The sequence below is a fragment of the Acuticoccus kandeliae genome, from assembly GCF_003073115.1.
On the sequence record NZ_QBBV01000001.1, the window covers coordinates 228,879 to 283,812 of the forward strand.

Genomic DNA, 54,934 nt, shown 5'->3' on the forward strand with positions numbered 1-54,934 from the left:
CCACGTGGACGCGGCGGAGCGCACGATCGCCTTCGCCGACGCCATCGCCGGGACGGGCGCATGAGCGAACTCGTGATCGTCGCCGACGAGCCGGACCGGCCGTCGCAGAAGAATGAGCTCGTCGTCGTCACGTGGAACATCAACTCGATCCGCGCGCGCATCGACCTCTTCGCCAAGCTCGTGAAGAAGGTGAAGCCGGACGTCGTCCTCCTGCAGGAGACGCGCTGCGCGGACGGACAATTCCCGTCGAAGACGATGGTGCGGCGCGGCTTCAAGCACATCGCCCTCAACGGGCGGAACGGGCATCACGGGGTCGCGATCCTGTCGAAGGTGCCGGTGCTCGACATCAAGGCGGATATGATCGGCGGCATCGACCAGCCGCGCCACGTCTCGGCGGTGGTGGATTTCGGCGGGCCGATCCGCCTCCACTCCCTCTACATCCCCGCGGGCGGGGACGAGCCGGACCCCGCGATCAACGACAAGTTCCGCGACAAGCTCGCCTTCGTGGACGGGATGGTCTCGTGGGGCGCGGCGGCGGTGGGCGAGCCCTCGCTCCTCACCGGCGACTTCAACATCGCGCCCTACGAGCATGATGTGTGGTCGCATCGCCAGCTTCTCGGCGTGATCAGCCACACGCCGGAGGAGACGGAGCGGCTGGAGCGCGTGCGGTCGACCCAGGGGTGGGTCGACATCGTGCGGCGCGACCGGCCGGAGCCGGAGAAGATCTACACCTGGTGGAGCTACCGCAACAAAGTCTGGCCGGGGAACAATCGCGGTCGGCGGCTCGACCATGTCTGGGCCTCACCGGACCTTGCCGCACGCGTCAGCACCGAGATCGTGACCGAGGCGCGGGGCTGGGAGAAGGCGTCGGACCATGTGCCGATCGTGGCGCGGATCCGGCGAGAGGGCTGAGAGGAGCCGGAGAGAATCTCATCCCGTCATGGCAACGTGGCGGGATGGATCGACGCGCTCCAGTGAGCGCGGGAAAATCTAGTAGCCGAGCGAGCGCAGGACCGCCGGCAGGGCCTTCTGCGCCTCGGTGCCGGACATGCCGGGGCGGATCGCCGGATGGTAGAGGACGTTCATCAGCGCCTCGTCGAAGGCGGTGAAGGTCGCGTGCTTGGAGGAGTCGTTGAAGACGCTCTCGGTCAGCGAGTCGTCGTCGTTCATCGGCCCGAGACCCTGGAGCACCTCCTCCACGAGGCAGCGCGAGAAGAGGAAATCGTCGTCGGCGACGATCACCGCGGTGGAGCGCTGGATGCGGCCATTGTGGGTGCTGACGCCGACGAGGCAGCGCGCGTTCATGGCGAGCGAATCCGCCTTCAATTCCCGCGAGACGATGGTGGAGAAGTCGGCCTGGCGCACCAGGAGGACGCGGAAATTGGCCCGGTCCGGATCGCTCGTCACGCTCGCCCGCAGGTGGCGGATGCGCAGCGGCAGGGAGGCGAGGAAGGCCTCCGCGACGCTCTTCTTGCCGAGGCCGGAGAAGTCCTCGACGTGGAAGCGGACCTGCCCGACATAGCGCTTCACGCGGTAGGCGTCGGTGTGGCCGCCGCCATATTCGAGGCCGAAGACCGTCTTGAAGAAGGCCCGCGAGAGTTCCTCCCCGTTCACCGACGCCGCGCGACCGGCCGGGGTGGCGAAGGCGGGGCCCGCCACGAACAGCGCGACACAGAGCGCAACGATCAGCTTTTGCATGGATGCCACTCCCGCTCGGGAAAGTCTCTCGACGGCCGTGATCTTGTGGCAACACAGCCCTTCGTGGCAACGCCCCGGCGGACACGAAAGTAAGAATTGGTTAACCACGAGAGGGCGGCACGGCGATCGCCGAGGGGAGACGCGCGCGATGGACGAGAACGGGCTGTTGATGGGGACCGACGGCGCGCCGCGCTGCTTCTGGCACCAGAACCTGCCGGACTATGTCGCCTATCATGACGAGGAGTGGGGCCGGCCGGTCGCCGACGACACGCGCCTCTTCGAGAAGCTGTGCCTGGAGGGTTTCCAGTCCGGCCTCTCGTGGCTGACGATCCTGCGCAAGCGGGAGAATTTCCGCCGCGCCTTTTCGGGCTTCGACATCGAGACCGTCGCGGCCTTCACCGAGGACGACGTCGCGCGGCTCCTCGCGGACGCGGGGATCGTGCGCCATCGCGGGAAGATCGAGGCGGCGATCAACAACGCGCGCTGCGCAGGCGCGCTGATCGAGAAGGAAGGCTCGCTCGCCGCGTTCATCTGGCGGCACGAGCCGGAGGAGCCAGCGACCCCGCTCGACGCGGCCTCGCTGCGCGCACGCACCATCCTGCCGGAGGCGGCCGCCGCCTCGAAGACGCTGCGCAAGGCCGGGTGGCGCTTCGTGGGGCCGACGACGATGACGGCGCTCTTCCAGGCGGCCGGACTCGTCAACGATCACTTCGTGGGGTGCATCTGCCGCGACCGGATTACCGAGGCGCGGCAGGATTTCAAGCGGCCGGTCTGAGCCGCGTCTCGGGGGCGCAAGGGGTGCCCGCGGGGACCGGGTCCATCATGCGGCGAGGCTGGGCCGCGAGGCCCGCGCCGTCAAGGGCTGCGCCCTCCTCCACTTCGTTCCGGCCCTGCGGGTGACGGCGCGGGCCTCGCGGCCCGTCGCGGTCGCATGACGGCTCCGGTGGAACGACCCGGAGAACATGACAGGGCCCGACTCTCCAGTGGAACGGGAGGGGAGGGTGCGGCGCGCGCTTTACGCGATGGCGGCTTCGAGCGCGGCGGTGAGGGGGCTCGGCTCGTAGACGTCGGCGACCTGGGTGATCACCACCGCGGGCGCGCCGAGGGTGCGCAGGGCGCTCGCGCACTCGGAGGCGCGGCGGCGGGCGACGTGGAGGACGAGGGGGACCGGGCCCGCGCCGAACGGGGCGACCGCGCCGAAGCGGGCGTTGGCAAGGGCGCAGGCGGCTTCCGGGTCCGGCATCACGGCGCGCAGCTCCAGGATCGCCTGGGCGCGCAGCTCCGCGGCGATGCGCTCCACCATCGTCGCGGCGAGGGTGCGCGTCTCGGCCGTCCACGGCGCGACGCGCGAGGCGACGAAGAAGGCCTGGGACTGGAGGATCACCCCGTCTGAGAGGATCTTGAGCTGGTTCGCGGCGAGCGTCGCGCCCGTCGTCGTGATGTCGACGATGAGTTCGGCGGCCCCTGCCGCGGGCGCGCCCTCGGTGGCGCCGAGGCTCTCCACGATCCGGTAGTCGGCGACGCCGGCGGCGGCGAAGAAGCGGCGCGTGAGGTGGACGAATTTCGTCGCGACGCGCAGCGTGCGGCCGTGGCGGGCGCGGTGCATCTCGGCGACGTCGGCAAGGTCGGACATGGTGTCGACGTCGATCCAGCGCTCAGGCACCGCGACGACGACGTCGGCCGGGCCGAAGCCGAGCGGGGTGACGAGGTGGAAGCGCGTCTCGCGCGCGTCCTTGTCGTCGATCGTCTCGTGGATGAGGTCGAGGCCGGTGAGGCCGAGATGGGCGTTGCCCTGCGCCATCTCGCGCGCGATCTCGGAGGCGGACAGGAACGCGACCTCGACGCCCGGAAGCCCGCTGATGCGGCCGCGATAGTCGCGCCCGCCGCGGGCGCGCTCCACCTTCATGCCGGAGCGGGTCAGGAAGTCGAGAGCGGCTTCCTGGAGGCGGCCCTTCGAGGGGACGGCGAGGACGAGGTCGCTCATGCCTCACCTTTCTGGGGCAGCCGGTCGAGCCAGACGGAGAAGCCGATGGCCGGCAGCGATTTCTGCGGATCGAGGAGGGCGATGAGGCGGTCATAGCGGCCGCCCGCGATCACCTCCGCGTCGCCATTGTCGGCGTCGGTCATCTCGAACACGAAGCCGGTATAGTAGCCGATGCGGCGGCCGAAGCCGGCGTCGAAGCCGATCGTCGCGATGTCGATGCCGTGCGCCACCATCGCGTCGGCGCGGTGGGCGAAGCGGGTGAGCGCGCCGTCGAGGTCGAGCCCCTCGGCGCGGGCGAAGGCGGCGATCGTGTCGGCGGCACGGTCGAGCGGGGCGGACAGGGCGAAATAGCGCGTCATCACGTCGACGGCGCGGCTGTCGGCATCGCCGAGCGCGGCCTGCTCGAGGATGCGGTCGGCGATGTCGCGGCTCGTGCGCCCGCCGGTCGGCTCCGGCTCCGACTCGCCGATGATGGCGTCGACCACGGCGCGGGCCTGGTGGCGGTTCATCTTGGCGAGGGAGGGGGCGAGGCGGGCGGCGATCCCGTCCCCGCCGCGCGCGGAGAGGCGCGTGAGGGCCGCGGCGAGGCGGACCTCGTCGCCGAAGGCGGTGACGAGGCGGGTGCGCCAATTCGCCGAGAGGCCGAGCGCGTCGATGAGGGCGGTGAACATGTTGGCGTCGCCCGTGCGCACGCGGGGCGAGAGGCCGACCGCCGCCGCGCACTCGGCCGCGAGCGCGAAGAGGCGCGCGTCGGTCGACATCTCGTCCGGATGGCCGAGCCACTCGGTGCCGGCCTGCTCGAACTCGGGCTCGCCGCTGGTGCGCCGCTTGCGGAAGATCTTGCCGCGATAGGCGTAGGCGGTCGGGGCCGTGCGGCCCTGGCGCAGATGTTCGAGGCACACCGGGATCGTGAAGTCGGGCCGCAGGCACAGGGTCTCGCCGTTCGCCCCCTCGGTGAGGAAGAGGCGCTTGCGGAACTCCTCGCCCGCGAGCTCGACGAAGATGTCAGCCGGCTGCAGCACGGAGGGGAGGATGACGGCTTCGCTCGCGGCCTCGAGCCGCGCCATCAGGGCGTCGATCGGATCGGTCACTGGAGGATGTTTCGGATGGCGGCGGCGATCGAGGCGATGTCCGCGTCGACTTCGACCTGGGCGGGGCGGGCGGCGACCCAGTCCTCGCGATTGTCGATCTCCTCGGCGGCGCGCTTGCCGGCGGCGAGATCCTTGATCTGCACCTTCCCGGCCTCGCGCTCGTTGGAGCCCTGGATCACGACGCACGGGGCGTTGCGGCGGTCGGCATATTTCAGCTGAGCCTTCATGCCGCTGTCGCCGATATACATCTCGACCGGCACCTTCGCGCCGTCGGCGTTGAGCGCCGCGCGGAGCTCCGTCGTGAGCTTCTGATATTGCGGCACCGCCTCGCGGTCCATCACGGTGACGATGACCGGGCCGCTGCCGGTCTCGGCCGCGGTCTCGCGCGCGGCGAGCGCGGCGGCGAGGCGGGAGACGCCGACCGAGAAGCCGGTCGCCGGCACGTCCTCGCCCCGGAAGCGGCCGACGAGGCCGTCATAGCGGCCGCCGCCGCCGACGGAGCCGAAGCGCATCGGGCGGCCATTGTCGTCCTTGATCTCGAAGGTGAGCTCGGCCTCGAAGACGGCGCCGGTATAATATTCGAGCCCGCGCACCACGGAGGGGTCGACGATCACGCTGTCATAGCCGCAGCGCGCGACGATCTCGCCGATCGCGGCGAGGTCGTCGGAGATGCGGCGGTCGGCGGTCGGGTCGAGAAGGGAGAGGACCTTCGCGGTCTGCGCCTCGTCGAGGCCGGCGCCCTTGGTGAAGTCGCCGCTCTCGTCCTCGCGGCCGGGGCCGAGGAGCTTCGCGATCTCCGGGAGGGGGAACTTGTCGGCCTTGTCGATCGCGCGCAGCACGGTGAGGCGGCGCGGGTCGTCGGCTTCGAGGCCGATCTCGGAGAGGAGCCCGTCGAGCACCTTGCGCGAGTTCACGCGGATCGCGTACTCGCCGCGCGCGAAGCCGAGGGCCTCCATCGTGTCGGCGGCCATCATGCAGATCTCGGCGTCGGCGAGCGGGGAGGCGGCGCCCACGATGTCGGCGTCGAACTGCATGAACTGGCGGAAGCGGCCGGGGCCGGGCTTCTCGTTGCGGAACACCCAGCCGGCCCGGTAGCTCTTATAGGGCTTCGGCGTGCGGTCGAAATTCTCCGCCACCATGCGCGCGAGCGGGGCCGTGAGGTCGTAGCGCAGCGACAGCCACTGCTCGTCATCGTCCTGGAAGGCGAACACGCCCTCGTTCGGACGGTCCTCGTCCGGCAGGAATTTGCCGAGCGCGTCCGCGTACTCGATGAACGGCGTCTCCACGGGCTCGAAGCCCCACCGCTCGTACACGTCGCGGATCGTGTCCATCATCGCCGCGGTCCGGCGGATCTCCGCCGGTGTGCGGTCGGCAAACCCGCGCGGCAGACGCGCCTTCGGCCGGTTCGCCTTCGTCTTCGCCATTGTCGCCTCCGTTCGGCGCGAGGATGTATCGCGCAACGCCGCACAGCTCAACCGAAAGGACTTCAGTGTGCCGCGCGACCGACTATGCTGCCTTCACCAGAAGGGGAGAGCAGTGTGAGCGTCCTACGAGAGGATATGATCTTCGTCGGCACCGCCGAGGCGCCGCAATATCTGCGTCTCGGCATGGCGAACCGGCATGGGCTCGTCACCGGGGCGACGGGCACCGGCAAGACGGTGACGCTTCAGATCCTCGCGGAGGGGTTCTCGGCCGCCGGGGTGCCCTGTTTCTGCGCCGACATCAAGGGGGACCTGTCGGGTCTCGCCGCGGAGGGCGAGCCGAAGGACTTCCTCCTGAAGCGGGCGGAGGTGATCGGGCTCGGCGCCGACTATCATTTCGGCTCGAGCCCGGCGGCGCTGTGGGACCTCTTCGGCGAGGCCGGGCACCCGATCCGCACGACGGTGTCCGAGATGGGGCCGCTCCTCCTGTCGCGCTTCCTCGACCTCAACGAGACGCAGGAGGGCGTCCTCAACGTCGCCTTCCGCCTCGCCGACGACGAGGGGCTCGCGATCCTCGATCTCAAGGATCTGCGCGCGCTGATGGTCCATGTGTCCGACGAGGCGGCGACGCTCTCCAAGGTCTATGGCCGCGTGGCGCCGGCCTCGGTCGCCGCGATCCAGCGGCGGCTCCTCGTGCTGGAGGAGCAGGGCGGCAACCATTTCTTCGGCGAGCCGGCCTTCCAGATCGCGGACCTCATGCGCACCGCAGAGGACGGGCGCGGGGTGGTGAGCGTCCTCGCCGCGGACAAGCTGATGAGCAACCCGCGCCTCTACGCGACCTTCCTCCTGTGGCTCCTCTCCGAGCTCTTCGAGGAGCTGCCGGAGGTGGGCGATCCGGAAAAGCCCCGCCTCGTCTTCTTCTTCGACGAGGCGCATCTCCTCTTCGCCGACGCGCCGAAGGTGCTCCTCCAGCTCGTGGAGCAGGTGGTGCGGCTGATCCGCTCGAAGGGGGTGGGGGTCTATTTCGTGACCCAGAGCCCGCTCGACATTCCGGATACGGTGCTCGGCCAGCTCGGCAACCGCGTACAGCACGCGCTGCGCGCCTACACCCCGCGCGACCAGAAGGCGGTGCGGGCGGCGGCCGAGACGTTCCGGCCGAATCCCGCCCTCGACACCGAGCGCGTCATCACCGAGCTCGGCGTCGGCGAGGCGCTGGTCTCGACGCTGGAGCCGAAGGGCGTGCCCTCGATGGTGGAGCGGACGCTGATCCGCCCGCCGGCGGGGCGGCTCGGGCCGCTGACGGTCACCGAGCGCGAGAGCCTCATCAAGTCGAGCCCGATGTCGGCGAAGTACGACACGATGGTGGACCGGGAGAGCGCCTACGAGATCCTCGCCCGCCGCGCGGAGGAGACGGCGGCCGCCGCCGAGGCGCCGAGCGGGGGGAATGGCGGCGCGCCGGCCCCGGCGCCCGCCCCCGCGCCGGTGGAGGAGGAGGACGAGCCGGGCTTCCTCACCGAGGCGTGGCGGGCCGTGTTCGGCGGCAAGAAGAAGCTCACCGAGACCCAGAAGATGGCGCGCAACACGGCGCGCACGATGGCGGCCGAGGCGGGGGCCGAGCTCGGCCGGATGGTGGGCGGCACCTCCGGCGCGCGCGTCGGGCGGTCGCTGGCGCGGGGGATCTTCGGGAATCTCCTGCGCCGCTGAGGGTCAGTTCGTCGTCGTGTCCTCGAGCGCGTCGGCCTCCGGCGTCTCGGGGGCGGGGAGGCGCGGCGGCTTCGTCGAGGCGTCCCGCTTGGCCGACTTCACCCCGCGCGTGAGGCGCGTCACGGCGCCGAGCGCGGCGACCTTCCCCTCGTTGACGAAGGCCTCGTGGTTCTTCTCCACGTCGGCGAGGATGTAGCGGTAGTTCACCATGTAGCCGAGCGCCGACTTCATCGCGCGCGGCGAGCGGTCGGCGCCGAAATTGATCTGGTCGAGCTGCGCGCCGTTGCCGAGATGGAAGCGGGCGACAGGGTCGGCCGGGCGGCCGCGATGGTCCTTCACCTCGATGAGATAGTGGGCGAGGAGGGGCGTCAGCGCGGTCTCCGCTGCCTTCGCGAGGGCGGGATCCTCGATCCATCCGGTCCCGTCGAGGCTTTCGATGAGCTGGCGCGTCGGCTCGTCGACGACGCTCGTCGGGCGCGCGGCCTCCTCGCGCAGCCAGCGTGCGAAGCCGGGGACGGGGGAGAGGGTCGCGAAGGTCTTGATGTGGGGCAGTTCGCGCGCGAGGTCCTCGGCCACCTGCTTGATCAGGAAGGAGCCGAAGGAGATGCCGCGCAGCCCGTCCTGGCAGTTCGAGATCGAGTAGAAGACGGCGGTGGTGACGGTCGCGGGATCGAGCGGCTCGCGCTTCACCGCGAGGATCGGCGCGATCGCGGTCGGCACCTCGTTGGTGAGCGCGACCTCCACGAAGATCAGCGGCTCGTCGCCGAGGCGCGGGTGGAAGAAGCCGAAGAGTCGCCGGTCGGGCACGTCGATCCGGCGACGCAGATCCTCCCAGTCCTGGATCGCGTGGACAGCCTCGTAGCGGATGATCTTTTCGAGGATCGCGGCGGAGGTCTGCCAGTTGATCTCGCGCAGGAGCAGGAAGCCGCGATTGAACCAGGCCTGGAAGAGGCGCTTCAGATCGTCGTCGACGGTCCAAAGGTCCGGGTGGTTGGCGAGGCGCTCGAAGAGTTCGAGCCGCATCGCGACGAGGGCCTGCGTGCCGCCCTGCACGAGGTTGAGGCGGCGGAAGAGCTCGACCCGGCGCGGCTCGGAGGCGACCTGGAGCGCCTTGGCGTGCGCCTCGTCCGGCGTCTCGATATAGGCGCTGGCGGCCGCGCTCAGCGCGTCGGGGTCGGCGCCATATTCCGACGCCAGCGTGCGGAAGATGAAGGTGCGGCCGGCCGAATCGAGGTCGCGATAGGCGCGCAGGAATTCGGCCGCGCGCTCGGTGGAGGAGGCCTCGCCCCGCCCCGAGAGGAGCGTGGACAGCATTCCCGCGAGGTCGGCCCGCGACGTCCGCTTCATTTTGCGACGCTCGCCGAAAAGGCGGGTGTCGGTGATGGCGCTCAAGAGATCGTTGAGGACGCTCGTCTGGCGCATACGGGACTCCCAGATTGGGCGTGGCACATCGGCAATCTGCAGGCTATAGCACGCACACCTGGCACGGGAACTCAGCCTTGACCGAACAGACCTACAGCGTTCGTCACGAGCGCTCAGTTTACGACGGCTTCATGAAGCTCGATCTGTATGCCGCTTCCCTGACGCAGGGCGAGCGCACGGTGGATGTCGTGCGCGAGGTCCACGATCATGGGAACGGCGCGGCCGTGTTGCCTTATGACGAAACGCGCAAGACCTGCCTTCTGGTTCGCCAGGTGCGTCTGCCGGTCCATGTGGCCGAAGGCAACGGGTTGATCCTGGAGGCGGCCGCCGGGCTCATCGACCCGGAGGACAAGGATCCGGCGGAGGCGGCGGTGCGCGAAGCGGGCGAGGAGCTCGGCTACCGCGTCCACGACCCGGTCCTCGTCAGCTCCTTCTATCCGATCCCCGGCATGGTGACGGAGCAGATGAACTGCTTCATCGCGCGCTACACGGCCGAGGACAAGCTCCCCGACGGCGGCCCCGCCGCCGACGAGGACGAGATGATCGACGTCGAGGAATGGGCGCTCGCCGACCTCTGGCGCGCGTTCGAGGCGGGCGACCTGCGCGACGGGAAGGCGATCGTCTGCCTGATGGGCCTCAGGATCGCCCGGCCCGACCTCTTCGTCTGAGTGCCGTCGGAGCGCTCAGCGCTCCGTCTGAAGCCGCTTCACGATGGGCAGGAGCAGGCGGTGGGGCAGCATCTTGCCGCCCGCCGCCGACATGCGGTTCAGCCCGCCGGCGACGATCACGCGCTTGCCCGCGCGAAACCCTTTCCAGCCGATCTCCGCGACCTTGTCCGCCGTCATCATGAAGGCGGGGCGGAAGACCTGGTGCGTTGCCATCCCCGAGATCTCGCCGAATTCCGACCGCGTCGGGCCGGGACAGAGCGCGGAGACGGTGACGCCGGTGCCGCGCGTCTCCTCGCTGAGCGCCTCCGAGAAGGAGAGGACGAACGCCTTCGACGCATAATAGACGGCGACGCCCGGACCCGGCTGGAAGGCGGCGGTGGAGGCGATGTTGAGGATCCCGCCGGTGCCGCGCGAGATCATCTGCGGCAGGAAGCGGTGGCTGAGATCGACGAGCGCGCGCACGTTGAGGTCGATCATGCCGAGCTGCGCCGCCCGATCCGAACCCGCGAAGAGCCCGGCCTTGCCGAAGCCGGCATTGTTGACGAGCACGTCGACCGGGCGGCCGAGCCGCTCCGTCTCCGCGACGAGCGCGTCGGCCGCGCCCGCCTCGGTGAGGTCGAGCGCCATGACGTGCGTCTCCACCCCGAGCGAGGCCTTGAGGGCCTCCAGGCGGTCGACCCGGCGGGCGACGAGGAGGAGATCGCATCCGTCGGCGGCGATGGTGCGGGCGAACGACTCGCCGATGCCGGCGGACGCGCCGGTGACGAGGACGAGGGGGCGCTGTGTGCTCATGGGGTCAAGATGCCGTCTATCTCGATGGGGGCAAGGGGATCAGGGGGCGGACGTCCCGGCCGCCTCGCCGCCGCGCCGGGAGAGGTCGAGGCGGTCGCTGATCGCGAACCAGGCCATCGCGAGCGCGGCGAGCGGCGACATGAACGCCCGGCCGCCCGGAAAGGGCGGGACCGGGAGGTGGGAGAAGACGTCGAGCGTGCCGGTGTCGCCGACGATCGCGTCCGAGATCACCTTGCCGGCGAAGGTTGCGAGCCCCACCCCCTGGCCCGAATAGCCGCCTGCGGCATAGAGGCCGGGATCGAGCCGGCGGATATAGGGGCAGCGGGTGCGGGTGATGCCGAGCGTGCCGGACCAGGCCGCGGCGATCGGCTCGTCCGCAAGGTCCGGATAGACTTCGAGGAGGTAGGGGCGGACGAAGGCGGCGACGTCGGCGGGCGGTCGGCCGAAGCTCTCCCCGCCGCCGAAGATCATGCGGCCCTCCGAATCCTGCCGGAAATAGCGCACGACGTGGCGCGTGTCGGACACCGCTTCGCCGCCGGGGATCAGCGCCTTCGGCAGCGGGTTCGTCGCCGCGATGTGGTTCACGAGCGGCATGATCCGGTTCTCGACCCGCGGCTCCAGCCCGGCGAGATAGCCGTTGCCGGCGAGGATCACATTGTCGGCCTCGATCTCGTGCTCGTCCCCGCCGGGTCCGGCGAGGGTGACGGCGATGCGCCCGCTGCGGCGGCTGTGGTGGACCGCGCGCACGAAGGGGTGGAGCACCGCCCCGGCCTCGTGCGCGGCGTGCGCCAGCGCCTCCACGAGGGCGAGCGGGTTCAGATGGCCGCCGGTCGCGTCGCGCACCCCGCCGACATAGCGTGTGCTGCCGATCGTCGCCGCGAGCGCCTCGCGCGACAGGATCTCGGTCTCGACGCCGTAGCGCTCGGCCAGATGATCGGCATAGTGGCGCGAGGCGTCGAAGGCGCGCACCGTGTGGGCCGCCTCGATGAGGCCGGGCTGGAAGCCGCAATCCTCGTTCAGCTCGGCCCGCAATTGGTGGACGAGCGCGACCGCCTGTTCCCCGAGCTCCCACAGCGTGTCGGCGAGTGGCTCGCCGAGCCGTTCGGTCAGCCAGACCTGGTCCTGGCGGTGGCCGGGGTGGAGCTGCCCGCCATTGCGGCCGGAGGCTCCGTCACCCAGCGCGCCCTTGTCCACCAGCGTCACCTTCCGCCCCGCGCGCGACAGGAAGAGCGCGGTGGAGAGGCCGGTCAGCCCGCCGCCGACGATGAGCGCATCGGTGCGGTCGGGCAGATCCCAGTCCTTGGCGCGCGGATCCGGAAGCGAGGCCTCCTCGGTGTAGATGGTGTCCGACATGGGCGGGGCGCCTCCCGAGTGTGAAGGGTCTCGCCGCGAACTTACACGCTGCGGCCCGATATGGCGCCAGGAATGCGCGCCGCGAACGGCGTGTCAGACATTCAGGAGGAGATATTCACGCTCCCACGGGCTGATCACCCGCATGAAGGTCTCGTGCTCGGCCTGCTTGATCGCGCGGAAGGTCGTCACGAACGACTTGCCGAAGATGTCGACCAGCGGCTCGCACTCCTCGAAGAGGGCGACCGCCTCGATGAGGCCGCGCGGCAGTCCGAACGGCAGGTCGCGCGCCGACCCCTCGATCGGGTCGTCCGGATGCCCGCCTTCTTCGAGGCCGAGGAGACCGCAGGCGAGCGAGGCGGCGATCGCGAGATAGGGGTTCGCGTCGGAGGAGGGGATGCGGTTTTCGAGCCGGCGGGCGTCCGGCTTGCCGTGCGGCACGCGCAGCCCGACCGTGCGGTTGTCGTAGCCCCAGTTGACGTTGGTGGGGCTCGCCGAGAAGCGCTCCAGCCGGCGGTACGAGTTCACGTAGGGCGCGAGGATGCACATCACGTGCGGCAGGTAGCGCTGGTGGCCATAGATAAAGGAGAAGAACTCCTTCGTCGGGTCCCCGTCGCGGTTGGAGAAGATCGTCTTGCCGGTCTCGATGTTCACCACCGATGCGTGGATGTGCATCGCCGAGCCGGGCTCGTTGCTCATCGGCTTTGCCATGAAGGTGGCGTACATCTTGTGGCGCAGCGCCGCCTCGCGGATCGTTCGCTTGAAGAGGAAGACCTGGTCGGCGAGGTCGACTGGATCGCCGTGCAGGAGATTGATCTCCATCTGCGCGGCGCCCTCCTCGTGGATGAGGGTGTCGATCTCCAGCCCCTGGGCTTCCGAATAGTCGTAGATGTCGTCGAAGAGGTCGTCGAACTCGTTCACCGCCGCGATCGAGAAGGACTGGCGTCCGATCTCCGGACGGCCGGAGCGGCCGATGGGCGGCTCCAGCGGATAGTCGGGGTCGGTGTTCGGCTTGACGAGATAGAACTCGATCTCCGGCGCCACGACCGGGCGCAGCCCCTTGCGGGCATAGAGCTCGACCACCCGCTTCAGCACCTGGCGCGGGGCGTGGTCTACCGGGCGCCCGTCTTTATAGCGGGCGTCGTGGATGAGCTGGGCGGCGGGGTCGGACGCCCAGGGCACGATCGCGAGCGTCCCATAGTCGGGGTCGAAGATCAGGTCGCCGTCCGTGGGGTCGTGCGAGAACTGCTCGTCCTCCTCCGGATAGTCGCCGGCGATCGTCTGGCTGAAGATCGAGGTCGGCATCGTGATGGAGGGGGAGCGGGCGAATTTCTCGGTCGGCATCAGCTTGCCGCGCGCGACGCCCGCCTGGTCGGGCACGATGCACTCCACGTCCTGGATGCCGCGAGACTTCAGCCATTCGACTGCGGCCTCATGATCGGCAACGCCTCTGGGGCGCGGCTCCGTTGCTTCGTCGGCGGTCGGCTTGGATGGCGTCTTGTCCACGATGGTCCGTCGGTATTTTGGGCGCTGCCGCCCGGTTTATAGCCCAGAAAGCCGCGTTGGCGCAGAGCCTGTCAACTCCACCCGCGTGCCACCGGGTTATGCCATGATTTTGCCGCAAGTTCTAATGTTAGGACTCGCAGATGGAACCTTTCGCCCGATGAACCGAACCTGAAAATAGCCGGCGCAGGTATCGCTCCGAGTAGTGCGCGAACGTTGCTTGGCAAGGTGCGACATTCTTGTCGCAAATTATTTCGAAAGCGGGGAACGCATTGCTGAGGGACTGCATTGATGTGCAGTCGACGAAATGAATTCGTCACGGAAGACTAGAAGGCACAATCATGTTTGCACAGAAGAAAATCTGGCTTGCCACCGCGTCTGCTTTGGTTCTCCTTTCAGCCCCCGTGATGGCGCAGAATTCGGCGAACGTCACTGTTGTTAAGCCGGATGGTCCGGCTGAACAGGTGGGCGAGAAGATCGATAATGCGGCCGCCGCGACGGTGAACGCCGCCGAGAACACCGCCGACGCCACTGCTGAAGCGGTCGACAACGCCGCCGATGCCACCGCCGACGCCGCGAAGGACGCTGCCGAGGCGACCGCCGACGCCGCTGACGATGCGGCCGACGCGACGGTCCAGGCTGCGGACAACGCTGCCGACGCGACCGCCGAGACCATGGAGAACGCGGAAGCGGCCGTGGAAACCGAAACGGAAACCACGGAAGTTGCCGAGGGCACCCCGGTCGAAGGGCAGATCTTCGAGCAGAGCCCGGACACCTTCCTCGCCAGCACGCTGCTTGACGCCTCCGTCGTCAATGCCGCCGACGAGAAGATCGGCGACGTGAACGACATGGTCCTCAAGGCCGACGGCACCGTCGAAGGCGTAGTGATCGGCGTGGGCGGCTTCCTCGGCATCGGCGAGAAGAACGTTGCGATCGAGCTCGCCAGCCTGTCGATCACCGAGGATGAAGACGGCGACATGCGCTTCATGCTCGACGCCACGGAAGAGATGCTCGAGGCGGCTCCGGAATTCCGCGACGCCGACGACCTCGAGAACGAGGCCGAGCAGGCTCAGGCCTCCGCGAACTCGGGCACGATGGCTCCGGCCACCGCGCCGTCCAACTAAGATCGCTCCAAGAGCGTCACGCGAAGAAGGGGTCGCCCATCGGGCGGCCCTTTCCTTTTGTCAGGAGGCCGCTTCGGCCGGGGCCGCGCCCTTCGCCGGCACCATCTGGCGATGCGGATAGGGGATCGACATCCCCCGCGCCTCGATTTCCTCCTTCGCGCGCTTCGTTAGCCCGCGCTTCGCCTCCCAATAATCCGACGCCGAGACCCAGATCCGCAGGGTGAGGTCCACCGACGATTCGCCCATATCGCTGACGAAGGCGTTCGGCGCAGGCTCGGCGAGAACGCGCTCGTCGCTGTCGGCGATCTCGCGCAGCGCCTTCAGCGCGTCGTCGATGGAATCGTCGTAGTCGATGCTCACCGCGATATCGAGGAGCCGCGTCGCGTAGACGGAATAGTTCGTCACCGTCGCGCCCCAGACCTGCGAGTTCGGCATCAATTTCTGCACATTGTCGTAGGTGGCGAGCTCGGTGAGGAAGAGGGTGATCGACTTCACCGTCCCCGCGTGACCGCTGACCTCGATATAATCGCCGATCTTGAAGGGCCGCATGATGATGATCATCATGCCCGCCGCGAGCGAGGTGAGCGAACCCTGCAACGCGAGGCCGATCGCGAGGGAAGCCGCGCCGAGGATCGCGATGAGGCTCGTCGTCTGCACGCCCATCAGATTGAGCGCGATGATAAAGAGGAGCACCAGGAGCCCGTAGTGGATGAGGCTCGCGAGGAAGGATTCCACGATCGGGTCGAGCCGGTCGCTGCGCGCCATCCACGCCGTGATCGCCGCGGTGATCCGGCGCACGATCCACCAGCCGATCACCAGGAGGAGGATGCCCGCGAGGATGCTCACCCCCTGGACCGCGAGCCACGCGACGACCGCATCGAGCACGCTTCCGGCCGAGAGCCCCAATTCCTTCATATCCGTCTCCTTCACACTTGCGTCTGCGGCCGGAGCCGCGCCTTCGGTCCGGCGGGCGTCCCGCTCACGCCACGTCGATGACGGCGTCGAGCCAGAAAACCTCGACCTCGCCGAGCCCCTTCACCGGTAGCACCCCGCGGGGGCGGATGGCGAAGCGGCCGGTGAGGAGGTCGGCCGTCGCGGCGGAAAGCTGGATGAGGCCGGGCTCGCCGTGGCTTTCCATGCGCGAGGCGGTGTTCACCGCGTCGCCCCACATGTCGTAGGCGAAGCGCGTGCCACCGATGACGCCGGCGACGACGGGGCCGGTGTGAAGGCCGATGCGGACCTGGAGCGGCCCGCCATCCAGCCCGCCATAACGGTCGGTGAAGTCGCGGAAGGCGAGGGCGAAACGGGCGACTCGCTCGGCCCCCACCTCCGGCGATACGCGCAGGCCCGAGACCGCCATGTAGGCGTCGCCGATTGTCTTGATCTTCTCCACCTTGTGCTCGGACGCCAGCGCGTCGAGACCCTTGAAGAGGGTGTCGAGCCAGGCGACGAGGTGCTCCGGCGAGGCGGTCCGCGCCCGCGTCGTGAAGCCGACGAGGTCGGCGAAGAAGACCGTCACCGCCTCGTGCCGGTCGGCGACGATCGCGCCCGGCGCGACCTTGAGGCGGTTCGCGATCGGGCGCGGGAGGATCGCGAGGAGGAGCCCGTCGGAGCGCGCGACCTCGGCCTCGAGCTGCCGCTCCGCGCGATGCGTCTTCACGAGCGCGTAGGTGAAGAGCCACACGTTGATGATCATCACGTTGACGACGATCATCGCCGAGAGGTGCTCGACATAATCGGGCGCGGCGAGGGCGACCGGGCCCATGTGTGGGGCGAGGGTGACGGCGGTCACCACGGTGGTGAAGGCGAGGAGGACGACCGCCAGGAAAAGCCGCCAGTGCTGCACGCCGAAGAAGAGGAAGGCGGCGGCGGTGAAGGCGAAATAGACGTGCGCCCCGCCCTCGATCCCGGTCAGCCAGATGACGCGCGCGGTCCCGGCCGTGACGGCGGCGCAGAGATAGAGCGCCGCCGCATTCTCCGACACGCGGTGGAGGAGCGGCGTCGCGAGATAGATGAGGGCGAATAGGAAATTGTGGACCACGAGTGGCTGGAGGGCGACCGCGTCCCAGGCAAGCTGCTCGACCGAATGTTGCAGCGAGGCGATGCCGCCGACGAGGGCGGCGGTGTTCACGAAGCGCTGTCGGCGCCGCACGTCCGGGTCGTGCGAGACGATCCCGACCGAGACGATGCGATCGATGAAAGCGAGCAGGTGCAGCCACCACCGCGCCCGGCGGCGGGGCGGTGTCGGTCGAGCAAGTGCGCGTGTATCAACTTGATGTTTCGCCCGGTTTTGCACCCACTGACCTCGCCGGGATCGCGCCATTTCGCGCTTCAAAGTCAAGTTAATTCTAAAGCGTCTCGGGTTCGAGTGCTTTTCACCAATCCAATTGCTTCATCGCGGCGAAGCATTGCGGCGTTGCGAAACGAAATTCCGCTTTCCCTTGCTGCAATCTAAAGGCATCCTCTCCCCGCCCGGCGCACCTCACAAAAACGATGCCGGGACGAAGCCCCCGTTAGATGGGGCGTATGGAGGAAACACCATGCTGCGATTGACCGTACTCGCCGCGTCGACGGCGCTCGTCGCGAGCGCTGCGCTTGCGCAGGCACCTGCGCCCGACAATCTGGAGCGCCTCTCGGCCTTCAAGACGACCGGGACGACCGACTTCACGATGATCGAGCAGGGCGGGTCGAAGGCGGACGCGCTGCGGGCGACGCTCGAGAAGATCACGCTGCCGGAAGGCTTCAAGATCGACCTCTACGCGATCGTCCCCGACGCGCGGCACATGGCGGTCGGCCCCCAAGGGATCGTCACCTTCGTCGGCACCCGCAAGACCAAGGTCTGGTCGGTGACGGACCGGGACAAGGACCGTGTCGCGGACGAGGTGAAGGACTTCGCCCCCTCGCTCGCCTTCACGATCCCCAACGGACCGTGCTTCTCGCCGGACGGGATGCTCTACATCGCCGAGCAGAACCGCGTGCTGATCTTCCCCGCGGCCGAGTTCTTCTATGAGAGCCCGGACGTCGCAGCGTTCAACGTCGTGGCGCAGGGCAAGCTCATCCCGGTCGAGGAGGAGAGCTACAACCACACCGCCCGCGTCTGCCGGATCGGGCCGGACGGCAAGCTCTACATCACGCTCGGACAGCCCTTCAACGTGCCGCCGCCGGAGAAGCTGGAGCTCTATCGCCGCGTCGGCATCGGCGGCATCGTGCGCCTCAATGTCGACGGGACGGGGCGCGAGGTGAACACCACCGGCGTGCGCAACTCGGTCGGCATGGACTTCAACCCGCAGACGGGCGAGCTCTGGTTCACCGACAACCAGGTCGACGGCATGGGGGACGACATCCCGCCGGGTGAGATCAACCACCAGACCGAGTTCCAGCAGAATTTCGGCTTCCCCTGGTATGGCGGCGGCTCGGTCCGCACCAACGAGTACAAGGACCAGGAGGTCCCCGAGGACGTGGTGATGCCGGCGGTGGAGACCGTCGCGCACGCGGCCGATCTCGGCATGACCTTCTATTCGGGCAGCATGTTCCCGGCCGAATATCGCAACGCGATCTTCTCGGCCCAGCACGGCTCGTGGAACCGCACCACCCCGGTCGGCGCGCGCGTGATGGTGACGAAGATCGCCGAGGACGGGACCGCCACGACCGAGCCCTTCGCCGAAGGCTGGCTGACGCCGAACGGTGAATATCTCGGCCGTCCGGTGGACATCGCCCAGCTGAAGGACGGGTCGCTCCTCGTCTCCGACGATCTTGCCGGCGCGGTCTACCGCATCTCCTATGGCGAGTGAGGCCTCGACCCTCTTCAACGGCCGGCGCGCGCTCTGCGCGCTGGCCGCGTCCCTCGTGCTCGCTTGGGGCGGCGGCGCCGCGGCCGACCCCGCCGCCGGCAAGGCCAAGGCGGCGATGTGCCAGGTCTGCCACGGCTATAACGGCATCGGCACCAACCCGGAGGTGCCGAATATTGGCGGGGAGAGCGACATCTACCTCATCCGCCAGCTGAAGGCGTTCAAGAGCGGCGAGCGCAAGCACCAGCAGATGTCGATCATCGCAGCGGGCCTCTCCGAGGAGGATATCCGCAACCTCGCCGACTATTATTCGGCGATCGAGATCACCGCGACGGTGCCCAACCTCTGAGGCGGCGCGGCTCCGGCCGCCCGCCCTTCCTCATGCGCTTCATCGCCGCATTCGCAACGCCCGCGCGCGCCTCTCGCGGCTCAGCCGTCCTTCCCTGACGCGTCGTCCTCGCGCGCATCCGCCTCTGGCGCTTCCACCTCACCCTCAGAGCGCCCGGACGTCCCGTCGTCCTCCGAGGCGCGCCGATTCCGGCTCTGGTCCTTGCGTTTGCGGAGGTTCTCCCGCAGCGCGGCGGCGAGTCGGTCCTGGCGGTCAGAGGGCGGCATCTTGGATCTCCTGGGGCCTCGCGTCCGGGCTTTTAAAGCGTTGCACCATGCTTATGTCTGCCATGCAGATGCGCTGCCGAGAGGAATACGACTATGAAGAAAACACTGGCCATTGCCGCCGTCTTCGCCACGGCCGTAACCGCAGCACAGGCGACGGAGATTGTCATCTACACCGGTGGCGCACCGACCGGTGAAGGCTCCACCTACCACAACGGCATGGGCCTGGCCGTCGAGGAGCAGCTTCGCACCCTCGCCAAGCCCTTCGGCTATGAGGTGAAGCGCATCCCCTCGGGCGGCGCCGTCGCCAACGCGGAGGCCTGCGGCAAGGAGACGGAGAATATCTGTTTCGGCATCGGCCAGGGCGGCCTCGAATACGGGCCGGTGACGGCGGGCAATGTCCAGATCGTGCGCAACGACCTGCCGGGCGAATGCGCGATGGCCTTCACCACCGAGCCGCGTCTGCCGAACTGGCGCTCCGTGATGTCGAACGCCGACCGTGTGACCTTCGTCGTGCCTGAAGGCTCGGGCTCCGAGGCGTTCATCCGCAAGGTCTTCGCGGCCGAGCCGACGCTCCAGGGCAAGTCGCCGAACTTCAAATATGCGAGCGGCCAGCAGGCGATCTTCGACGCGATCCGCAGCACGCGCGGCGCGCTCGGCGTCTTCTACGCCTATCCGAACCCGACCGCCGGCATGGTCAACGCCGCCGCCGACGCGGACATGACGATCATGGGCATCCTGTCGCCGGCCGTCGCCAAGGGGTCGAACGACTTCTACCTGAACCGCAAGGCGCCCTATGAGCTCTCCTGGTTCGGTCTCGGCGAGACGAAGACCGTGCAGGCGATGTGCTCCAAGGCGCTGCTCTTCGCGAACATGCCCGAGAAGCTCGCCGACACGTGGGCGCAGGGCGACTTCGAGGAGTTCCTCACGAAGCTGAAGGCCATGCCGGCCGACGCCTTCGTCCCGCAGGACGGCCCGCTCGCCAAGCTGATGCGCGAAGTGGAAACGCTGTCGGAGGAGTATGGCGTCTCCGAGATGGTGACCGACCTCGACCGCCAGGTTCAGCAGCAATTCTGATCGCCGCCCCCGCGGCATCCGACACGAAGCGCACCGGACCCGTCCGGTGCGCTTTTTTGTTCCAGCTCACCCCCCGACCAATTTCGCGGATGCGCCGGGCGGGGCGTGCAAAGGGGATTGCGCCGTCGCGCATCCTTCCCCTAACCTGATAAAAAGAAAAATCAGATGTGATCCGGGGAGATCACACACCTTCGCCCAGATTGAAGTATATCAGTGCTTGAGGTCCGACGCCTCGAGACCTGCCGCGTCGCCTAGCCTATCCCGCGAACGATTGTTTTCATAATGGTTACCATTCCTGCCTCACCTGTCCGCAGTGACGCTGCCACGGGCATCATGTGGAAGGTGGCATCAGCCTTCCTCTTCACGCTGATGTTGACCTTGGTGAAGATCGCGGGCGACCGTTATCCGGTTGGGCAACTTCTGTTCGCGCGCAATCTCTTCGGTCTTATCCCGGTCTTGGCCTTCATCGCCTACACCGGACATCTTCATGATGCTTTGAAGACCGACAATATCTTCGGTCACGTCCGCCGCGCCATCTCGGGAATGTTCGCGATGGGGCTATGGTTTGCTGCGCTCCAGCGGCTTTCCTTTCCGGAAGCCACCGCCATCGTCTACGCCGCACCGCTGATGATGGTCGTGCTCGCGGCAACGGTGCTCGGCGAGACGGTGCGCATCTATCGCTGGTCGGCGGTGGGTGTCGGCTTCGTCGGCGTGTTCATCATCCTGATCCCGCAATTCGCGTCAGGCTTTAATTTCGACGAGGACGTCGCGGCGGTGGGGGCGATGCTCGCGCTCGCCTCGGCCGGGTTCATGGCGATGACGTCGGTCTTCGTGCGCCAGCTCGCGCGCAAGGAATCGACGAGCACGATCGTCCTCTATTTCCTCATCGCCGGCACGGCGGTGACCGCGCTCACCGCGCCGACCTGGGTGCTGCCGACCTGGACGGACCTCTTCATCCTCGTCGCGATCGGGGTGCTCGGCGGCATCGGCCAGCTTTTCGTGACGCAGGCCTTCCAGCACGCGGAGGCCTCGCTCATCGCCCCGTTCGAGTACACCTCGATGATCTGGGTTGTGCTGATCGGCTATTTCGTGTTCGGCGAGATTCCGACGGTGTATGTTCTCCTTGGCGGCGCGATCGTCATCGCGTCGGGCATCTTTGTGATATTGCGTGAGCGAAAGCTCGGCCTACAGCGCGCCGAGCGCAAAGTGGGGGCGCCGCTTCGTCCGTAAATCCGGCGCCCTTCGATGGGTGGAGGATGCGTATGGCGAACTGGCTCGCGGCCCCGTTGTGGCCTTTCGAGATCTTCACGGCGACGAAGGCCTTCACCAACCCGCTCCTCGCCAGCGAAAAGCTGAACCGCCGCGGCCTCTATGCCTGGCGCGTCGCGGCCTCGCACCGCCTCGCCGACCGGCGACGCCGCAAGCTCGAGCGGCTCGTCCCGGCATCGGAGCGGGCGGAGTTCGCGGCGAACGGGGCGATCGTGAAGTCGCCTCTGTCGCCCGAGGAATTCCAGACGATGCGCGACGAGGTGATGGCGCTGAAGGCGCCCGCCTATGAGATGCGCGAGGGCGATGCCGTCACCCGCCGCATCGCGGTGACGCCTGAGGTGCTGAAGGCCGCGCCGACGCTCGCGCGCCTGATCGCCTCGCCCGCCTATCAGGGGCCGATCCGCTATGCCGGCTCGTTCGACGTCGCGCCGCAGCTCTACATCCAGACGATCTTCACCCATGTCGTCGAGCCGGACGGGTCGCCCGACCCGCAGAACGATCTCCACATGGACACCTTCCACCCGACGGTGAAGGCGTGGCTCTGGTTCGACGATGTGGACGAGGAGATGGGCCCGTTCGCCTACGTGTTCGGCTCGCACAAGCTCGATCCGCGCCGCCTCGCCTGGCACAAGAGGCGCTCGATCGTCGCCTCGCAGGGCGGGGCGCGCGGCGGCTCCTTCCGCGTGTCGGACAAGGAGCTGCATCATCTGCGCCTGCCCGAGCCGCACAAATTCACTGTGCCCGCGGGCACGATGGTCGCGGGCGACACGTTCGGCCTTCACCGCCGCACCCGTGCGCTGCGCAAGTCCGCGCGGGTCGAGCTGTGGGCGACGAGCCGGCCGAACCCGTTCTACCCGTTCGTGAAGAACTGGGTCTGGCCGCTGCCGGGGATGGAGGGCCGCGAGGCGATCCTGTGGCAGCAATTCGCGACCTGGGCCCACAAGACGGGCCTCAGGAAGCGCAAGGACTGGTACTTCGTCGGCGAGGTCCACCCGAAGGACCCGCCGCTTCATCCCTCACTCCAGTGAGGGCTGCGAAAGTTTAGTGCCGGTCGGTCCGGCGCAGGATGGCGCCGCGCTCGTGCGGCGGGGCGAAGACGGCCATCAGCGCGTAGAAGAAGCGAAGGGCGACGCCGGTGGACGGCAGTTCAGCGGAGGTCATGATCAACTCGTGAAAATTGGCGGGCGACAGGTCCGCCGTGTTGATCCCGACATGGGGCCAACGCGCCGCCGGGAGAACCGATACGCGGCGCTATCTGCCATCTCGATATGCATGACGCCCAATCCGTAGGCAGATCCGGCGCTGCCCGCCGGGGCAGTGCCGGCACGCTACATGCGGAAGACGCCGAATTTCGTGTCCGCGATCGGCGCCTGGAGTGTCGCGGCGAAGGCGAGGGAGAGGACGCGGCGCGTGTCGCGCGGACGGATCACGCCGTCGTCCCAGAGCCGCGCCGTCGCGAAATAGGGGTGCCCCTCGCGCTCATAGGTGTCGCGGATCGGGGCCTTGAAGCTCTCCTCGTCCTCAGCCGACCAGGTGCCGCCGTCCGCCTCGATATTGTCGCGCCGCACCGTCGCGAGGACGGACGCCGCCTGCTCGCCGCCCATCACCGAGATGCGGGCCGTCGGCCAGGTGAAGAGGAAGCGCGGCGAATAGGCGCGGCCGCACATGCCGTAATTGCCGGCCCCGTAGGAGCCGCCGACGATCAGCGTGATCTTCGGCACCGAGGCACAGGCAACGGCGGTGACGAGCTTCGCCCCGGCGCGCGCGATCCCCTTCGCCTCGTGCTCGCGCCCGACCATGAAGCCGGTGATGTTCTGGAGGAACAGGAGCGGGATCTTCCGCTGGCAGCACAGCTCCACGAAATGCGCGCCCTTGTTGGCGCTCTCGGAGAAGAGGATGCCGTTGTTGGCAATGATCCCTACCGGCATGCCCGACAGGCGCGCGAAGCCGGTGACGAGGGTCGTGCCGTAGAGCGCCTTGAACTCGTCGAAGCGCGAGCCGTCGACGAGGTGGGCGATGATCTCGCGAATGTCGGTCTGCTGGCGCAGATCCGTCGGCATCACCCCCTCGATCCCGTCCGGGTCGACGGCGGGCGGCTCGGCGGGGAGGAGGCCGATCTCGGCCCGCTGCGGAGCGCCGAGATTGGCGACGGCGCGCCGCGCCATCTCCAGCGCCTGCCGGTCGTCGAGCGCATAATGGTCGGCGACGCCGGAGAGGCGGGCGTGGACGTCCGCCCCGCCGAGATCCTCCGCGCTCACCACCTCGCCGGTCGCCGCCTTCACGAGGGGCGGGCCCCCGAGGAAGATCGTGCCTTGCTTGCGCACGATGATGGATTCGTCCGCCATCGCGGGCACATAGGCGCCGCCCGCGGTGCACGAGCCCATCACGACGGCGATCTGCGCGATCCCCTCCGCCGACATCGTCGCCTGGTTGTAGAAGATGCGGCCGAAATGGTCGCGATCGGGAAAGACCTCGGTCTGGTTCGGCAGGTTCGCCCCACCCGAATCGACGAGATAGATGCACGGCAGGCGGTTCTCGCGCGCGATCTCCTGCGCGCGGACGTGCTTCTTCACCGTCATCGGGTAATAGGTGCCGCCCTTGATGGTCGCATCATTGGCGACGATCATGCAGATGCGGCCCGACACGCGGCCGATGCCGGTGATCAGCCCCGCGCCGTGGATGGCGTCGTCATAGAGGCCGTTGGCCGCGAGCGGGGAAAGCTCCAGGAACGGCGATCCCGGATCGAGGAGGGTGTTGACGCGGTCGCGCGGCAGGAGTTTGCCGCGCTTGAGATGCCGTTCGCGGGCGCGCGGCGGGCCCCCCTCGGCCGCGCTCGCAAGGTGCGCGTCGAGGTCGGCCACGAGGGCGTCCATCGCGGTGCGGTTCGCACGGGTGGTGTCCGCGTCGAGGGTGGAGTGTAAGACAGTCACGCGAAATCCCCTTCTCCGTTGGCTGGAGGGAAGCGCAGGACGGGGCGGAAAGGAAGAGGATGTTCAGCGATCGGATCGAAGGCAAGTGGATCGATGCCTTCGCGGAGCTCTTCGAGGCGAGCCGGATCGGCCCGGCCGAGAGCGTCGCCATCCTCTCCGAAAGCGCCTCGCGGGAGGTGAATGTGCACCTCGCCGAGCTCGCATTGTCCAGGCTGGGCGTCGCGCCCGTGCGCGTCGTGGTGCCGACGCCGCGCCTCGGCACGATGATCCCGCGCTCGACCGGAGCGGCCCTCGTGCTCGCCGGCCAGCCGCAGGTGGTGGCGCTTCTGAAATCGGTGGATGTCGTCGTCGACCTCACCCTCGAGGGGCTGATGCACGCGCCCGAGACCGGCGAGATCCTCGCCGCGGGGACGCGCATCCAGGTGATCTCGAACGAGCATCCGGAGACGCTGGAGCGGATGCGCCCCGACCCGGCGCTGAAGGAGGCGGTGCGCGAGGCCGCGCGCGCCTGCCGCGGCGCGAGCGAGATGCGTGTCCACTCCGCCGCGGGCTCGGACCTGCGCGTCGACATGCGCGGGGCGCAGACAGCGGGCGTGTGGGGCTGGACCGACCGGCCGGGGACGCTCGCCCACTGGCCGGGCGGGATCGTGGTGTCCTTTCCGAAGGCGGGCACGGTCTCCGGCCGGCTCGTCCTTCAGCCGGGCGACATGAACCTCACCTACAAGCGCTATGTCGAAGGCCACGTGGGGCTCAACATCGAGAACGACCGTGTCGTCGCCGTGGAGGGAGACGGGGTGGACGCCCGCCTCATGCGCGACACGCTCGCGGCGTGGAACGATCCGGAGGCCTATGCCGTCTCCCATGTGGGGTGGGGTCTCAACCCCGGCGCCCGCTGGGACGCGCTGATGATGATGGACAGGGTGCACACCAACGGAACCGAGCTGCGCGCCGTGCCGGGGAATTTCCTGTTCTCCACCGGCGCCAACGAATTCGCCGGCCGCTTCACGGACGGCCATTTCGACCTTCCCATGATAGGCTGCACGATCGCGCTCGACGGGGTCCCCGTCGTGCGCGAGGGGCGGCTCGTTTGAGCGTATCGGAAGAGAAGGCCGCGCTGCGGGCCGAGGCGATGACGCGCCGGGCCGCGGCCGCGCGCGCGGCGGGGCCGGGCGCGGCGGAAGCGCTCGTGCGTCACGCGACGGCGCTGCCGGACGCCGCGATCGTCGCCGCCTACGTGGCGATGCGCGACGAGATCGACCCGATGCCGCTCGCCCTCGCCCTCATCGCCGACGGCAAGCGCCTCGCGCTGCCGGCGGTGGTGGACAAGGTGATGCATTTTCGGGCCTATGCGCCGGGCGACGGTCTCATCAAAGGGCCGTTCGGCACCAGCCACCCGACGGGGCCCGAAGTGACCCCCGATCTTCTGCTTGTCCCGCTTCTTGCATTCACCCGAGAGGGTGGGCGGCTCGGCTACGGCGCCGGCCACTATGACCGGTGGCTCGCCGCGCACCCGGCGGCCTATGCCGTCGGTGTCGCCTACGCCGCCCAAGAGATTCCCGGCCTTCCCATCGAAGGCCACGACCAACGATTGAAGGCGATTTTGACCGAGAAGGATCTTTTCATGACCGGGGAGGACGCGTGCGTCTCATCGTTCTAGGGGACGTCGTCGGCCGTGTCGGACGGCAGGCGGTGACCACCCATCTGCCGCGCTTGATCGAGCGTTATTCCATCGATTTCGCGGTGGTGAACGGCGAGAACTCCGCCGGCGGGTTCGGAATCTCCGAGGTCATTCTCCAATCGCTGCTCGATGCCGGCGCGGACGCCGTCACCACCGGCAACCACGTCTGGGACCAGCGCGAGGCGCTCGTCTTCATCGAGCGGCAGCCGCGGATGCTGCGGCCGATCAACTACCCGCGCGGCACGCCGGGGGCCGGCGCGGCGATGTACACGGCGCGCAATGGCGCGCGCGTCCTCGTCGCCAACGTCATGGGCCGCACCTTCATGGAGGCGCTCGACGATCCGGTCCGCACGCTCGACGCCGCGCTCGACGTCCACCGGCTCGGCAGCGAGGTCGACGCCGCGATCGTCGACGTCCACGCCGAGGCAACGAGCGAGAAGCAGGTGTTCGGCCATCTCCTCGACGGGCGCGTCTCGCTGGTCGTCGGCACCCACACCCACTGCCCGACGGCGGACCACCGTGTGCTGCCGAACGGCACCGCCTTCATCACCGATCTCGGCATGTGCGGGGCCTACGATTCGGTCATCGGCATGGAGAAGGACGAGCCGATGCGGCGCATGGTCGAGCGCGTCCCCGGCCAGCGGATCGGCCCGGCGGGCGGCCCCGCGACCGTGTGCGGCGTCGCCGTCGACACCGACGACAAGACGGGCCTTGCGAACTGGATCGCCCCGATCCGCATCGGCGGCGACCTCGACCCGGCGCTCCCGACGCTCTGGGATCCGCCCTCGGACGAATAGGCGCACGGCCGGGCGCGCGGCGGTCGGCGGCGCGGCCCGCCCTTCGGGTTGCCAGTCGCGGCGCGAGGGCGCATGAGGCTTCGCACCGGCCGGGTGTGTCCTCATGTTTCTGGGCACGCTCCAAGACCGCCCGATAGGAAACGCCATGATCTCGTCCGACCAGCCCTTCGACCGCAGCACGCTCCCCCATCCCATCGTGTCGGGGATCAAGTGCCGCTGCCCACGATGCGGCAAGGGACACCTCTTCCAGGGCTTCCTGACGCTCCGCGACAGCTGCGACGTGTGCGGCCTGCGCTACGATTTCGCCGACCCGGCGGACGGGCCGGCCTTCTTCGTCCTCTGCTTCGCGTGTGTCCCGGTAGTCGCCATCGCGATCTGGTTCGAGCTCACCTTCAGCCCGCCCGTCTGGGTGCATCTGTTGACGACGGTGCCGCTCATCATCGTCGCGTGCGCCGCGCCGCTGCGGCCGCTGAAGGCCTGGCTGATCGCGAGCCAATATTATCACCAGGCCGCCGAGGGCCGGCTCGACACGGGTCCCGCCGCCAAGCCGCGCGACTGAGCCGGCTCACGAGGCGCGTTGACGCTGAAGCGCCCATCGGACTAACTCAGGGGTCCGGGAACGCCGCTTCTTTCATTCGCGCCTCTCTCTCGCTAGATAGGCCAAGCGATCAGAGGACGACCATGGCCGGCCATTCCAAATTCAAGAACATCATGCACCGCAAGGGCGCGCAGGACGCCAAGCGGTCGAAGCTCTTCTCCAAGCTCTCGCGCGAGATCACGGTCGCGGCCAAGATGGGCACGCCAGACCCGGACATGAACCCGCGCCTGCGCCTCGCCATCCAGGCGGCGAAGGCCCAGTCTGTACCGAAGGACAATATCGAGCGCGCCATCAAGAAGGCCGCCGGCGACGAGGACGCGAACTATGACGAGGTCCGCTACGAGGGCTACGGCCCCGGCGGCGTCGCCGTTCTCGTCGAGGCGCTGACGGACAACCGCAACCGCACCGCGGGCGTGATCCGCGCCGCCTTCTCCAAGCACGGCGGGGCGCTCGGCGAGACGGGTTCCGTTTCCTTCATGTTCGACCGTGTGGGCGAGATCGAGTACAAGCCCGGCGCCGGCGACGCGGACACCGTCATGGAGGCCGCCATCGAGGCGGGCGCCCAGGACGTCGAGTCCGACGAGGACGGGCATCTCATCACCTGCGCGTTCGAGGATGTCGCCGAGGTCTCCGCCGCCCTCACCGAGCGGCTCGGCGACCCGGCGTCCGTCAGCATCGTCTGGCGTCCGCAGAACACGACCCCCGTCGACGAGGACAAGGCCGGCACGCTGATGAAGCTCATCGACGTGCTGGAGGATGACGACGACGTCCAGAACGTCTTCGCCAATTACGAGATCTCCGACGAGGTGATGGAGAAGCTCGCCGCCGCCTGATCCGGCTGGCGGCGCCGGCCCGGGGGGAGGGAGACGCCATGCGCCTGCCCGACCTTGCGGCCCGCGCCGAACGGCTGATGGCGATGGACGACGCGGCCTGGGCGCGCCACGCGAACCCGTGGAGCGTGTGGACGCGCGTTCTCCTCCTGCCGGCCTTCGCTCTCGCCTTGTTCTCGCGCGCCTGGATCGGGTGGTGGTGCCTCCTCCCGGTCGGCCTCTGCCTCGTCTGGACCTTCGTGAACCCCCGCGCCTTCCAGCCGCCCCGGCACCTCGACAGCTGGGCGGCGCGGGCGGTGATGGGCGAGCGGCTGTGGCTCGCCCACGGGACGCGGCCCATTCCGGCCCACCACATCGCCCCGGCGCGCGCGCTTCTCGCGGCCTCCGCGCTCGGCGTCGCGGTCCTCGCCTACGGCATCATCGTGCTCGATCCGTGGGCGACGGTCGCCGGATGCGTGCTCGGCGGCGGTGCGAAACTGTGGTTCGCGGACAGAATGGTGTGGCTTTGCGACGAAAGTGGTGACGGAAGGTTCAATCTTCGCCCATAGTTTGTTCCCCTTCCACGGGGCGAACAATGGCTGTCATCATTCTTGGCATCGATCCGGGCCTGCAGGCGACGGGGTGGGGCGCGATCCGCCAGGATGGCTCGGCGCTCGTCTTCCTCGGCGCGGGAACGGTGAAGTCCAACCCGTCCGACAGCCTGTCCGACCGCCTCGCCTGCCTCTATCAGGGCCTCACCGCGACGCTCGCCGAGATCGGCCCGGACGAGGCCGCCGTCGAGCAGACCTTCGTCTCGCGCGACGCGGTCGCCACGCTGAAGCTCGGCCAGGCGCGCGGCATCGCGCTCCTCGCGCCGGCGATGCTCGGAATTTCGGTTGCCGAGTATGCCCCGAATCTCGTCAAGAAGACCGTTGTGGGGGCGGGTCACGCCGACAAGCGCCAGATCCGCCACATGGTGTCGATGCTCCTGCCGAAGGCCACCGCCCGGTCGGAGCACGCGTTCGACGCGCTCGCCGTCGCGATCTGCCATGCGAGCCACAGGCGGTCGGCGCGATTGAGGAATGCGGCATGATCGGACGGCTGACGGGTATCGTCGCGGAGGCGGGGGAGGTCGCGATCATCGACGTCCACGGCGTCGGCTACGAAGTGCACATGACGAGCCGCGATCTCGGCAATCTCACCCCCGGCGAGCCGGTGACGGTGGTGATCGAGACCGTCGTGCGCGAGGATCTCATCCGCCTCTACGGCTTCCGCGACGCCCACCAGCGCGACTGGTTCCGCCTCCTCCAGAGCGTCCAGGGGGTCGGGGCGAAGGTCGCGCTCGGCGTCCTGTCGGTGCTGCCGGGCGACCAGCTCGCCGCCGCGCTCGCCACCGGCGACCGTGTCGCGATCGCCCGCGCGCCCGGCGTCGGCAAGCGCGTCGCGGAGCGGATCGCGACCGAGCTGAAATCGAAGGCCCCCGCCGGAGTGATCGCCATCCACGCGGTCGGCGGCGTGCAGGCGGGCGGAGACGACACCCTCGCCGACGCCATTTCCGCCCTCGTCAATCTCGGCTACGAGGAGGGCCAGGCGCGCGCGATCGTCAGCAAGCTCCGCGCCGATTCGCCAGACGCGGGCGCGGCCGAACTGATCCGTGCGGGCCTGAAGGCCCTCGCCGCGTGAGCCGCAACACGAGCGACAGGAGCGCCCCATGACCGAGCGCGCCGCCCTCTCCCCCGACGAGCAGCCCGAGGATTACGATGTCGCGCTGCGGCCGCAGCGGCTCTCCGAGTTCGTCGGCCAGCCCGCCGCCCGCGCCAATCTCGACGTGTTCGTGAAGGCCGCCCGCGCGCGCGGCGAGGCGCTCGACCACGTGCTCCTCGTCGGCCCGCCGGGCCTCGGCAAGACGACGCTCGCCCAGATCGTCGCCAAGGAGCTCGGCGTCAATTTCCGCTCGACCTCCGGGCCGGTGATCGCGAAGGCCGGCGACCTCGCCGCCCTCCTCACCAATCTCGAGGAGCGGGACGTCCTCTTCATCGACGAGATCCACCGCCTCTCGCCGCACGTGGAGGAGATCCTCTACCCGGCGATGGAGGACTTCCAGCTCGACCTCATCATCGGGGAGGGGCCGGCCGCGCGCTCGGTGAAGATCGACCTTGCGCGCTTCACCCTCGTCGGCGCGACGACGCGGCTCGGCCTCCTGACGACGCCGCTGCGCGACCGTTTCGGCATCCCGCTCCGCCTCGAATTCTATTCGGTGGAGGACCTGTCGCGCATCATCGCCCGCGGCGCGTCGCTGATGGGGATCGCGGCGACGGATGACGGGGCGAACGAGATCGCCCGCCGCGCGCGCGGCACGCCGCGCATCGCGAACCGCCTCCTGCGCCGCGTGCGCGACTTCGCCATCGTGGGCGGGGCGGACGCGATCGACCGCGAGGTCGCCGACACCGCGCTCCTGCGCCTCGACGTGGACGCCGCCGGGCTCGATACGCTCGACCGGCGCTATCTCGGCCTGATGGCGGAGCATTATGGCGGCGGCCCGGTCGGCATCGAGACGCTGGCGGCCGCCCTCTCCGAGCCGCGCGACGCGATCGAGGACATCGTGGAGCCCTACCTCCTCCAGCAGGGCTATCTCCAGCGCACGCCGCGCGGACGCCTCCTCACGGCCCGCGCCTGGGGCCATCTCGGCCTCGCCGCGCCGCAGAACAACACGCCGCCGACCCTCTTCGACAGCTGACGCGTCCACCTCCCGTGTGCGCGGCTCCGCCTATGCAATCAAGGATTGTGTCGGCGCGAAGGCCGTTGTACCGTCGGGCGGCATGGATGAGGAGGCTGTCCCATGTCGCTGGTGCTGAAGATCATCGGGTTTTTGATGGTGTTGCTGAGCGTCGTCTCGTTCGTGATCGCGTCGAAAGGGCCGGTGTTCTTCGTCGTCCCCTACGTCGCTGGCGGCACGAGCCTTTTCATCTCCGGCATCCTGCTCATCGCCTTCGCGGCGGTGCTCGACCGGCTGCGCTCGATCGACCGGGCGGTCACCGCCCAGTTCCACCTGCTCGACGATTATCGCCGCCCGTCCGACCGCGTCAGCCTCTCTAGATGAGAGGCGCGCGGAACCCGTCGAACGCGTCGGCGGCGAGAATCGACCAGCCGCTCTCCTTCACCGCGAGGTCGGTGACGATGCTGACATGGTTGCGGAACTCGACGAACCGCATCGACGCTTTGCCCCCCGCCGCGCGGATCGCCTCGAAGAGGCGGGCGCTCTGCCGGCGGAACTCCACCATCTCCTCCGCGCCCGCCGCGAGGTGGACGGGGCAGGGGATCTCGGCCGCGCGCGTGATGGGCGAGAAGTCGCGCACCTCGTCCTCGGTCAGCCCGATGTCGCGCTGGATGAAGGAGTAGCGCAGCGGGTCGAGGTCGTAGATCCCGCTGAGGCCGATGACGGCGGCCGGTGGACGCGAAAGCCGCAGCGCGCACTCGACGGCGAGGTGGGCGCCCGCCGAATGCCCGGCGATCACCACATGCTCGGCCTCGCGCGTCGCGATCTCGCACGCTGCGAGCGCGTCGGCGACGACGTCCGCCATCCGCACGCCCGGCATGAGGCGATAGTCGACATTGTAGAAGGTCGCGTGGGCGGCCTTCGCGGTGTCGGTCACGAAGTCGAAATCGGCCGCGCAGAAGCGGCGCCAGTAGCCGCCATGGATGAAGACCAGCGCATTGCTGCGCGGGCCGGTGTCGAACCGCCACACGGCCTGCATCGGGTCGGTGCCGGTGCTGATGCGCACCGGCGGGTTCAGGGTGAAGCGCGCATCGGCAGAGAGATCGCGATAGCGCTTCTCCCACTGGTCGAAGTCGGGAATGATACTCGCGTTCTGGAGCTGCGAGTTCCAGAACGCCTCGGTCTCGGGATGGGTCATTCGGCAGCGATCAATCCGGCGTCGAAGTTGAGATTGGCGAGTTGGTTTTTGTAGATCACGCCATCTTTCATGATCATTGCAAGATTGTCTCGGTCCTGCAGCAACGACACGTCGCTGAGCACGTTGCCGCGCACGAGGAGGAGGTCGGCATAGTAGCCGGGCCGGATCTCGCCCACCTCGAGCCCCATCAGCTCACCCCCGATGCGCGTCGCGCACTCCAGCGCCTCGATCGGCGAGTAGCCGAAATATTTGACGAAGTGGGCGATGTCGCGCGCGTTCGTGCCCATCGGGGTGATGTTGAAGCCGTAGTCGCCGCCGACGACGACGCGCAGCCCGCGCTTGCGGATCTCGGTCAGCGTCGCGCACGTCTTCTCGAACTTGCGCAGGAAGCCCATCGACTTCACCACGTCCTCGGTCATGCCGACGCGCTCGCCCTCGAACACGACATTGTGGACGAGGCCGAAGGCGGGGCCGACGAAGACGCGGTCCTTCACGCTCTCCAGCATGTCGAGCGCTTCCTCGTCCGCGAAGTCGCAATGGTAGATGCAGTCGAGCCCGTGGCGCACGGCCATCTTCACGCTCTCGGAGGAGCGGGCGTGGCAGGCGGTCGTCTTGTGGAAGGCGCGGGCGACGCGCACGAAGGCGGCAAGCTCGTCATCCTCCAGCGGGGTGATCTCGGCGCGGGCGTGCGAGACGAACTCGTCGCCCGAGATGTTGATCTTCATGACGTCGACGCCGTCCCGCACGCACTCGCGCGCGACGCGCCGCATCTCGTCCGCACCGTCCGCGACGAGGCCGAAGCTCTCCTCGTAGATGTGCCGCTTGCGCTCGTCGCCGAGGCCGGCGGTGGTGGTGATTTCGGGGCTCCCGGCGCGCATGCGCGGGCCGATGATGAGGCCGCTATTGATCGCGTCCCGCGCGGTCACGCCGAGCATGGGTTTCGCCGAGGCGGCCTCGAAGATCGAGGTGAAGCCGCACTGGAGGAGGAGCTTCAGGTTGCGCGCGGTGCGCAGCATGTGCTCCTCGGGCCCGATGCGGCCGAGATCGGCATTCTCGTCGATGCCGACAAAGGAGGGGTGGCAGTGCCCCTCCACCATGCCGGGCATCAGGGTCAGTCCACTGCCGTCGATGGTGGCCATGCCGGGCTGGGCGAGGCCTTCGCCCACAGCCTTGATGCGATTGCCTTCGACGATGACGTCGGTCTTCGCGGCCGCTTCCTTGCGTCCGTCGAACACCTTCGCGCCGGTGATAGCGAGCATTGTTGTCTCCTTGGCGACGCTTCCTCCGCCCCGAGTATGCGCCCCAGCACAACTCTTGAACAGGCAGCGCAACTTCCGGCGGCGCACGTGGACATTGCGCGCGGGAGGCTTGAAATCTTGCCGCGATACGATGCTTGATCCGTGGGCAGACGTCGCTCATTCTGGATGCGTCGATGCGCGGTGAGGGGTATGCGGCTCGGAATCAACCTGTTGTGCGCCAAGAGCCATCTCGGCGAAGCGGACCGTGATCTCCTGCTCCAGGTGAAGGATGCGGGCTACGATCTCGTGGAGATTCCGATGTTCGAGGGCGACCCCGCCCACTATCGCACGCTCGGCGCGACGCTCGACGCAATCGGCCTCGCGCGCTCCTGCACCGCCATCATCCCCTCGCCCGAGGCCGACCCGACCCGACCCGATCCGGCCGTGCGGGCGGCCGGGATCGCCCACCTCGATTGGATCGTTGCATGCGCCACCGCGCTCGGCGCGGAGAGCATCGGCGGCCCCTTCCACGCTGCCTTCGGCGTGTTCGACCGCGCGCCCCCCTCGGCGGAGGACCGGGAGCGGGGCGTCGCGGCGCACCGCGCGATGGCCGAGAGCCTGCCCGACGGGATGATCCTCAGCCTCGAGCCGCTGAACCGGTTCGAGTGCGCCTTTCTGAACACCGCCGCCGATTCGGTTGCCTACGCCGAGGCCGTCGCCCACCCCGCCTTCCGGCTGATGCCCGACACCTTCCACATGAACATCGAGGAGCGCGACCCGCCGGCCGCGATGGCGCACTACGCCCCATACGCCGGCATCGTCCACGTCTCGGAGAATGACCGCGGCATTCCGGGCCGCGGCCACATCGACTTCGCCGCCCATTTCGCCGCGCTGAAGGGGGAGGGCTGGGACGGGACGATCGTCGTGGAGGCGTTCGGGGCGACGCTGCCCGAGCTCGCGGCGGCGACGCGCGTGTGGCGGCCCCTCTATCCGGACACCGACACCCTTTTCACCGAGGCGCACGACTTCGTGCGCGAATCCTGGGCATGCGCATGAGCGTCTTCGCGATGGAGGGGATCGGCAAGTCCTTCCCCGGCGTTCGGGCGCTGTCGGACGTCTCCTTCGCCTGCGAGGCGGGCGAGGTCCACGCCCTCGTCGGCGAGAACGGGGCCGGCAAGTCGACGCTGATGAAGATCCTGTCGGGCGTCTACCAGCCCGATGCGGGCCGCATCATCCTCGGCGGAGAGACGGTGCGCTTCCGCCACCCGGTCGAGGCGATCGCGGCGGGCGTCTCGGTCATCCACCAGGAATTCTCGCTCCTGCCGGACCGGACGGTCGCGCAGAACGTCTTCCTCGGGCGTGAGCCCGCCCACCGCGGCATCATCGACAACGCCACGATGGAGCGGGCGACGGCCGCGATCTTCGCCGGCTTCCGCGGCGACTATCGCATCGCCCCGTCCCAGCGCGTCGGCGACCTCAGCGTCGCCGAGCAGCAGCTCGTCGAGATCGCGAAGGCGGTCTCGGTGGAGGCGAAGGTGCTGGTGCTCGACGAACCGACGGCCGCGCTCGACGAGGCGGAGTGCGAGATGCTCTTCCGCATCGTCGAGGATCTGCGCGGCAAGGGCCTCGCCCTCGTCTACATCACCCACCGGATGCGCGAGGTGACGCGCCTCGCCGACCGCGTGACCGTCCTGAAGGACGGGGAAGTCACCGCCCGCTTCGACAGCGTGCCGGAGACCAACGCCATCGTCGCGGCGATGGTGGGCCGCGATATCGGCGACTTCTACCCGCCCCCCGCGACGCCGGAGGAGATCGGCGCGCCGCTCCTCACCGTCGCCGGCGGCGGCAACGCCAAGCTGAAGGACATCGACCTCACGCTGCGGCGGGGCGAGATCGTCGGCCTCGCGGGCGTGCAGGGGGCCGGGCGCACCCCGCTCGCGGCCGCCCTCTTCGGCGTCGAGCCGTTCACGACGGGGACGGTCACGCTCGACGGTGCGCGCGTCGCTTTCCGCAACCCACGCGAGGCGATCGGAGCGGGCGTCGTGATGCTCCCCGGCGACCGCAAGGCGGAGGGGCTCTTCCTCATGCAGTCGGTCCGCGACAACGCGCTGGCGGCGGCCCGCGCGCGCGGCGGGTTCCTCGCGCGCGTCGGCCTCACCCCCTTCGGCACGCGGCGCGATTTCGATGCGCTCCTGAAGTCGGTGGACGTGCGGGCGGGCTCGTTCGCCCAGGCGATCGCGACCCTCTCGGGCGGCAACCAGCAGAAGGCGATCCTCGCGCGCTGGCTCGCGCTGAAGCCGCGCGTCCTCCTCTTCGTGGAGCCGACGCGCGGGGTCGACGTGAACGCCAAGGCCGGGATCTACCGCGCGATGCGCGAGCTCGCCCGCGCCGGGGCCGCGATCATGATGGTCTCGTCGGACCTGCCCGAAGTGCTCGGCGTCGCCGACCGCATCCTCGTGATGCAGGCGGGGCGCATCGTCTCGGAGCGGCCGCGCGGCACGACGGAGGCGGAGATCATGCACGACGCGACCGGCGAAGCGCACCGGGTGGCCGCATGAGCGCGGTCGACGCCGCGGCCGCGAACGGCGCGCGCCGCACCCGCCAGCGCGTGTTCGAGCGCTACGCGCCGGCGATTATCCTCGCGATCGCGGCGGCGGCCTATCTCGCCGTCGTCTTCGGCACCGGCCAGACCCAATATCTCACGACCGACAATCTGATCTCGATCCTCAACCGCTCGATCGCGCTCGGCATCACCGCGGTCGGGCAGACCTTCGCGATCCTCGTCGGGTCGATCGATCTGTCGGTCGCGAACCTCATCTCGGTCGCCGCCGTCCTCGCCTCCTTCATCATGAAGGGGGAGGGGGCGATGATCGTCCCGGCCGTCGCGGCGGTGCTTGCGGTCGGCGCGCTCGTCGGCCTCGTCAACGGGCTCGTCATCACCAAGCTCGCGGTCAATCCGCTGATCGCGACGCTCGGCATGGCGCTCCTTCTGCAGGGGGCGCTGTCGGCCAATTTCAACAATTTCGCCGGCTCAGTACCGGATGCATGGAAGCTCTTCGCTTATGGAGAGATCCTCGGCATCCCGGTGGGGCTCCTCTTCCTCCTCGCCCTCTCGGCGGGGGCCTGGTTCGTCCTGCGCCGCACCAGGCTCGGCTCCAACATCTACGCCGTCGGCGGCAACCGCGACGCAGCGCGCTTCGCGGGCATCAAGACCGACAATGTCATCATCGCGAGCCACGTCCTGTGCAGCCTCGCGGCGGCGCTGGCGGGGCTCTATCTCGCCGCGCGCCTCGGCTCGGGCGCGCCCTGGATCGGCCGGGACGGGGTGTACGACCTCGAATCCATCGCCGTCGTCGTCATCGGCGGGACGATCCTCGCGGGCGGGCGGGGCGGCGTCCTCGGCACGCTCGCGGGGGTGATGATCTTCTCGCTGATCGATTCGGTCTTCAACGTCGCCGGGGTCGACGCGTTCGCCAAGCAGGTGATCCGCGGCATCATCATCGTGGCGGCGGTCGCGCTCTACGCGGCCCGCTCGAAGCGGCTCGTCGCATGAGCTCGGTGGAGCGCGGCGGCGAGAAAGCCGAGCGGCGCTGGCGTCTGCCGGCGATCAACCCGGTCTGGTTCATCCTCGTCGCCCTCATCACGGCGATCGCGCTCGAGAACGCGAACTTCCTGACCCCGATCGGCTACATGAACTTCCTGAAGCGGGCGGCGCCGCTCGCGATCCTCGCGGCGGGGCAGGTCTATGTCATCGTCTCGGGCGGGTTCGACCTCTCGGTCGGCTCGCTGATCACGCTGACGGTCGTCGGCTCCTCGATGCTGACGAACAACGACCCGGCCGCGACCTACTGGGTGATCCCGCTGATGCTCGGGATCGGGGTCGCGGTGGGGGTCGTCAACGGGCTCGTGGTCTCGATCCTCAAGGTTCCATCGCTGATCGCGACACTCGGGATGATGATCACGCTGAACGGTCTCGCCTTCCTGTGGTCGGGCGGTGCGCCACGGGGCTACCTGCCCGACACGTTCCGCGTCTTCGGCCGGACCAACATTCTCGGCGTCCCGCTCGTGAGCATGATCCCGGTGGCGCTGATCGTGATGGTCGTTGTCGGCATCCTCCTCACGCTGCTGATGCACCGGACGGCCTTCGGCAAGCTCCTCCACGCGGTGGGCGACAACCCGCGCGCGGCCTTCCTCGCGGGCATCCCGGTCGCGCGGGTGCGGGTCTCGGCCTTCGTCATCTCCTCGCTCACGGCGGTGATCGCGGGGATCCTGCTCGGCGGGTTCGCGGGCGTGTCGACCGATGTGGGCGTCGGCTACGAGCTCCAGGCGATCACCGCCGCGGTGATCGGCGGGGCGCAGCTTCTCGGCGGGCGCGGCTCGGTGCCGGCGGCGATGGCCGGGGCGCTGACGCTGAACGCGATCTTCACGCTCCTCAACTTTCTCGGCCTGCCGAAGCCGGTGCGGGACGTCGTGCAGGGGCTGATCCTGATCATCGCGGTGGCGCTCGCCATGGTGCGGCGACGCCGCACCGGGGGCTAGCCCGGCGTGGCCGCGCATTGCCGGACGGCAAGGCTCGCGCGGCCCGGAAGCTGCGGTGTAGCGGCGCATTCCTGCCACCTGGGGTGGCCCGAACCTGCGCCGAATGCTATCGATAGAAACAATAAAAACAGGGAGGATACAGCGTGTTCAAACGCGTGACGGTCGGGCTCGGCGTGCTTGCCATGGCGTTCGTGGCAGCCAATGCCCAGGCCCAGAATTTCGACGATCCGGACGAGTTCAACAAGCAGCGTCAGCAGCTCGAGATGACGCCGAACGGCCCCGAAGGGCAGCCGTGGCTGCAATATCTCGGCGACGCGATGGTCGATACCAGCGCCCACAAGAAGGACGGGCCCTACACCGTCTGCTTCTCCAATGCCGGCGTGAACAACCCGTGGCGCGTGGTCGGCTACACGAACATGCAGGCCGAGGTCGAACTGCATGAGGAGATCGGCAACTTCGTCCATGTCGACGCCGAGGGCTCGGACGACAAGCAGATCGCCGATATCGAGGATCTCCTCGCGGGCGGCGATTGCGACGTGCTCATCGTCTCGCCGAACACCACCGCGGCGCTGACCCCGGCGGTCGAGCGGGCGTGCCAGCAGCTCCCGGTCATCGTGTTCGACCGCGGCGTCAACACGGACTGCCCGGTCACCTTCATCCACCCGATCGGCGGCTACGCCTTCGGCATCGAGGCGGCCGAGTTCATCGCCGACAATGTGGAGCAGGGCGCGAACGTCCTGATGCTGCGCATCCTGCCGGGCGTCGACGTGCTTGAGACGCGATATTCAGCCGGCAAACGAATCTTCGACGAGGCGGGCATCAACATCGCCGGCGCCGAGTTCACCGACGGTGACAACGCGAAGACCAAGTCGATCGTGGAGGACTATCTCCAGCGCGGCCAGATCGACGCCGTGTGGATGGACGCCGGCGCCACCGCCGTCGCCGCCATCGAGGCGTTCGAGGACAACGGCCTCGAGGTGCCGCCCTTCAATGGGGAAGACCAGCAGGACTTCCTCCAGAAGTGGCGCGATCTCGGCATGACGGCCATCGCGCCGACCTACCCGACCTTCCAGTGGCGCACGCCGATCATCGCGGCGATGTCGGTGCTGAAGGGCGAGGAGGTGCCGGGGCCGGAATGGGTGCTGCCGCAACCGGCCATCACCGCGGAAAACCTGGACGACTACATCAACGAGAGCATGCCGCCGCTGCACTACGCCATGTGCGGCTGCGAGGAGATGCCGAACTACCCCGCGCGCTGGGGCGGCCGCGACTGATTGCGACCCCTTGAACGAAACCGGCCTGCTTCGCGTGAAGCAGGCCGGTGCCAAAAATGGAGCGGTGCGCCGGATGGGCGCGCGCGGTTCAGGAGGCGGCGAAGCGGATGCCGGCCTTCACTTCGGCCATCGCCTCGTTGATGAGGGTGATCGCCTTCGTGCGGTGACCGCCCTTGTTCGGCGTCGCGGCGCGAAGCTGGTCGCTCGCCTTCTGCAGGTGGTCGAGCGCGGCCTCCATGTGGCCCTGCTTGGCGCTCGCTTCGGTGGCGACGGCGACGGCGCCGATGGTGGCGGCGGTCCCGATCATGGCGCTGCGGCGCGAGAGTTTCTTTTCCATTTCATTGTCCTCCGATGGTCCGCAGCCTTGCGCCGCGGGTGAATGGGGCGCTGCCCGGCCGCAGCGTAGCATCGTTCGGCCCCCATCCGCCCCGACAATTTAAAGTCATGACGCGAATGTCATGCGGTTCAACGGCGCACACCGCCGTTCAACTCGGAATAACTTCAACGCACGTGCAATAAATTTCGCACCGCTTTGCCGACTGCGTAAAACTGCGCGGCGCATCCTTCTTTTGTCTGCGCCGCCGGGTCAGGCCGTTTCGAGGCCGGCGAGCGAGCGCATCGTCGCGAGGAGGGCGGACTGCACCAACATCGGCCCGCCGCGGGCGCGGTTCGCGTGCCGCCGGTCGCCGGGGACGCGGATGCCGGGGATCGCGGCGAGGCGGTCGATGAAGGCTTCCGCGCGCGCCCGCGTGCCGGGGCCGCCGATGAGGTCCGGGCTGAGGGCGAGGACGAAGACGCCGCCCGGCGGCACGCCGCTCCCGTCCGCCTGCTCGGCCGCGAGGTCGCTGAAGAGGTCGCCGACGATGCCGCCCGCGAGGAGCTCCACCATCAGCGCGATCGCCGAGCCCTTGTGGCCGCCGAAGGGAAGCTGCGAGCCGCCGGCGAGGATCGCGTTCGGATCGGTCGTCGGCCGCCCTTCCGCGTCGATGCCGACGCCGAGGGGGACGCTGCGCCCGTCGCGCGCCGCGATCTGGATGTCGCCGCGCGCCATCGCCGAGGTCGCCATGTCGAAGACGAGCGGCGCGCCTTCGCGGGGGTAGGCGAAGGCGAGCGGGTTGGTGCCGAAGATCGGCCGCACCGCGCCGGCGGGGGCGAGATAGGGGAAGTTCGCCGTGCAGGCGAGGGCGGCGAAGCCCCGCTCGGCGAGCCACTCGACCTCGTGCCACAGCGCCGCGAAATGCTGCGTGTTGCGCACCGCGAGCACCGCCGCGCCCATCGTGCCCGCACGCTCCGCGAGTGCCGGGAGGCCGATCGTGTAGGCCGTCGGCGTCACGCCATGATCGGCGTCGACGATCACCGCGGCGGGCGGCCCGTCGACGATGCGCGGGCGGGCGTGGCCGTTGGTGAGGCCGCTGTTCAGCGCCTTCACGTAGCCCGGCACGCGGAAGGCGCCGTGCGATTCGGCCCCGTCGCGTTCTGCCGCGCACACCGTGTCGGCGACGGCGTCGGCGTTCAGATCATCGGCCCCCTGGTGGATGAGCGCCGCCTTCACGAGGGCGTGGAGGTCGTCATACGAAATCGCCTCGCGCGGCGGCGGGGCGGGCTGGACCGGGGCGAGGCGCAGCCGCGCGATCTTGTGCACCTCGTCGAGCGCGCGACGGAACTCGGTCTCGGGCGTGCCCTCGACACGGGCGCGGAAGGCCGCAAGGATCTTCTCCCGATCGAGCCCCTTCACCGCGATGATGAAGGGGAAGCCGAAGGTCTCGACATAGCGGGTGTTGAGGGACTGGAATTCGGCGAACTCTTCGTCGCTGCACTGGTCGAGGCCGGCGCCCGCCTGCTCGTTCGCGGAGTGGTCGGTGAGGGCGGAGCGGCCGAGCCGGTTCGCAAGGTCCGGGTGGGCGCGCAGGAGTGCCAGTTGCGCCTCGTGCCCGGCCCGCTCCACGACGCGGCGCAGCGTGGCGGCGACATCGCCGCCCGGATCGATCCCGCCGTCCCAGGCGCGCTCGGCGACCCAGTGACTGTGTTCGTAGATCGCCCCGTAGCGGGCAACGAAATCGTCGCGTGTCACGCACATCCTCCTCGGCCGGGCCAGGACCGTCCATGGCCCGCCCGCAGCTTTGCATTCAACCGCCGTGCCGTCAGCCACGACAGCCCCGATAAGACTAGAACCGACCGGCCGCCGACGGGAAATGGTTCGATTGACGCGGACGCTCGCGATCCACGACGACGTGGCGAAACGGGATTCCGCTTCCCCGCGGGGCGAGAGACTTGCATAGAGGATAGGCGCAACGACAAGGGAGGCCGCGGAGGAGACGATGGGCAACGCGCATGATTTTCTCGCCCTCTTCGTTCGCTGGGCGCACGTCGTCGCCGCCATCTCCTGGATCGGCTCGTCGTTCTATTTCATGTGGCTCGACGCCTCGCTGAAGCGGCGCGAGACGATGCCGGCGGGCGTCAAGGGCGAGAACTGGACCGTCCACGGAGGCGGCTTCTACCACACCCAGAAATACATGGTCGCCCCGGCCGAGATGCCGGACGAGCTGCACTGGTTCAAATGGGAGAGCTACTCGACCTGGCTCTCCGGCCTCGCCCTCCTCACCGTCGTCTACTGGATGAACGCGCGCCTCTTCCTGATCGACCCGTCGAAGGTCGACCTCACGGTGTGGCAGGCGGTGGTGTGGTCGGCGGGCGGCATCGTCGGCGGCTGGCTCGTCTACGACATCCTGTGCCGCTCCCCGCTCGCGGCGCGGCCCGCGGTGCTCTTCGGCATCCTCTTCGCCCTCATCACCGCGACGGCCTATTTTTACGGGACGATCTTCTCCGGCCGCGCCGCCTTCCTCCAGACCGGCGCGATGATCGCGACGGCGATGACGGGGAACGTCTTCTTCGTCATCATCCCGAACCAGCGCGTGGTGGTCGCGGACCTGAAGGCGGGCCGAAAGCCGGACCCGAAATATGGCGAGATCGCCAAGCTGCGCTCGACGCACAACAACTACCTGACCCTCCCGGTCATCTTCCTCATGCTGTCGAACCACTATCCGGCGACCTTCGGCCATCCGCAGGCGTGGGTGATCGTGGCCTTCGCCCTCTTCCTCGGCGCCATCGTGCGCCACTGGTTCAACACCTACGAGACGGGGGCCGGCGGCGTCGCGATCGCCTGGCAGTGGCCGGTCGCGATCGCGCTCGCGGTCGGGATGACGATGTTCGCCGGCTCGGGCCGCGAGGCGACGCCGGTGATGCGCGCGAACGCGACGGCACCGTCGGATGGCGGCGCGCTGAACAGCGTGCTGGAAGAGACGGCGTTCCAGATCGTCGAGCGGCGCTGCGTCACCTGCCACGCCGCGCAGCCGACTTTCGCGGCCTTCGCCGCCCCGCCGGCGGGCGTCGTGCTCGACACTCCGGACGCGATGCGCCGCCGGGCCGACCAGATCGTCGCCCAGGCGGTGATGACGGCGGCGATGCCGCTCGGCAACATCACCGAGATGACCGAGGAGGAACGCGAGGCACTCGCGGCCTGGGCCGGCGTCTCGCGCTGAAGCACCTCAGTCCGGCCGGCGCGGCACGCCCTCGGCGACGCGCGCCACCTCCATGATGTCGAATGTCGTCCCCGCGCCGATATCGGTGCCGAGCTTCACGGTGACGCCGGCATCGAGGAGGCGGCGGACGGGGCAGGTGCCGGACTTCAGGAAGCGGTTCGCCGTCGGGCAGTGCGCGACGACGGCCTTGTGGTCGGCGAGCGAGGCGATCTCGCGATCCGAAAGGTGGATCGCGTGGGCGAAGATCGCGCCGGGACCAACGAGGCCGAACTGCTCGTAGACGGCGAGATAGTCCGGCGCGTCGGAGAAGAGGCGGCGCACCCAGGCGACCTCCTCCACGCTCTCCGACAGGTGCGTCTGCATCGCGCAGGTCGGGTGCTCGTCCCACAGCGCCGCCGCCGCCTCCAGGAGCGCCGGGGTCGAGGTCGGCACGAAGCGCGGGGTGATGGCGTAGGTGAGCCGCCCGTCCGCCGCGCCGTGCCAGCGCTCGATGAGGGCGAGGCTGTCGTCATAGGCCTCCTGCGCCGGGGTGAGGAGCGGGGAGGGGGCGTTGCGGTCCATCATCACGAGGCCGGCCGTCACCTTCAGCGTGCGCTTCAGCGCCTCGTTGAAGAGCGCGTCCACCGAGGCCGGGTGCGAGGTGCAGAAGACGGTCACGTCCGTGGTGCCGACGGCCTCGCACCGGTCGAAGAATTCGCGGGCGATCTCGGCGGCATAGGCCGGATCCTCGAACTTCATCTCCTCGGGGAAAGTGACGGTCTCGAGCCATTCGAGAAGCCCGCCGCCATAGGTCCCGGTGATGCGGGTCTGCGGATAGTGGCAGTGGACGTCGACGAGGCCGGGGGACAGCAGCGCTTCGGTCGGCACCACGGTCGCGTCCGGGTTGGCGGTGATGAGGGGGACCGCCGGGCCCGCCGCGACGATGATGCCGTCCTCGCGCAGGATCGCCCCGTCCTCGATCTCCTCGAACGGGTCGGCGCCGGTGATCGTGCCGGTGAAGGGCCGCAGCCGGCCGCGCTCGATGATGCGGCTCATCGCGGCCCGCCGGCCCTTTGGAGGATGAGGAGCTGGGCCGCGACGGAAGCAGCGATCACTGCGGGTTCCTTTCCCGGAATGGTGTCCAATCCGATGGGACATGTGAGGCGGGTGGCGTCAAGGCCGCGCTCGGCGAGGCGGCGCACGAAGGTGGCGCGCTTGGTCGCAGAGCCGATGAGGCCGAGAAAGGCGAACGGGCGCGCAAGCACCGTCGCGACGATCTCGAGGTCCACGGCGTGGCTGTGGGTCATGACGAGGTGGATGGCGTCGTCGGGCGCGGCGGCCGCCGCCGCTTCGGGGAGCGCGAGGCGGCGGCAGGGGACCGCGCCGGCGACGGGCCAGAGCGCCTCGGCGCGCGGGTCGATCCAGTCGATCGCGAAGGGAAGCGGGGCGAGCGCCGCGACGAGCGCCGCGCCGACATGCCCCGCCCCATAGACGAGGACGGGCTGGCGCGGCGGGTCGGCGATCAGCGGGCCGCCCTCCCACAGCGCGAAGGGGCCGGCGGGCGGTGTCGCGATGCGCACGATCACGACCGCCATCCGCCCGCCGCAGCACTGGTCGATCTCGGGGCCGAGCGGGATGTCGAGATCGGTCCGCGCGGCCTCGCCCGCGAGGAGCGCGCGCGCGGCCTCAATGGCGCGCCGCTCCGCCTCGCCGCCGCCGATCGTGCCGGCCGTCTCTGCCGGGGTGACGAGCATCCACGCGCCCGCCTCGCGTGGGGTCGAGCCGGCGGCGCGGGCGAGCACGGCGACCGCCGTCGGCCCCGCACGGACGTGGCGGGCGAGGTCGGAGAGGGTGGCGGCCGCGCGCATGCCGGGGCCGGGCAGGGGCGGCGGTTCAGCCCGCCGCGTCGAGCGCGGCGAGGATCCGTTCCGGCGTCGCGGGGGCGTCGAGCGCGGGGAAGGCGCCCGTGGCGGCGGCGATCGCGGCGCCGATCGCCTGGTGCGCGGAGATCGCGAGCATCAGCGGCGGCTCGCCCACGGCCTTGGAGCGGCGGATCGTCGGCTCGCGATTCTCGCCCTTCTTCCAGAGCGCGATCCGCATCTCGATCGGCCGGTCCGAGGCGGTGGGGATCTTGTAGGTGGACGGGGCGTGGGTCGCGAGGCGGCCCTTCCGGTCCCACCACAGCTCCTCCATGGTGAGCCAGCCCATGCCCTGCACGAAGCCGCCCTCGATCTGCCCGAGATCGACGGCGGGGTTCAGCGACCGGCCGACATCGTGGAGGATGTCGGTGCGCAGCATCCGCGTCTCGCCGGTGAGGGTGTCGATCGCGGCCTCGGTCACCGCCGCGCCATAGGCGAAATAGTAGAAGGGCCGGCCGGCGGCGCGCGCGCGGTCCCAATGGATCTTCGGCGTCGCGTAGAAGCCGGTCGAGGAAAGCGGCACGCGGGCGAGATAGGCGTCGTGGACGAGCGCGTCGAAGGGAAAGCGCGTCGACCCCGCGTGCACCCAGCCGCCCGCGAACACCACCTCGGCCGGGTCCACCCCGGTGCGCGAGGCGGCGAAGTCGGCGAGGCGGTCGCGGATCTTCGCGCAGGCGTCGTAGGTCGCCATCGCGTTCATGTCCGCGCCGGAGGAGGCGGCGGTGGCGGACGTGTTCGGCACCTTGTCGGTCCGCGTCGCGGTGATCTTGACCCGGCTCAAGGGCAGCCCGAACACGTCGGCGGCGACCTGCGCCACCTTGATGTAGACGCCCTGTCCCATCTCGATGCCGCCGTGATTGATCATCACGGAGCCGTCCTTGTAGACGTGCACCAGCGCGCCGGCCTGGTTGAGGAAGGTCGTCGTGAAGGAGATGCCGAACTTCACCGGCGTCAGCGCGATGCCGCGCTTGATGATGGGCGAGGTCTCGTTCCAGCGGGCGATCTCGGCGCGGCGGGCCGCATAGTCGGCGCTCGCCGCGAGCTCGTCGATGATCTCCCCGATCACCGCGTCCTCGACCTCCATGTGATAGTGCGTCGTGCGCATTTCGGCCGGCATCGCCGCGCGGTAGATGTTGGCGCGCCGCACCTCGAGCGGATCGCGCCCGAGGGCGTGGGCGACGTGCTCAATCACCCGCTCGATCCCCACCATCCCCTGCGGGCCGCCGAAGCCGCGGAAGGCGGTGTTGGAGCAGGTGTTGGTCCGCCAGCGGTGGGAGATCACCTCCATCGCAGGGATGGCGTAGGTGTTGTCGGCGTGGAACATCGCCCGGTCGCAGATCGCGCGGCTGAGGTCGAGCGACCAGCCGCAGCGCGCGTGCTGGACGAAGCGCACGCCGAGGAGGCGGCCGTCCTCGTCGAACCCGGCCTCGTAGTCGATCAGGAACTCGTGGCGCTTGCCGGTGATGATGAAATCGTCGTCGCGGTCGGGGCGGACCTTGGCCGGGCGTCCGGTGACACGGGCGGCGAGGGCGGCGACCGCCGCGAAGAGGTTGCCCTGCGTTTCCTTGCCGCCGAAGCCGCCGCCGAGGCGGCGCGCCTCCACCGTCACCGCGTTCGCGGGCACGCCGAGGACGCGGGCGACGACCTCCTGCGTCTCCGAAGGGTGTTGGGTGGAGGAGACGACGTGCATGTCGTCGTCCTCGCCCGGCGTCGCGACGGCGATATTGCCCTCCAGCGAGAAGTGCTCCTGGCCGCCGATCTCCATCCGGCCGGAGACCGTGCGCGGCGCGGCCGCGATGGCGGCCGCCGCGTCGCCGCGCGCCATGCGGTAGGCCTCGTCGACCTCCTCGCCCGCCTCGATCGCCTCCTCGATGGTGATGACGGGCACGTCCTCGACGATCTCGTAGATCGCACGCTCGGCGGCCATGCGCGCGGCGCGGCGCGTCCTCGCGACGACCGCGAAGAGGGGTTGGCCGTGATAGACGATCTCGGCGACCCCGCCTTCGAGGGCGAGCATGATCTCGTCGTGCACCACCGGGCCGACATTGTTCTCGCCGCGCACATCGTCGCCCGTGAGGACGGCGACGACGCCCGGCGCCTTCTCCACCTGGTCGAGATCGGCGGTGAGGCGGCCCTTGGCGAACTTCGCGCAGGCGATGTGGACGTGGACGAGGGCGGCGGGCTCGGGGATGTCGTCGGCGTAGATCGCCCGCCCGTCGACGTGCTTCTCCCCCGAATCGTGCGGGCGGGGCTGGTGCGTCTCGCCCTCGGCGGTGTGGGGCGTCGGCAGCGGCGGGTCGGGATAGAGCCGGCCCGGCTCCTCGACCGGCAGTCTTTCCTGCATCATGCGGCGACTTTCCGCCCGGCCCGGCCGGCAAGGCGCGTCTCGGTGCCCGGCGCGGTCCGCTCGATGAAGTCGCGCTTCAGGAGGTTCTGCGCGACGCGCAGGCGATAGGCGGCGGAGGCGCGCTGGTCGGAGAGGGGGGAGAAATCGTCCGCGAGCGCGGCGGCCGCGGCGGCGACCACGTCCGCCCCATAGACCTTGCCTGTGAGGGCGGCCTCGGCCGCAAGGGCGCGCTTCGGCGTCCCCGCCATGCCGCCGAAGGCAAGCCGAGCCTCGGCGACGACGCCGACCTCCAGGAGGAGCGAGAACGCGCCGAGGACGGCGGTGATGTCGGAATCGAAGCGCTTCGAGACCTTGTGGCAGGTGAGCCGGTCGAGCCCCGCGGTCGGGATCAGGATGCGGCGGACATATTCGCCCGGCTGGCGGTCCTGCTGGCCGTAGGCGATGAAATATTCCTCGAGCGGCAGCCGGCGCGGCCCGTCGCGGTGGCCGAGCTCCAGCACGGCTCCGGCGGCGATGAGGGCGGGCGGCAGGTCGCCGATGGGCGAGCCGTTCGCGATGTTGCCGCCGACGGTGCCGGCATTCCTCACCTGGAGCCCGCCGAAGCGGCGCATCATCTCGCCAAGATGCGGCCAGGTCTCGCCGATCGCGGCGGCGAAGGCGCTGTTCGTCACCGCCGCGCCGACGATGAGGTGGCCGTTGTCGCGCTCGATCGTCTTCAGCGTTTCGAGCCGGGCCGTCGACAGGATCATCGGCGGATCGAAGAGGCGCTTGGTGATCCAGAGCCCCACATCGGTCGCGCCGGACAGGATCGTCGCGTCGGGCGCGTCGGCGAGCGCCTCGGCGAAGTCGGCCTCGGTGTCGGGGATGTGGTAGCGGCGATCGTCGAACCGGTAGTCGAGGGCGGGGATCGCGGCGAGGGCGGCGGCGCGCTCGGCGTCTGCGGCCGGGCTGCGCATCGCGTCGGCCTCGCCCGCGCTCGCCGCGGCGGCGTCGAGGATCGGGCCGTATCCGGTGCAGCGGCACAGATTGCCGGCGAGGCGGTCCTCAATGGCGGGCCGGTCGTCCCGCTCGAACGGCTCGCGCGACCAGAGCGACATGACGAAGCCCGGCGTGCAGAAGCCGCATTGCGAGGCGTGGCGCGCGGCCATCTCGCGCTGGATCGGGTGCGGCTCGGTCCCGCCGATCCCCTCGACGGTCACGATCTCGGCCCCGTGGACCATCGGCAGGGCCATGATGCAGGCGTTCATCGCCCGCGTCGTCAGCGCGTCGCCATTGGGGCGGCGCACGGCGACGGTGCAGGCTCCGCAATCGCCTTCCGCGCAGCCCTCCTTGGTGCCCGTCAGCCCCTTGGCGCGCAGCCATTCGAGGAGCGTCGTCGTCGGATGGGCATCCGCCACCTCGACCGGTTGGCCGTTCAGATAGAAACTGATGGTCGCGGCCGGCGTGGCGCTCATAGGCGGTGTCAGCTCCCCCGATAGGTCGTGTAGCCGTACGGCGAGACGAGCAGTGGCACGTGATAGTGCGCGCCCTCGTCGGAGACTCCAAACGCAATCACCACGGTTTCGAGAAAGGCGGGATCGGGCAGGTCGAGGCCCAGGCGGCGGTAATAATCGCCGATCTCGAACTCCAGCGTGTAGCTGCCGAGGAGGAAATCCTCCCCCGCCAGGAGGGAGGGGACGCGGCCGTCCGCGTCGGTGGTGCCGCGGGCGATCGGCTCGCCCTCGGAATCGAACAGGCCGACCGCGACGCCGGACGCCGGCATTCCGTGCGCCGTGTCGAGGACGTGGGTCGAAAGATAGCCCGTCATGCCGCCGCTCCCGCGCTGTGCCGACCACGCCGGCGCGCCATCACGGCACACTTCGCGGCAAGGCTCAACCGGGGAAAAGCGCGCTCGGCGCGGGGGTGATCGGGTGGCGGCGTCATGCGGTCTCCATGGCGGTCTTGGCGCGATGCAATCGGCGTGCCCGCGCGAGGGTTCGATTCGGGGCGCCCCTTTCTGCTAGCGTCCCGGATCGACACCAAGGAGGCGAATTCATGGCGGAACGTGCGAGCACCTTTCTGATGTTCAACGGGCAGGCGGCGGAGGCGATCGCGCTCTACCGGGAGCTGTTCCCGGCCATCAGCGTGGACCATATCGAGACCTACGCCGAGGGCGAGCCCGGCGCGCCCGGAACGGTGAAGCACGCCGCCTGGTCGCTCGCGGGGCAGAATTTCGCCGCGATCGACACGCCGATCTCGCAGGGCTTCACCTTCACCCCGTCGATCTCGATCGTCGTCGATTGCACGGACGAGGCCGAGATCGAGCGCGTCTTCGCGGGTCTGGCCGAGGGCGGGTCGGTGATGATGCCGCTCGACACCTACCCGTTCAGCAAGAAATTCGGCTGGGTTCGCGACCGTTTCGGCGTCTCCTGGCAGCTCAGCCTCGCCTGAGGCGGGGTGGGGGGTGTAGCTTCATCCCATCGTCATGTTCCCGGACTACCAGCGCGCCATGTCCGATCCGATCCCACCGACATCCCGGCGCGAGGCGCTCGCGGTGCTCGCGCTTGCCGACGCGGCGACGCTCGCCGACCTCTGGTCCGCCTACGAGCCGAAGCCCGCCCACACCGTGGTGCGCGGGCCCGAGACCGGGCTCGTCATGGTGAAGGGCCGCATGGGCGGGGGCGGTGCGCCGTTCAATCTCGGCGAGGCGACGGCGACGCGCTGCGTCGTGACGCTCGCCGATGGGGAGGTCGGGTTCGGCCACGTCCTCGGCCGCGACGGGGAGCGGGCGCGGCTCGTCGCCCTCTTCGATGCGCTCGGCCAGAGCGCAGCGCATGCCGCGCGGGTGCGGGATGAGGTGATCGCGCCGCTCGCCGCCGCCCGCGCCGAGGCGAACGCCGCCGAGGCCGCCGAGACGGCCGCGACGCGCGTCGAGTTCTTCACGATGGCGCGGGGGGACGATTGATGGACGCCGCGATCCTCGAAGGCGGCTTCCGCGACGCGACGCTCGACGCGCAGCGCGTCTTCCGTGCCGTGCTGTCGGCGCTCGCCGAGCCCGGCACGGTGCATGATCTCGGCGAGGCCGCCCGCCCGCCGCTGCCGCTGACGCCCGCCCTCGGTGCCCTCGCGCTCGCCCTGTGCGACGCCGAGACACCGGTCTGGCTCGCGCCGTCCTACGAAGGGCGGCCCGGCGACTGGATCACCTTCCAGACCGGGGCGCGCGTCACGCCCGAGCGTGCGGCGGCGGCCTTCGCCTTCCTCGACGCGCCGGACTTCGACGCCTTCCCGATCGGCACCGAGACCTATCCCGACCGCTCCGCGACGCTGATCCTGCCCGCCGCCTTCACCGGCACCACCTTCACGCTGCGCGGTCCGGGGATCGAGGCGAGCCGGGACGTCGCGCTCGCCCTTCCGGCCGAGTTCGCCGCGCGGTGGCAGGCGAACCGGGCGCTCTTCCCGTGCGGGCTCGACCTCATCCTGGTGGACGGGGCGCGCATCATGGGCCTGCCGCGCACAACGGAGGTCGCATGTACGTCGCGGTAAAGGGCGGCGAGGCCGCCATTGCCAACGCGCACCGGCTGCTCGCCAAGGAGCGGCGCGGGGATCCGGGCGTGCCGGGGCTCACGATCGAGCAGATCGTCGGGCAGCTCAGCCTCGCCGTCGACCGCGTGATGGCCGAGGGCTCGCTCTACGACACCGAGCTCGCCGCGCTCGCGGTGCGCCAGGCGCGCGGCGACATGATCGAGGCGATCTTTCTCCTGCGCGCCTACCGCACCACGCTGCCGCGCCTCGGCTCCAGCGAGCCCGTGGACACCGGCGCGATGCGGATCCGCCGGCGTATCTCCGCGACCTTCAAGGATCTGCCGGGCGGCCAGGTGCTCGGCCCGACCTTCGACTACACCCACCGCCTGATCGAGCCCGACCTCGAGGCCCCCGCCGGGCCGCTCGCGACCGCCGAGCCCTCCGGCGCGACGCCGCGCGTGACCGACGTTCTCGGCCATCAGGGGCTCATCGAGCCGGACGGTGCCGGGGAGGAGACGCCGGGCGACATCACGCGCGATCCGGCCGACTTCCCGATCGGGCGCGACATGCGCCTCCAGGCCCTCGCGCGCGGCGACGAGGGTTGGCTCCTCGGCCTCGCCTACTCCACGCAGCGCGGCTACGGCCGCAACCATCCCTTCGTCGGCGAGATCCGCATGGGCGAGGTGGCGGTCGAGATGTTCGTCCCAGAGCTCGGCTTCGCGGTGGTCCTCGGCGAGATCACGCTGACCGAGTGCCAGATGGTGAACCAGTTCAAGGGGAGCGCCACCGAGCCGCCCCAGTTCACGCGCGGCTACGGCCTCGCCTTCGGCCGGGTCGAGCGCAAGGCGATGGCGATGGCGCTCGTCGACCGCGCGCTGCGCGCCGACGAGTTCGGCGAGGACCGCGTCGCCCCGGCGCAGGACGAGGAGTTCGTCATCGCCCATTCCGACAACGTGCAGGCGACGGGCTTCGTCGAGCACCTGAAGCTGCCCCACTATGTCGACTTCCAGGCCGAGGTCGGGCTGATCCGCATGATGCGCGCCGAGCACGAGGCGCGCAAAGCCGCCGCCGACGGCGCGGCGGGCGAGGACGGCGACCAGCGGGAGGCCGCCGAGTGAGCGCGCCGACCTACAATTTCGCCTATCTCGACGAGCAGACGAAGCGGATGATCCGCCGTGCCCTCCTGAAGGCGGTGGCGATCCCCGGCTACCAGGTCCCCTTCGCGAGCCGCGAGATGCCGATGCCCTATGGGTGGGGCACCGGCGGCGTGCAGGTGACGGCCTCCATCATCGGCCCGGACGACGTCCTGAAGGTGATCGACCAAGGCTCCGACGACACCACCAACGCCGTCTCGATCCGCGCCTTCTTCGCCCGCGTCGCCGATGTCGCGACGACGACGCATACCGAGGCGGCAACGGTCATCCAGACGCGCCACCGCATCCCCGAGCGGCCGCTGGAGGCGGGACAGATCATCGTCTTCCAGGTGCCGATCCCCGAGCCGCTGCGCTTCCTGGAGCCGCGCGAGACCGAGACGCGGGTGATGCACGCGCTCGCCGAATACGGCCTGATGCACGTGAAGCTCTACGAGGACATCGCGACCCACGGCCATATCGCGACGACCTACGCCTATCCCGTGCTCGTCGAGGGGCGGTACGTGATGGACCCGTCCCCGACGCCGAAATTCGACAATCCGAAGATGAACAACTCACCCGCCCTCCAGCTCTTCGGGGCCGGGCGCGAGAAGCGGATCTACGCCCTGCCGCCCTACACCGAGGTCATCAGCCTCGATTTCGAGGACCACCCGTTCGAGGTGCAGGCCTTCGAGGAGCCCTGCGCGCTCTGCGGGGCGACGGGCGTCTATCTCGACGAGATCGTGACCGACGATGCGGGCGGGCGGATGTACGCCTGCAGCGACACCGATTTCTGCGAGGGCCGGCGCATGGCAGCGGAGGCCGCCGAATGAGCGACTATGTGCTGCGGCCGCCCGAGGCGCGCGACGTCCCCTCCCTCACGCAGATGACGAACCTTCCCGGCGTGCGCGCCGGGACGCAGCGCCTGCCGTTCGAGGGCGAGCAGCAGGTCGGCCGCCGCTTCCTGGAGCGGCCGGTGAACCAATATTGCGTCCTCGCGGTGCGGGGCGAGGTGGTGATCGGCTGGGCCTTCCTGGAGCGCGGCAAGGGGCGCAAGTCCCACAGCGCCGGCTTCGGCCTCGCGGTCCATGACGACCATTGGGGTCGCGGCGTCGGCCAAGCGCTGACCGAGGCGATGCTCGACCTTGCCGACAACTGGCTCGGCCTCGTGCGCGTCCATCTCGACGTGCTCGCCGACAACACGCGCGCCATCGCGCTCTATGAGCGCCTCGGCTTCGTCCATGAGGGGCGGCTGAAGGCCGACGTGCTGCGCGAGGGCGTCCTGATCGACAGCCTCGTCATGGCGCGCATCCGCCCCGCCCCGACCCCCACCGGAGACGCGGAATGAGCGACGGCGAGGGGCCTCTCCTCCAGGTGGCGGGCGCGACGCGCTATTACGGCGCGCGCGTCGGCTGCGCCGACATCTCGTTCGATCTGTGGCCGGGCGAGGTGCTCGCCATCGTCGGCGAATCGGGGTCCGGCAAGACGACCCTCCTCAACTGCGTCGCCCAGCGGCTCGACCTTTCCGCCGGCACCGTCTCCTACCGGATGCGGGACGGTGCGATGCGCGACCTCGCGACGCTCACCGAGGCGGAGACGCGCTTCCTCGCCCGCACAGACTGGGGCTTCGTCCACCAGAACCCGGCCGACGGGCTGCGCATGAGCGTCTCGGCCGGTGGCAATGTCGGCGAGCGGCTGATGGCCGTCGGCGAGCGCCACTATGGCCATATCCGCGACACCGCGATCGACTGGCTCGGCCGCGTCGAGGTGCCGGCGGACCGCATCGACGACGCGCCGCGCACCTTCTCCGGCGGGATGCGCCAGCGCCTCCAGATCGCGCGCAATCTCGTCACGAGCCCGCGCCTTATCTTCATGGACGAGCCCACCGGCGGGCTCGACGTGTCGGTCCAGGCGCGCGTCCTCGACGTGCTGCGCCGCCTCGTCTCCGAACTCGGCCTCGCGGCGATCCTCGTCACGCACGATCTCGGCGTCGCCCGGCTCCTCGCGGACCGGATGATCATCATGAAGGGCGGGCGGATCGTGGAGGAGGGTCTGACCGACCGCCTCCTAGAAGATCCCCAGCATCCCTACGCACAGCTCCTCGTCTCCGCGATCCTGACGGTGTGACGATGACCGACACGATCCTCAGCGTTCACGGCCTCTCCAAGGTCTTCACGATGCACCTCCAGGGCGGGGTGCGGCTGCCGGTGGTCGAGGGCGCGACCTTCGACGTCGCGGCTGGCGAATGCGTGGTGCTCGGCGGCCCGTCGGGATCGGGCAAGAGCTCGGTCCTCAAGATGGTCTCCGGCACCTACGGGGCGAGCGCGGGGTCGATCCTCGTTCGCCACCGCGGCGCGATGGTCGACACGACGCGCATCTCGGCGCGGGAGATGATCGCGGTCCGCCGCGAGACGATCGCGAACGTCACCCAGTTCCTGCACGCGATCCCGCGCGTCTCCGCGCTCGATCTCGTGGCCGCCGAGGCGCGGGGGCTCGACCCCGAGGCGGCGCGCGGCAAGGCGGGCGAGCTCCTCGCGCGGCTGAACCTTCCCGAGCGGCTCTGGGGGCTCCCGCCCGCCACCTTCTCCGGCGGCGAGAAGCAGCGCGTCAACATCGCGGCCGGCTTCATCCGCGAGGCCCCGCTCCTCCTCGTCGACGAGCCGACCGCGAGCCTCGACGCGGTGAACCGCGCCGTGGTGGTCGCGATGATCGAGGAGAAGAAGACGGCCGGGACCGCGATCCTCGGCATCTTCCACGATGAGGCGGTGCGCGACGCGGTCGCCGACCGGATCGTCGACGTCACGCGCTTCGCCCCGGCGGCGGCCGCGGCATGAAGCTGTCCGAGACGCCGCGGATCCACGAGACGGCGGTCGTCCTCGGCTCCACCGTCGGCCGCTACACCGAGATCGGCGCCCACACGCGCCTCGATGACTCGGCGATGGGCGACTACAGCTACATCGTCGACTACGGGCAGATGATGTTCGCGACCGTCGGCAAGTTCTGCTCGATCGCCTCGCATGTGCGCCTCAACCCGTCGAACCATCCGATGGAGCGGGTGACGAGCCACCACTTCACCTACCGCGCCGGCGACTATTTTCCGGACGCCGAGAACGACGCCTCGATCTTCGAATGGCGCCGCGCCCATGCGGTCCATGTCGGGCACGATGTGTGGATCGGGCACGGGGCGACGGTGATGCCGGGCGTTTCGATCGGCAACGGCGCGGTGGTGGGCGCGGGCG

At 69.4% G+C, this 54,934-nt stretch carries 56 protein-coding genes (2 of these 56 only partly in view); 36 read left to right on the forward strand and 20 right to left on the reverse strand.

Going from position 1 to position 54,934, the window contains the following annotated elements; all coding sequences use genetic code 11:
• Positions 1-64: the final stretch of an HpcH/HpaI aldolase/citrate lyase family protein gene (locus DBV35_RS01010; RefSeq protein ID WP_108658402.1), read on the forward strand. 776 nt of this gene lie to the left of the window's left edge; 64 of the gene's 840 nt are visible here — the last part of the coding sequence; its start codon lies off the left edge, out of view; its stop codon occupies positions 62-64.
• Positions 61-912 (forward strand): exodeoxyribonuclease III, encoded by an 852-nt coding sequence (locus DBV35_RS01015; RefSeq protein ID WP_108658403.1) that lies wholly within the window; start codon positions 61-63, stop codon positions 910-912. The genes DBV35_RS01010 and DBV35_RS01015 overlap by 4 nt, the downstream gene beginning before the upstream one ends.
• 78 nt (positions 913-990) lie before the next feature.
• Here DBV35_RS01015 and DBV35_RS01020 read toward each other — a convergent pair whose 3' ends face one another.
• Complete coding sequence (locus tag DBV35_RS01020; RefSeq protein WP_108658404.1) at positions 991-1,698, reverse strand: DUF2927 domain-containing protein; 708 nt, start codon at positions 1,696-1,698, stop codon at positions 991-993.
• Positions 1,699-1,846: 148 nt separating this feature from the next.
• Between DBV35_RS01020 and DBV35_RS01025 the strand changes: the two genes are divergently transcribed.
• Entirely contained in the window at positions 1,847-2,473 is a 627-nt protein-coding gene (locus tag DBV35_RS01025; protein ID WP_108658405.1) for a DNA-3-methyladenine glycosylase I, read from the forward strand.
• A 240-nt stretch (positions 2,474-2,713) separates the two neighbouring features.
• Here the strand turns inward: DBV35_RS01025 and hisG are convergent, their stop codons facing one another.
• Genes hisG through hisS form a run of 3 tightly spaced genes read right to left on the reverse strand, consistent with a single transcriptional unit; the run spans position 2,714 to position 6,197 of the window.
• Entirely contained in the window at positions 2,714-3,682 is a 969-nt protein-coding gene (gene hisG, locus DBV35_RS01030; RefSeq protein ID WP_108658406.1) for an ATP phosphoribosyltransferase, read from the reverse strand.
• Positions 3,679-4,773, reverse strand: coding sequence for an ATP phosphoribosyltransferase regulatory subunit (locus DBV35_RS01035; protein WP_108658407.1), 1,095 nt, complete (start codon positions 4,771-4,773; stop codon positions 3,679-3,681). Before DBV35_RS01035 ends, hisG begins: the two co-directional genes overlap by 4 nt.
• Complete coding sequence (hisS, locus tag DBV35_RS01040; RefSeq protein WP_108658408.1) at positions 4,770-6,197, reverse strand: histidine--tRNA ligase; 1,428 nt, start codon at positions 6,195-6,197, stop codon at positions 4,770-4,772. Before hisS ends, DBV35_RS01035 begins: the two co-directional genes overlap by 4 nt.
• Before the next feature lie 84 nt (positions 6,198-6,281).
• Here hisS and DBV35_RS01045 point away from each other — a divergent pair, with 84 nt between their 5' ends.
• Entirely contained in the window at positions 6,282-7,898 is a 1,617-nt protein-coding gene (locus DBV35_RS01045; RefSeq protein WP_108658409.1) for a helicase HerA-like domain-containing protein, read from the forward strand.
• Between the two features lie 3 nt (positions 7,899-7,901).
• On the opposite strand, the gene DBV35_RS01050 is transcribed toward DBV35_RS01045, so the two are convergent.
• Positions 7,902-9,320: a malonyl-CoA decarboxylase gene (locus tag DBV35_RS01050; RefSeq protein WP_108658410.1), complete on the reverse strand. Its 1,419-nt coding sequence runs from the start codon at positions 9,318-9,320 to the stop codon at positions 7,902-7,904.
• 20 nt (positions 9,321-9,340) lie between these two features.
• Here DBV35_RS01050 and DBV35_RS01055 point away from each other — a divergent pair, with 20 nt between their 5' ends.
• A complete protein-coding gene (locus DBV35_RS01055; protein ID WP_281262213.1) occupies positions 9,341-9,988 on the forward strand; it encodes an NUDIX domain-containing protein in 648 nt (215 codons plus the stop codon).
• Between the two features lie 15 nt (positions 9,989-10,003).
• Here DBV35_RS01055 and DBV35_RS01060 read toward each other — a convergent pair whose 3' ends face one another.
• From DBV35_RS01060 to DBV35_RS01070, 3 genes are all read right to left on the reverse strand, one after another.
• Positions 10,004-10,780 carry an SDR family NAD(P)-dependent oxidoreductase gene (locus DBV35_RS01060; RefSeq protein ID WP_108658412.1) on the reverse strand — a complete coding sequence of 259 codons (777 nt, stop codon included), beginning with the start codon at positions 10,778-10,780 and terminating at the stop codon, positions 10,004-10,006.
• A gap of 39 nt (positions 10,781-10,819) precedes the next feature.
• Complete coding sequence (locus DBV35_RS01065; RefSeq protein WP_108658413.1) at positions 10,820-12,133, reverse strand: NAD(P)/FAD-dependent oxidoreductase; 1,314 nt, start codon at positions 12,131-12,133, stop codon at positions 10,820-10,822.
• Positions 12,134-12,226: 93 nt separating this feature from the next.
• Complete coding sequence (locus tag DBV35_RS01070; protein ID WP_108658414.1) at positions 12,227-13,639, reverse strand: glutamine synthetase family protein; 1,413 nt, start codon at positions 13,637-13,639, stop codon at positions 12,227-12,229.
• Positions 13,640-13,974: 335 nt separating this feature from the next.
• Between DBV35_RS01070 and DBV35_RS30080 the strand changes: the two genes are divergently transcribed.
• Positions 13,975-14,757 (forward strand): PRC-barrel domain-containing protein, encoded by a 783-nt coding sequence (locus DBV35_RS30080; RefSeq protein WP_157961522.1) that lies wholly within the window; start codon positions 13,975-13,977, stop codon positions 14,755-14,757.
• 60 nt (positions 14,758-14,817) lie between these two features.
• Here DBV35_RS30080 and DBV35_RS01085 read toward each other — a convergent pair whose 3' ends face one another.
• The gene (locus DBV35_RS01085; protein WP_108658416.1) at positions 14,818-15,672 is read right to left on the reverse strand and encodes a mechanosensitive ion channel family protein; all 855 of its coding nucleotides are present in this window, start codon (positions 15,670-15,672) and stop codon (positions 14,818-14,820) included.
• Between the two features lie 64 nt (positions 15,673-15,736).
• Positions 15,737-17,080 carry an adenylate/guanylate cyclase domain-containing protein gene (locus tag DBV35_RS01090; protein WP_108658417.1) on the reverse strand — a complete coding sequence of 448 codons (1,344 nt, stop codon included), beginning with the start codon at positions 17,078-17,080 and terminating at the stop codon, positions 15,737-15,739.
• Between the two features lie 217 nt (positions 17,081-17,297).
• Between DBV35_RS01090 and DBV35_RS01095 the strand changes: the two genes are divergently transcribed.
• From DBV35_RS01095 to DBV35_RS01120, 5 genes are all read left to right on the forward strand, one after another.
• Positions 17,298-18,548, forward strand: coding sequence for a PQQ-dependent sugar dehydrogenase (locus DBV35_RS01095; RefSeq protein ID WP_108658418.1), 1,251 nt, complete (start codon positions 17,298-17,300; stop codon positions 18,546-18,548).
• Positions 18,538-18,894 carry a c-type cytochrome gene (locus DBV35_RS01100; protein ID WP_205648413.1) on the forward strand — a complete coding sequence of 119 codons (357 nt, stop codon included), beginning with the start codon at positions 18,538-18,540 and terminating at the stop codon, positions 18,892-18,894. Before DBV35_RS01095 ends, DBV35_RS01100 begins: the two co-directional genes overlap by 11 nt.
• A 359-nt stretch (positions 18,895-19,253) precedes the next feature.
• Entirely contained in the window at positions 19,254-20,234 is a 981-nt protein-coding gene (locus DBV35_RS01110) for a TAXI family TRAP transporter solute-binding subunit (RefSeq protein WP_108658420.1), read from the forward strand.
• Positions 20,235-20,603: 369 nt separating this feature from the next.
• Positions 20,604-21,464, forward strand: coding sequence for a DMT family transporter (locus tag DBV35_RS01115; RefSeq protein ID WP_245943912.1), 861 nt, complete (start codon positions 20,604-20,606; stop codon positions 21,462-21,464).
• A gap of 32 nt (positions 21,465-21,496) precedes the next feature.
• Positions 21,497-22,531 (forward strand): phytanoyl-CoA dioxygenase family protein, encoded by a 1,035-nt coding sequence (locus tag DBV35_RS01120; protein ID WP_157961524.1) that lies wholly within the window; start codon positions 21,497-21,499, stop codon positions 22,529-22,531.
• Positions 22,532-22,831: 300 nt separating this feature from the next.
• On the opposite strand, the gene DBV35_RS01125 is transcribed toward DBV35_RS01120, so the two are convergent.
• Positions 22,832-24,376 (reverse strand): carboxyl transferase domain-containing protein, encoded by a 1,545-nt coding sequence (locus DBV35_RS01125; protein ID WP_205648594.1) that lies wholly within the window; start codon positions 24,374-24,376, stop codon positions 22,832-22,834.
• 116 nt (positions 24,377-24,492) lie between these two features.
• Here DBV35_RS01125 and DBV35_RS01130 point away from each other — a divergent pair, with 116 nt between their 5' ends.
• The 10 genes from DBV35_RS01130 to DBV35_RS01175 all read left to right on the forward strand — a co-directional run bounded on the left by DBV35_RS01130 (position 24,493) and on the right by DBV35_RS01175 (position 31,415).
• Positions 24,493-25,524, forward strand: coding sequence for a 2,5-dihydroxypyridine 5,6-dioxygenase NicX family protein (locus tag DBV35_RS01130; protein WP_108658424.1), 1,032 nt, complete (start codon positions 24,493-24,495; stop codon positions 25,522-25,524).
• Entirely contained in the window at positions 25,521-26,090 is a 570-nt protein-coding gene (locus DBV35_RS01135; RefSeq protein WP_108658425.1) for a 5-formyltetrahydrofolate cyclo-ligase, read from the forward strand. The genes DBV35_RS01130 and DBV35_RS01135 overlap by 4 nt, the downstream gene beginning before the upstream one ends.
• On the forward strand, positions 26,072-26,908 hold the full coding sequence (locus DBV35_RS01140) for a TIGR00282 family metallophosphoesterase (RefSeq protein ID WP_108658426.1): 837 nt from the start codon (positions 26,072-26,074) through the stop codon (positions 26,906-26,908). Before DBV35_RS01135 ends, DBV35_RS01140 begins: the two co-directional genes overlap by 19 nt.
• Positions 26,909-27,053: 145 nt before the next feature.
• Positions 27,054-27,467 carry a DUF983 domain-containing protein gene (locus DBV35_RS01145; protein WP_108658427.1) on the forward strand — a complete coding sequence of 138 codons (414 nt, stop codon included), beginning with the start codon at positions 27,054-27,056 and terminating at the stop codon, positions 27,465-27,467.
• A gap of 122 nt (positions 27,468-27,589) precedes the next feature.
• Positions 27,590-28,339 carry a YebC/PmpR family DNA-binding transcriptional regulator gene (locus tag DBV35_RS01150; RefSeq protein WP_108658428.1) on the forward strand — a complete coding sequence of 250 codons (750 nt, stop codon included), beginning with the start codon at positions 27,590-27,592 and terminating at the stop codon, positions 28,337-28,339.
• 38 nt (positions 28,340-28,377) lie between these two features.
• Positions 28,378-28,884 carry a DUF6653 family protein gene (locus tag DBV35_RS01155; RefSeq protein WP_108658429.1) on the forward strand — a complete coding sequence of 169 codons (507 nt, stop codon included), beginning with the start codon at positions 28,378-28,380 and terminating at the stop codon, positions 28,882-28,884.
• A gap of 26 nt (positions 28,885-28,910) precedes the next feature.
• Positions 28,911-29,408, forward strand: a complete 498-nt coding sequence (ruvC, locus tag DBV35_RS01160) for a crossover junction endodeoxyribonuclease RuvC (RefSeq protein ID WP_108658430.1) — start codon at positions 28,911-28,913, stop codon at positions 29,406-29,408.
• Complete coding sequence (ruvA, locus tag DBV35_RS01165) at positions 29,405-29,998, forward strand: Holliday junction branch migration protein RuvA (RefSeq protein WP_108658431.1); 594 nt, start codon at positions 29,405-29,407, stop codon at positions 29,996-29,998. Before ruvC ends, ruvA begins: the two co-directional genes overlap by 4 nt.
• 28 nt (positions 29,999-30,026) lie before the next feature.
• Positions 30,027-31,052, forward strand: a complete 1,026-nt coding sequence (gene ruvB / locus DBV35_RS01170; protein ID WP_108658432.1) for a Holliday junction branch migration DNA helicase RuvB — start codon at positions 30,027-30,029, stop codon at positions 31,050-31,052.
• A gap of 102 nt (positions 31,053-31,154) precedes the next feature.
• The gene (locus tag DBV35_RS01175; protein ID WP_108658433.1) at positions 31,155-31,415 is read left to right on the forward strand and encodes a hypothetical protein; all 261 of its coding nucleotides are present in this window, start codon (positions 31,155-31,157) and stop codon (positions 31,413-31,415) included.
• On the opposite strand, the gene DBV35_RS01180 is transcribed toward DBV35_RS01175, so the two are convergent.
• Positions 31,408-32,229: an alpha/beta hydrolase gene (locus DBV35_RS01180; RefSeq protein WP_108658434.1), complete on the reverse strand. Its 822-nt coding sequence runs from the start codon at positions 32,227-32,229 to the stop codon at positions 31,408-31,410. The genes DBV35_RS01175 and DBV35_RS01180 overlap by 8 nt on opposite strands.
• Positions 32,226-33,488 (reverse strand): metal-dependent hydrolase family protein, encoded by a 1,263-nt coding sequence (locus tag DBV35_RS01185; RefSeq protein ID WP_108658435.1) that lies wholly within the window; start codon positions 33,486-33,488, stop codon positions 32,226-32,228. Before DBV35_RS01185 ends, DBV35_RS01180 begins: the two co-directional genes overlap by 4 nt.
• A 189-nt stretch (positions 33,489-33,677) precedes the next feature.
• Here DBV35_RS01185 and DBV35_RS01190 point away from each other — a divergent pair, with 189 nt between their 5' ends.
• The 5 genes from DBV35_RS01190 to DBV35_RS01210 all read left to right on the forward strand — a co-directional run bounded on the left by DBV35_RS01190 (position 33,678) and on the right by DBV35_RS01210 (position 39,280).
• Entirely contained in the window at positions 33,678-34,523 is an 846-nt protein-coding gene (locus DBV35_RS01190; protein WP_108658436.1) for a sugar phosphate isomerase/epimerase family protein, read from the forward strand.
• Positions 34,520-36,025, forward strand: coding sequence for a sugar ABC transporter ATP-binding protein (locus DBV35_RS01195; RefSeq protein ID WP_108660483.1), 1,506 nt, complete (start codon positions 34,520-34,522; stop codon positions 36,023-36,025). Before DBV35_RS01190 ends, DBV35_RS01195 begins: the two co-directional genes overlap by 4 nt.
• Positions 36,022-37,020, forward strand: a complete 999-nt coding sequence (locus DBV35_RS01200; RefSeq protein ID WP_108658437.1) for an ABC transporter permease — start codon at positions 36,022-36,024, stop codon at positions 37,018-37,020. Before DBV35_RS01195 ends, DBV35_RS01200 begins: the two co-directional genes overlap by 4 nt.
• Positions 37,017-38,006 (forward strand): ABC transporter permease, encoded by a 990-nt coding sequence (locus DBV35_RS01205; protein ID WP_108658438.1) that lies wholly within the window; start codon positions 37,017-37,019, stop codon positions 38,004-38,006. Before DBV35_RS01200 ends, DBV35_RS01205 begins: the two co-directional genes overlap by 4 nt.
• Before the next feature lie 143 nt (positions 38,007-38,149).
• Positions 38,150-39,280 (forward strand): substrate-binding domain-containing protein, encoded by a 1,131-nt coding sequence (locus DBV35_RS01210; protein ID WP_245943801.1) that lies wholly within the window; start codon positions 38,150-38,152, stop codon positions 39,278-39,280.
• 88 nt (positions 39,281-39,368) lie between these two features.
• Here DBV35_RS01210 and DBV35_RS01215 read toward each other — a convergent pair whose 3' ends face one another.
• Together DBV35_RS01215 and uraD are read right to left on the reverse strand one after the other, a co-directional pair.
• Complete coding sequence (locus DBV35_RS01215; protein ID WP_205648416.1) at positions 39,369-39,617, reverse strand: hypothetical protein; 249 nt, start codon at positions 39,615-39,617, stop codon at positions 39,369-39,371.
• A gap of 249 nt (positions 39,618-39,866) precedes the next feature.
• Positions 39,867-41,351 (reverse strand): 2-oxo-4-hydroxy-4-carboxy-5-ureidoimidazoline decarboxylase, encoded by a 1,485-nt coding sequence (gene uraD / locus DBV35_RS30475; protein WP_205648417.1) that lies wholly within the window; start codon positions 41,349-41,351, stop codon positions 39,867-39,869.
• Between the two features lie 247 nt (positions 41,352-41,598).
• On the opposite strand from uraD, the gene DBV35_RS01225 reads away from it, so the two are divergent.
• A complete protein-coding gene (locus DBV35_RS01225; protein ID WP_108660486.1) occupies positions 41,599-42,819 on the forward strand; it encodes a urate hydroxylase PuuD in 1,221 nt (406 codons plus the stop codon).
• A gap of 6 nt (positions 42,820-42,825) precedes the next feature.
• On the opposite strand, the gene DBV35_RS01230 is transcribed toward DBV35_RS01225, so the two are convergent.
• From DBV35_RS01230 to uraH, 5 genes are read right to left on the reverse strand one after another with little or no spacing between them, the layout of a single operon-like run.
• On the reverse strand, positions 42,826-43,854 hold the full coding sequence (locus tag DBV35_RS01230) for a guanine deaminase (RefSeq protein ID WP_157961525.1): 1,029 nt from the start codon (positions 43,852-43,854) through the stop codon (positions 42,826-42,828).
• The gene (gene xdhC, locus DBV35_RS01235) at positions 43,851-44,666 is read right to left on the reverse strand and encodes a xanthine dehydrogenase accessory protein XdhC (protein WP_108658441.1); all 816 of its coding nucleotides are present in this window, start codon (positions 44,664-44,666) and stop codon (positions 43,851-43,853) included. The genes DBV35_RS01230 and xdhC overlap by 4 nt, the downstream gene beginning before the upstream one ends.
• Positions 44,667-44,691: 25 nt before the next feature.
• Entirely contained in the window at positions 44,692-47,064 is a 2,373-nt protein-coding gene (gene xdhB, locus DBV35_RS01240) for a xanthine dehydrogenase molybdopterin binding subunit (RefSeq protein ID WP_245943802.1), read from the reverse strand.
• Complete coding sequence (gene xdhA / locus DBV35_RS01245) at positions 47,061-48,518, reverse strand: xanthine dehydrogenase small subunit (protein WP_108658442.1); 1,458 nt, start codon at positions 48,516-48,518, stop codon at positions 47,061-47,063. Before xdhA ends, xdhB begins: the two co-directional genes overlap by 4 nt.
• 8 nt (positions 48,519-48,526) lie before the next feature.
• Complete coding sequence (uraH, locus tag DBV35_RS01250; RefSeq protein WP_108658443.1) at positions 48,527-48,871, reverse strand: hydroxyisourate hydrolase; 345 nt, start codon at positions 48,869-48,871, stop codon at positions 48,527-48,529.
• Between the two features lie 227 nt (positions 48,872-49,098).
• Between uraH and DBV35_RS01255 the strand changes: the two genes are divergently transcribed.
• The 9 genes in view from DBV35_RS01255 to DBV35_RS01295 are tightly spaced (at most 58 nt apart) and all read left to right on the forward strand, a layout consistent with a single transcriptional unit that may run on beyond the window.
• Positions 49,099-49,494, forward strand: coding sequence for a VOC family protein (locus tag DBV35_RS01255; RefSeq protein ID WP_108658444.1), 396 nt, complete (start codon positions 49,099-49,101; stop codon positions 49,492-49,494).
• Positions 49,495-49,552: 58 nt separating this feature from the next.
• Positions 49,553-50,008, forward strand: coding sequence for a phosphonate C-P lyase system protein PhnG (gene phnG / locus DBV35_RS01260; RefSeq protein WP_108660488.1), 456 nt, complete (start codon positions 49,553-49,555; stop codon positions 50,006-50,008).
• The gene (gene phnH, locus DBV35_RS01265) at positions 50,008-50,586 is read left to right on the forward strand and encodes a phosphonate C-P lyase system protein PhnH (protein WP_108658445.1); all 579 of its coding nucleotides are present in this window, start codon (positions 50,008-50,010) and stop codon (positions 50,584-50,586) included. Before phnG ends, phnH begins: the two co-directional genes overlap by 1 nt.
• Positions 50,571-51,683: a carbon-phosphorus lyase complex subunit gene (locus tag DBV35_RS01270; protein WP_108658446.1), complete on the forward strand. Its 1,113-nt coding sequence runs from the start codon at positions 50,571-50,573 to the stop codon at positions 51,681-51,683. The genes phnH and DBV35_RS01270 overlap by 16 nt, the downstream gene beginning before the upstream one ends.
• The gene (locus DBV35_RS01275; protein WP_108658447.1) at positions 51,680-52,528 is read left to right on the forward strand and encodes an alpha-D-ribose 1-methylphosphonate 5-phosphate C-P-lyase PhnJ; all 849 of its coding nucleotides are present in this window, start codon (positions 51,680-51,682) and stop codon (positions 52,526-52,528) included. The genes DBV35_RS01270 and DBV35_RS01275 overlap by 4 nt, the downstream gene beginning before the upstream one ends.
• Positions 52,525-53,043, forward strand: coding sequence for a GNAT family N-acetyltransferase (locus tag DBV35_RS01280; RefSeq protein WP_108658448.1), 519 nt, complete (start codon positions 52,525-52,527; stop codon positions 53,041-53,043). The genes DBV35_RS01275 and DBV35_RS01280 overlap by 4 nt, the downstream gene beginning before the upstream one ends.
• Positions 53,040-53,822 carry a phosphonate C-P lyase system protein PhnK gene (gene phnK, locus DBV35_RS01285; protein WP_108658449.1) on the forward strand — a complete coding sequence of 261 codons (783 nt, stop codon included), beginning with the start codon at positions 53,040-53,042 and terminating at the stop codon, positions 53,820-53,822. Before DBV35_RS01280 ends, phnK begins: the two co-directional genes overlap by 4 nt.
• A 2-nt stretch (positions 53,823-53,824) precedes the next feature.
• On the forward strand, positions 53,825-54,529 hold the full coding sequence (phnL, locus tag DBV35_RS01290; protein WP_108658450.1) for a phosphonate C-P lyase system protein PhnL: 705 nt from the start codon (positions 53,825-53,827) through the stop codon (positions 54,527-54,529).
• Positions 54,526-54,934, forward strand: the 5' portion of a protein-coding gene (locus DBV35_RS01295; protein WP_108658451.1) for a DapH/DapD/GlmU-related protein. The gene runs 203 nt beyond the window's last position; 409 of the gene's 612 nt are visible here — the first part of the coding sequence; its start codon is at positions 54,526-54,528; its stop codon lies off the right edge, out of view. The genes phnL and DBV35_RS01295 overlap by 4 nt, the downstream gene beginning before the upstream one ends.

What these genes read in the sequence shown, in the direction of transcription:
- DBV35_RS01195 (WP_108660483.1), top strand. Translation starts at nt 34,520, where the DNA reads ATGAGCGTCTTCGCGATGGAGGGGATCGGCAAGTCCTTCCCCGGCGTT.
- xdhB (WP_245943802.1), bottom strand. Translation starts at nt 47,064, where the DNA reads ATGATGCAGGAAAGACTGCCGGTCGAGGAGCCGGGCCGGCTCTATCCC.
- DBV35_RS01255 (WP_108658444.1), top strand. Translation starts at nt 49,099, where the DNA reads ATGGCGGAACGTGCGAGCACCTTTCTGATGTTCAACGGGCAGGCGGCG.
- hisG (WP_108658406.1), bottom strand. Translation starts at nt 3,682, where the DNA reads ATGAGCGACCTCGTCCTCGCCGTCCCCTCGAAGGGCCGCCTCCAGGAA.
- DBV35_RS01150 (WP_108658428.1), top strand. Translation starts at nt 27,590, where the DNA reads ATGGCCGGCCATTCCAAATTCAAGAACATCATGCACCGCAAGGGCGCG.
- xdhC (WP_108658441.1), bottom strand. Translation starts at nt 44,666, where the DNA reads ATGCGCGCGGCCGCCACCCTCTCCGACCTCGCCCGCCACGTCCGTGCG.
- DBV35_RS01020 (WP_108658404.1), bottom strand. Translation starts at nt 1,698, where the DNA reads ATGCAAAAGCTGATCGTTGCGCTCTGTGTCGCGCTGTTCGTGGCGGGC.
- DBV35_RS01200 (WP_108658437.1), top strand. Translation starts at nt 36,022, where the DNA reads ATGAGCGCGGTCGACGCCGCGGCCGCGAACGGCGCGCGCCGCACCCGC.
- DBV35_RS30080 (WP_157961522.1), top strand. Translation starts at nt 13,975, where the DNA reads ATGTTTGCACAGAAGAAAATCTGGCTTGCCACCGCGTCTGCTTTGGTT.
- DBV35_RS01175 (WP_108658433.1), top strand. Translation starts at nt 31,155, where the DNA reads ATGTCGCTGGTGCTGAAGATCATCGGGTTTTTGATGGTGTTGCTGAGC.
- xdhA (WP_108658442.1), bottom strand. Translation starts at nt 48,518, where the DNA reads ATGAGCGCCACGCCGGCCGCGACCATCAGTTTCTATCTGAACGGCCAA.
- DBV35_RS01025 (WP_108658405.1), top strand. Translation starts at nt 1,847, where the DNA reads ATGGACGAGAACGGGCTGTTGATGGGGACCGACGGCGCGCCGCGCTGC.
- phnH (WP_108658445.1), top strand. Translation starts at nt 50,008, where the DNA reads ATGGACGCCGCGATCCTCGAAGGCGGCTTCCGCGACGCGACGCTCGAC.
- DBV35_RS01110 (WP_108658420.1), top strand. Translation starts at nt 19,254, where the DNA reads ATGAAGAAAACACTGGCCATTGCCGCCGTCTTCGCCACGGCCGTAACC.
- DBV35_RS01060 (WP_108658412.1), bottom strand. Translation starts at nt 10,780, where the DNA reads ATGAGCACACAGCGCCCCCTCGTCCTCGTCACCGGCGCGTCCGCCGGC.
- uraH (WP_108658443.1), bottom strand. Translation starts at nt 48,871, where the DNA reads ATGACGGGCTATCTTTCGACCCACGTCCTCGACACGGCGCACGGAATG.
- DBV35_RS01015 (WP_108658403.1), top strand. Translation starts at nt 61, where the DNA reads ATGAGCGAACTCGTGATCGTCGCCGACGAGCCGGACCGGCCGTCGCAG.
- phnL (WP_108658450.1), top strand. Translation starts at nt 53,825, where the DNA reads ATGACCGACACGATCCTCAGCGTTCACGGCCTCTCCAAGGTCTTCACG.
- DBV35_RS01145 (WP_108658427.1), top strand. Translation starts at nt 27,054, where the DNA reads ATGATCTCGTCCGACCAGCCCTTCGACCGCAGCACGCTCCCCCATCCC.
- DBV35_RS01205 (WP_108658438.1), top strand. Translation starts at nt 37,017, where the DNA reads ATGAGCTCGGTGGAGCGCGGCGGCGAGAAAGCCGAGCGGCGCTGGCGT.
- DBV35_RS01120 (WP_157961524.1), top strand. Translation starts at nt 21,497, where the DNA reads ATGGCGAACTGGCTCGCGGCCCCGTTGTGGCCTTTCGAGATCTTCACG.
- ruvB (WP_108658432.1), top strand. Translation starts at nt 30,027, where the DNA reads ATGACCGAGCGCGCCGCCCTCTCCCCCGACGAGCAGCCCGAGGATTAC.
- hisS (WP_108658408.1), bottom strand. Translation starts at nt 6,197, where the DNA reads ATGGCGAAGACGAAGGCGAACCGGCCGAAGGCGCGTCTGCCGCGCGGG.
- DBV35_RS01155 (WP_108658429.1), top strand. Translation starts at nt 28,378, where the DNA reads ATGCGCCTGCCCGACCTTGCGGCCCGCGCCGAACGGCTGATGGCGATG.
- ruvA (WP_108658431.1), top strand. Translation starts at nt 29,405, where the DNA reads ATGATCGGACGGCTGACGGGTATCGTCGCGGAGGCGGGGGAGGTCGCG.
- DBV35_RS01090 (WP_108658417.1), bottom strand. Translation starts at nt 17,080, where the DNA reads ATGGCGCGATCCCGGCGAGGTCAGTGGGTGCAAAACCGGGCGAAACAT.
- DBV35_RS01185 (WP_108658435.1), bottom strand. Translation starts at nt 33,488, where the DNA reads ATGCTCGCTATCACCGGCGCGAAGGTGTTCGACGGACGCAAGGAAGCG.
- DBV35_RS01050 (WP_108658410.1), bottom strand. Translation starts at nt 9,320, where the DNA reads ATGCGCCAGACGAGCGTCCTCAACGATCTCTTGAGCGCCATCACCGAC.
- DBV35_RS01130 (WP_108658424.1), top strand. Translation starts at nt 24,493, where the DNA reads ATGTTCAGCGATCGGATCGAAGGCAAGTGGATCGATGCCTTCGCGGAG.
- phnG (WP_108660488.1), top strand. Translation starts at nt 49,553, where the DNA reads ATGTCCGATCCGATCCCACCGACATCCCGGCGCGAGGCGCTCGCGGTG.
- DBV35_RS01230 (WP_157961525.1), bottom strand. Translation starts at nt 43,854, where the DNA reads ATGAGCCGCATCATCGAGCGCGGCCGGCTGCGGCCCTTCACCGGCACG.
- DBV35_RS01085 (WP_108658416.1), bottom strand. Translation starts at nt 15,672, where the DNA reads ATGAAGGAATTGGGGCTCTCGGCCGGAAGCGTGCTCGATGCGGTCGTC.
- DBV35_RS01225 (WP_108660486.1), top strand. Translation starts at nt 41,599, where the DNA reads ATGGGCAACGCGCATGATTTTCTCGCCCTCTTCGTTCGCTGGGCGCAC.
- phnK (WP_108658449.1), top strand. Translation starts at nt 53,040, where the DNA reads ATGAGCGACGGCGAGGGGCCTCTCCTCCAGGTGGCGGGCGCGACGCGC.
- DBV35_RS01100 (WP_205648413.1), top strand. Translation starts at nt 18,538, where the DNA reads ATGGCGAGTGAGGCCTCGACCCTCTTCAACGGCCGGCGCGCGCTCTGC.
- DBV35_RS01215 (WP_205648416.1), bottom strand. Translation starts at nt 39,617, where the DNA reads ATGGAAAAGAAACTCTCGCGCCGCAGCGCCATGATCGGGACCGCCGCC.
- DBV35_RS01045 (WP_108658409.1), top strand. Translation starts at nt 6,282, where the DNA reads ATGCTGCCTTCACCAGAAGGGGAGAGCAGTGTGAGCGTCCTACGAGAG.
- DBV35_RS01065 (WP_108658413.1), bottom strand. Translation starts at nt 12,133, where the DNA reads ATGTCGGACACCATCTACACCGAGGAGGCCTCGCTTCCGGATCCGCGC.
- DBV35_RS01190 (WP_108658436.1), top strand. Translation starts at nt 33,678, where the DNA reads ATGCGGCTCGGAATCAACCTGTTGTGCGCCAAGAGCCATCTCGGCGAA.
- DBV35_RS01180 (WP_108658434.1), bottom strand. Translation starts at nt 32,229, where the DNA reads ATGACCCATCCCGAGACCGAGGCGTTCTGGAACTCGCAGCTCCAGAAC.
- ruvC (WP_108658430.1), top strand. Translation starts at nt 28,911, where the DNA reads ATGGCTGTCATCATTCTTGGCATCGATCCGGGCCTGCAGGCGACGGGG.
- DBV35_RS01115 (WP_245943912.1), top strand. Translation starts at nt 20,604, where the DNA reads ATGTTGACCTTGGTGAAGATCGCGGGCGACCGTTATCCGGTTGGGCAA.
- DBV35_RS01270 (WP_108658446.1), top strand. Translation starts at nt 50,571, where the DNA reads ATGTACGTCGCGGTAAAGGGCGGCGAGGCCGCCATTGCCAACGCGCAC.
- DBV35_RS01125 (WP_205648594.1), bottom strand. Translation starts at nt 24,376, where the DNA reads ATGGACGCCCTCGTGGCCGACCTCGACGCGCACCTTGCGAGCGCGGCC.
- DBV35_RS01095 (WP_108658418.1), top strand. Translation starts at nt 17,298, where the DNA reads ATGCTGCGATTGACCGTACTCGCCGCGTCGACGGCGCTCGTCGCGAGC.
- DBV35_RS01280 (WP_108658448.1), top strand. Translation starts at nt 52,525, where the DNA reads ATGAGCGACTATGTGCTGCGGCCGCCCGAGGCGCGCGACGTCCCCTCC.